The following is a 57,671-nucleotide window of genomic DNA, read 5'->3' as shown; positions in this document are numbered from 1 at the left end:
CGGCCGAGCGGGACCTGTTCCGCCTCAACCTGGAGCTCGGCAAGATCCAGCTCTCGAACGAGGCGGCCGTCGACATCCAGTTGCCCGACGGCAGCGGCGCGATGCAGATGAAGCGCGACTTCTTCGAGCACACGATCGCGCCGCTGCTCGACCGCGCCCGCGAACCGCTGGAGGTGTGCCTGCGGGAGAGCCCGGGCCGGATCGACCACCTGGTGATGGTGGGCGGCAGCTCGCGGATCCCGTCGGTGCAGCGGTTCGTCGCCGGGATCGTCGGCGCCGAGCCCAACACCGAGATCGACCCGATGACGGCGATCGCCGAGGGCGCGGCGATCGCCGCGGGCGTGCTGCAGGGGACGGTGAACGACGTCGACTTCCACGTCGGCGCCGAACACGCGTTGGGGACCGTGGCCCGCGACGACACCACCGGCGAGAGCCGGTTCTCGGTTCTGATCGGAAGAAATACGAAATATCCGGCGAGGACCACGCAGGTGTACACACCCGTACACGACTTCCAGGAGGAGATCGCGGTCCTGGTGGTGGAGGGCAACCCCGACAAGCCGCTGGAGCACGAGGACAACGTGCTGCTCGCCGACTGGCTGATCCCGCTGCCGGAGAAGCGGCCCCTGGCCGACGCGGCGGTGGAGATCACCTACGAGTACGACGTCGACGGGATCCTGCACGTCGTGGTCCGCGACATCGCGACGGCGCGGGTGTTCGTCGACGAGCAGTTGGCACCGGGCGCGGGCCGCGACCCGTCGGAACTGGCCGCCCTCCGCGAGCATCTGGCGGTATGGGCGGCCTGACGCCGGGCCGCCCCGGCGGCCCGACGTTGCGGTTTCAGCGGGGGCGGGGCGGGTAGCCGACCGGCATGGTGGTTGACCAGATCGAACGGACCGAGCGGCTCGACGCCGTCAGCGACCGGCTGCAGAAGGCCGTCGGCGGGGTGTTCCGGCCGCAGCGGCTGCGGGACTTCCTGCACGGGGTGTGGCTCGGCCATCCGCTGCACCCGGCGATGGTGCACGCGCCGGTCGGGTCGTGGATCTCGGCCGCGGTGCTCGACCTGGTGCCCGGCCAGGAGAAGGCCGCCACCACCCTGGTCGCGGCCGGTACGGTCAGCGCGGTGCCGGCGGCGGTCGTCGGCTGGAACGACTGGGCCGCCCTCGACGCGGAGCAGCGGCGCACCGGCCTGGTCCACGCGCTGTGCAACGCCTCGGCGGTGGCGCTGTACGCCGGTTCGCTGGTCTCCCGGCTGCGGGGTGACCACCGCCGGGGCCGCCTGCTCGGCTTCCTCGGGCTCGGGATGGCGGGCGCCGGTGCGTACCTCGGCGGCCACCTCACCTACCGGCAGGGCGCCGGCGCGAACCAGGCCGTGGCCGACCGGATGCGGATCCCGGCCGGATGGCACGACCTCGGCCCGCTGGTCGACGTCCCGGACGGCACGCCGGTGATCCGGCGGATCGGTGACGTGCCGGTGCTGGTCCATCGCGCCGGCCACGAACTCACGGTGCTGCTGGAACGCTGCGGTCACCAGACCGGCCCGCTGGGCGCCGGCGACACGGTCGTGGTGGACGGTGACCCGTGCGTCGTCTGCCCGTGGCACGGCAGCACGTTCCGCCTCACCGACGGCTCCGTGGTGCACGGGCCGGCGACGTCGAGCCAGCCCACGCTGGAGGTCCGCGTGGTGGGCGACCGGGTGGAGGCACGCCGTCCCTGACCTGACCTACCCCGAGGTCGGCGCGACCCGCGACCCGTCGCTGCCGCCGGGCTACCACCATGTGGACCGCGACGAGCACCTCGGCACCGGAGCGGCGACGTTCGAGCGGGCGGCCGCCGCGCTGTCCGGCTGGCGCATGCACGAGGCGACGGGCCTCACCGTCGTCGAGTCCGGTGGGAGCGACGTGATCCTCCGGTGGCGGCTCCTGCGGCTGACGATTCCGTGCCGGGTGGTCTACACCGTCGAGGAGCCGGGGCGGCGCGGCTTCGCCTACGGGACCCTGCCCGGTCATCCGGAGCGGGGCGAGGAGGCGTTCGTGGTCACCGTGACGGACGCGGGCGAGGTGCGCTTCCGCGTCCGGGCGTTCAGCCGACCGGCGTCGCCGCTCGCCCGGGCCGGTGGGCCGGTGGGGCGCCGCGTCCAGCGGTACATGACCGACCGCTACGTCACCGCGCTCCGGCGGCTGGCCCAGCCATGAAGATCGCTGAGTTCGCCGCCCAGGTGCTGGCGCACGTCGGTGTGCCGGACGGGCGACCGGCGGTGCTCGCCGTCGACGGGCGGAGCGCCAGCGGGAAGTCGACGCTCGCCGGGCGGTTGGCGGCCGAGATACCGGGCGCCGTCGTGGTGCACACCGACGACATCGCCTGGTGGCACGCGGTGCTCGACTGGGTCGACCTGCTCGTCGACGGGGTGCTGGCGCCGGTCCACCGGGGGGAGGCGGTGTCGTACCGGCCGCCGAAGTGGGACGAGCGGGGACGTCCGGGCGCGGTCGAGGTGCCGGCCGGCAGCCGGCTGGTGATCGTCGAGGGGGTCGGTGCCGGGCGGCGGGAGGTGGCCGGCTGGCTCGACGGCATCGTGTGGGTCGGCACCGATCCGGCGCTGAGCGCCCGCCGGGACGCGGCGCGGATCGCCGCCGGGGAGACCGATACGGCCACGTTCGACGCGTGGATGGCCGAGGAGATCCCGTTCGTCGCCGACCAGCGGACGTGGGAACGGGCGTTCGCCGTCGTCGACGGCGGGGCGCCGAACGAGGAGATCGTGCTGCGGTGACCCGCAATGCTCAGGTTTGTGCCGGTCAGACCGATTAGGTCGGCAGAGACTGCGAGCGGGGGTGGGCGGTGGCGTTACGGCTGGCGATCGGCTTCGGGCTCGTCGCGGTCGTGCTCGTCGGCCTGGCCGTGACCCGGATGTGGCGCGTCGCGGCGGCGGGGCTGCGGCGGAGCCTGGCGCGCGAGCGCGAGCTGCGCCGGGGCTGCGAGGCGCTGCTGTCGGCGACCGATGTCGAGGCCGTGCGCGTCGTCGTGGGCGGGGCGGTCGCCGGGCTGCTGCCGCCCGGTACCGCCCACGAGGTGACGCTCGTGCTGGGCGACGGTGCGCTGCCCGCGTCCGATTCAGCGGCCACGATGATCGTGGCCGAGACCCGGCACCTGCCGGCGGACATCTCCGCGCGACTGCCCGGGCACGACCTGGCCCTGCACTGCCGGCTGTCGGTCGGCGAGCGGCAGCTCGGCCGGCTCTACGTCGCCGCCGACGGAACGGCGCTGGTGGAACTGCAGCAGGCGATGCCGGTGCTGGCCGGCCAGGCCGCCGGCGCGATCGACCGCCTCCGGCTCACCGGCGAGCTCGGCGAACTCGGCCACGAGCTCGGGCGCGAGCTCGCCCGCCGGGACGCCGAGGCGCACTTCCGGACGCTCGTGGTCAACGCCGCGGACGCCATCCTGATCGTGGACGACGACGGGCGCGTCCGGTACGGCAGCCCGTCGGCCACCGACCTGCTCGGGCCGGACGACCCGACCGGCCGCCCGGTGCAGGACCTGTTCGAGCACGGTGACGCGGTGCTGGCGGCGGTCCGGGCGCGGGTCGGCACCGTGGCCGGCTGGACCCGGCTGCGGCCCACCGGCGAGCGGATCGAGGTGGAGGCGGCGATCCGCGACCTGCGGCACGAGCCGACCGTGGACGGGATCGTGCTGACCCTGCGCGACATCACCGAGCGGCGCCGCCGGCAGCGCGAACTGGAGGAGCGGGCCTACCTCGACCCGCTCACCGGGCTCGGCAGCCGGCTGCTGTTCGAGGACGAACTGGAGCGCGCCGCCGCCGCGCCGACGGTCACCGGCGTGCTGCTCGTCGGCGTCGACGCCACCCCGACGGACGAGTTGCTAAGGGCGGTCGGCGAGCGGCTGCGCGCCTGCCTCGACGGCCGGACCGTCGCGCGGCTCGGCGCCGACGAGTTCGGCGTCGTCGTCGAGAACGCCGGCGACGAGATCGACGGCCTGGCCGACAGCATCCTGGGCCGGGTGCCCGGGCGGGTGAGCATCGGCGCGGCCACCACCGCCACCACGGACGCCGACGCCGACGGCCCCGGGCAGTTGCTCGACCGGGCCGGCGTGGCGCTGCGCACCGCCCGGTCGCAGGGCGGGGGACGCCGGCGCCGGTACGACGCGGCCCTGCACCGCGAGATCGCCGAGCGGACGCGGCTGCGCGACGACCTGCGGCAGGCGCTCGCCGACGGTCACCTCGCGCTGCGCTACCAGCCGATCGTCGACCTCGGCTCCGGCCGGGCCGTCGGGCTCGGGAGCCGGGTGTGCTGGACGCACCCGGAGCGCGGGCCGGTGCCGCCGGACGTGGTCACCGAGCTCGCGGAGGAGTCGGGACTGACCGCCGCGCTCGGGTCGTGGGTGCTCGACCGGTCGATCCGGGACGCGGTGGGCTGGCAGTGCCGGTTCCCGTCCGACCCGCCGCGCGTCAGCGTGACCGTTCCGGCCGGCCAGTTCCGCACGCCCGGCTTCGTCGAGCACGTGCTGACGCTGATCAACCGGCACGGGCTGGAGCCGTACCTGCTGACCCTGGAGATCACCGAGAGCCTGCTGCTGGCCGGGCCGGCGGAGGTCCGGGGGGACCTGTCGATCCTCCGCAACGCCGGCCTCCGGATCGCGGTCGGCGACTTCGGCACGCTGTCGTGCCTGTACGACGTCGACGTCCTGACGCTGTCCACCGCCGACCCGGGCCTGGTCGCGGGCGTGGTGCGGTTGGCGCGGACGCTGCGGCTCGACGTCGTGGCCGACGGGACCGAGCCGCCGATGCCGTCGGACGAGGTGCTGCCCTGGCTGACGGCCGACGTCGGCACGGCCGAGCTCAGCGGGGCCCGGAGCTGACCCGCACGCCGCCCTGGTAGACCTGGCGGATCCGGGCGGCCAGGTCGGACAGGACCTCGGCTCGGCACGGGTCGCCGTCGACCACGACCAGGTCGGCCAGCTTGCCGGGCTCGACCGTGCCCAGCTTCTCCTCGACGCCGAGCAGCCGGGCGGCCTCCTGCGTCGCCGAGCGGAGGGCCTGTGCCGGGGTGAGGCCGCAGTCGGTCAGCAGGGTCAGTTCCTCCAGGTTGCGGCCGTGCTTGGTGACGCCGGTGTCGGTGCCGAACGCGATCTTCACCCCCGCCTCCAGGGCGCGGGTCACCGAGGCCTGGTGGGACGCGACCACCAGGCGAGCCTTCTCGACCACATACGGGTCGAGAGCGGCCGCCGCCTCCAGCACGCCGCGCGGGGCGAGCAGGGTCGGCACCAGCCACGCGCCGCGGTTGAGCATCAGGTCGACCGCCTCGTCGTCGAGGAAGATGCCGTGCTCGATCGACCGCACGCCCGCGCGCACCGCGGTCTTGATGCCGTCGGCGCCGATCGCGTGGGACATGACGAACGCGCCGGCCGCCGCCGCCTCCCGCACGGCCACCTCGACCTCGTCGCCGCGGAAGTGGCCGTGGCGGGGATCGTCGCGGGGCGACACGACGCCGCCGCTGGTGGCGATCTTGATGACGTCGGCACCGGCGCGCAGCAGTTCGCGGACCTTGCGCCGCACCTCGTCCGGTCCGTCGGCGAGGCCGGTCGGCCGCCCGGGGTGCGGTTGGAAGATCGGGGTGACGCAGCCGGAGGCCTGCCACGGGTCGCCGTGGCCGCCGGTCTGGCTCAGCAGGCTGATCGAGATCTGCGTGCGCGGGCCGGGCACCACGCCGCGCCGCTGCGCCTCGCGCACGCCGAGGTCGGCGCCGCCGGCGTCGCGCACCGAGGTGATGCCGATGTCGAGCGTGGCCCGCATCGTCCGCACGGCTGTGTAGAACTGCAGCGAGAACGGGTCGGTCAGCCAGGACCGCGGGTTCAGGCCGTCGATCATCAGGTGGACGTGGCTGTCGATCAGCCCGGGCAGGATCGTGCGGCCGGTGCAGTCGACGCCGTCGTCGCCGTCGAGTCCCGTACCGACGTCGACGATCCGGTCGCCCTCGATCACCACGTCGGCCGGGCGGGGCTCGGCGCCGGTCCCGTCGAAGACGGCCCCACCGTGCAGCAGCAGTCGACTCATGCGAAAAGGAGATCACAACGGGACCCGCCGCCGGCGGGCGGGCGTGAACATGAATGAATAATGCTCGGGGCCACCGCTTTATGGATATCTTTCACGCTAATGAAAGATAGATGAGGATAACTGAATGTCTAGCTTCGGATGATCACGGATGCGATCATCGAACGGTGTCTGAAATGCACAATCCGACAGCCCACAAGGCCGTGTCGGTACCCGTTCACAAGGCCCTTCCCGCCCTGATCCGCGATCCACTAGGTGCCCTCGTCGCATTCGGCAACCAGGCCGACGGCGCCGTGGTACGGCTCAATCTCGGCTCGTTCCGCCCGTTTCTGGTGACGAACCCGGCGCACGTCCAGCGGATTCTGCGGGACAACGCCCCGAACTACGTCCGCGACGGCAAGGGCATGCTGTGGGGGTCGATAAAACGGCTCTTCGGCGAGGGCATCATGTCCGAGGGCCAGGTGTGGCAGGCCAGCCGGAAGACGTTGCAGCCGATGTTCACGGCCCGCCGCGTCGACGCGCTCGTCGACGCGATGGCCGCCGAGGTCGCGGCGGGGGTCGACGACGTCCCGGCGGAGACGGTCGTCGACATCGGCGCCGAACTGTCGCGCATCGTGTGCCGGACGATCATGCGCACCCTGTTCGCCGACAAGGTGTCGGTGCCCGACGCGCTGCGGATCGTCGCCGCACAGAACACGATCGCCACGGCGATCCTGGTGCGGCTGCTCGTGCCGTTCGTCCCGAACGCCGTTCCGATGCCGGGCGACCGCGCGTTCCGCGACGCCGTGCGCCAGATCGACGACGTGCTGCTGCCCGTGGTGCGGCGGGCCCGCACCGCGCCGGACGGCGGCGACGACATCATCTCGACGCTCGGCCGGGCCACGGCGGCCGACGGCGGCGACCTCGACGACCGCCAGGTGCGCAACGACACCGTCGCCATGTTCGCGACCACCACCGAGACGACGTTCGGCGTCCTCACCTTCCTGTGGCCGATCCTCGACGCCCACCCCGACGTGGCCGAGCGGCTGTACACGGAGGTCGACGACGTCGTGGGCGCCGGCCCGGTGCGCCGCGAGCACCTGGCCCGGCTGACCTACACCCGGATGGTGCTCGACGAACTGCTGCGCCTGTACCCGGTCGGCTGGCTGATCCCGCGGGTCGCGGCCGGCGAGGACGTCGTCGACGGCGTCCGGATCCCGACGGGCGCCGACATCCTCATCAGCCCGTACATCACCCAACGCATGGACGCGTTCTGGGAGCGGCCGGCGGAGTTCGACCCGGACCGGTTCGCGCCGGACCGCGCCGAGCGCCGCCACCGGTACGCGCACTACCCGTTCGGCGGCGGGCCGCACCAGTGCCTCGGCCAGTACCTGTTCTACGTGGAGGCGCAGCTGATCGTCGCCGCCGTCCTCGGCCGGTTCCGGTTCCGGCTGCGGTCGAAGGGGCTGCCGGCAACGCAGGTCGCGGCGTCCCTGCGTCCGAAGGACAAGGTCGAACTGACGCTGACCCCGCGCGATCACGCGGCCGCGCGTTGATGCTCGCGGAAGCGCTCTCGGCGGCGGCCGAGAGCGGACGGATCAGCGCGCTGGCCGCCGGTGGCCAGCGCGATCTCGCCGGACGCGCCGCCGCGTATCCCGCCATTTTTCCACCGGAACCCTTCGACGGGACGCTGTTCAGCTCGGTCGCGCTGGCCACGGCGTACGGCGCGCCGTGGTGCTCGCGCGACCAGTTGACGGCCGCGAACCGGGCGGCGTTGTGGGTCTTCGCCGCCGACTGGCGGATCGACTACCTCAGCCGGTCGGCCGGCGAGGCGGACGCCGTCGTGGCGCGCTGCCTGGCCGTGGCCGACGGGCACGACCCCGGCGACGACGACCCGCTCGGCCGGTTCCTGGCCGAGATCAGGGACCTCCTCGGCGTCGGACCCGGCGGGCACCGCGCCTGGCGGGCCGAGCTGCGGCGGATGCTGACCGCGATGGCGCGCGAGCGGCGATGGACGCTCGACCACGCCGCCGGCGGCCCGCTGCCGTCGATCGAGCGGTACCTCGACAACGCCGACAACTTCGGTTCGTCGTTCGTCAACGTCTCGCACTGGATCGCCATGGGCGAGCCGGACAGCCTGGCGCACCTGCCCGACCTCACCGCGGCGGGCCGGCTCGTGCAACGGGTGCTGCGGCTGGTCAACGACCTGGCCACGTACGACCGCGACGTGGGCTGGGGCGACCTGAACGCGCTGATGCTCGGCGTCGACCGGGCGGAGGTGACCGCGCGGATCGCCGCCCTCGTCGAGGACTGTCTGGGCCGGCTGGAACCGCTCACCGACCGCTGCCCGCGGGAGGCGGTGTACCTGGCCCGGCAGATCGGATTCAGCTCCGGCTTCTACCGGGTCGGTGATTTCTGGGGACGTCTGTGAGCCTGCCGGCCACCGGCCGGGACCGGGTCGAGCAGGACCGGGTCGTGCGGGACCTGCTCGACGGCATGGCCCGCGAACCGTGGGGCCAGACGTCGCCGTCGGTGTACGAGACCGGCCGACTGGTGACGCTGGCCCCGTGGCTGACCGGGCACGCCGACCGGGTGCGGTGGCTCCTGGCGAACCAGCGGCCGGACGGCTCGTGGGGCGCGCCCGACGGGTACGCGATCGTCCCCACGTTGAGCGCGGTCGAGGCGCTGCTGGCGACGCTCGACCGGGCCGACACCGACGGCGAACGCCGGATCGCCGCGGCGGCCGACCGCGGACTGCGCGCGCTCCTCGACCTGCTGACCCGCGCCGACGCCGCGACGCTGCCCGACACCCCGGCAGCCGACCTGCTGATCCCCGTGCTCGTCGGCCAGGTGAACGGCCGCACCGGCGGGCGCCCACCGCTACCGCTGCCGGCCGGCATGGACGCGGGCCGGCTCATCGCGGTGCGCCGCTCGCTGGAGTCGGGCGCACCGGTTCCGTACAAGCTCCTGCACGCCGCCGAGACCGTGGCCGACCTCGTGCGCGACGCGCCCGACGCGCGTCCCGCCGGGCCGGGCGGCGTCGGTGCCTCACCCGCCGCGACGGCGGCCTGGCTCGGAAGCGGGCCGGTCGCGTCGGCACCGAGCATCGGCGGCGTCGACGCGGCGCGCAGCTACCTGGACACCGTGGCACGGCGGCACGGCGGGCCGGTGCCGTGCGCGGTGCCCACCACCGTGTTCGAGCGGTCGTGGGTGCTCAGCACGCTGGCCCGCGCGGGCGTCCCAATGCCGGCCGGGCCGGAACCGGTGGGCGGGATGGTGCGTGAGCTGGCCGCGGCGCTCGGCCCCGACGGCACCGCGGCCGGCCCGGGCCTGCCGGCGGACGCCGACACGACCTCGGTGACGCTGTACGCCCTCGCGCTGCTCGGCCAGCCGGTGGATCCCGGCTGCCTGTGGGCGTACCGGGTCGGCCCGCAGTTCTGCACCTGGCCCGGCGAGAACGGTGTATCAGTCACCACGAATGCGCATGTTCTCGATGCGTTCGGGATCCACCACGGCGAATCAGGCCACAACCATGCGATTGCGGTGGAACAGCTGGCGATCTGGCTTTGCGAACAACAAAATGCCGACGGTTCGTGGATCGACCGATGGCATGCGTCTTTGTACTATGCGACATCGTGCTGCGTGCTCGCGCTCGATCGTTTCGGCCGGATCGGTACGGCGTCCCGGGCCGTCGCGACCGCTATCGACCGGGCGGCGGCATGGGTTCTCGCCACCCAACGGCCCGACGGTTCGTGGGGGAGATGGGCCGGCACCACGGAGGAGACCGCGTACGCGATGCACGTGCTGCTGGGAGTCCGGTCGGCGCCCGATCCGCGGATCGGGGAGGCGGCCGCCCGTGGTCGTGCGTATCTACAGGCGACGATCGATCGGCCGGGACCCGCGCTGTGGCACGACAAGGATCTCTACCGGCCGGCCGCGATCGTCCGGGCCGCGACGATCGCCGCCCTGCACCTGGGCCGCGACGTGGGCCGCGACATGGGCCGTGGTCCATCGACGTAGATCGTCGGTGCGCATCTGGAAGATCACGCTTCGCAAATGTTTATGTTGGAATGCGAAGGATGTACTGATAGCGTGCCCCGGTGATGCGCTCCCGCGGTTCGCGCCTGCGTACCAAGATCGTCGCTCTCCTGCTCTCCCTGACCGCGTTGTGGGCGTTCGCGGCGTGGGTGACCCTGCGCGACGGCCTCAACCTGCTGTGGGTGCAGACCTACAACACCGGGATCTACGAGCCAAGCGAACCACTCCTGCTCGACCTGCAGATGGAACGGCGGCTGTCGGTGGGCTACCTCGGGTCCGTCACCGGGCCGAAGTCGGCCGAGCTCGACGCCGTGCGCGTGCGGGCCGACGACGAGATGGCGACGTTCCGCGAGTCCGTCCGGGGCAACCTCGTCGGCATGGCCGCCGACGACGAACTGGAGAAGCGGGTCGACGCGCTGGTCGCGCTCCTCGACGAGCTGCCCCAGCTGCGCTCGGACATCGACAACCGGGGCGTCGACCGGGTCGCCGCCGCCGACGCGTATACGGCGGTCGTCACCTCGATCTTCGAGGTCTACGACGCGCTCGGCCAGCTCGATGACGTGGAGATCGCCGACGACATCAAGGCGCTCACCGAGCTCTACAAGGCCCGGGAGCTGATGTCGCAGGAGGACGCGCTGGTCACCGGCGCGCTCGCCGCGGGCAACCTGACCGACCTCGAGTACGTCCGGTTCACCCAGTTCGTCGGCAACCACCGGCTGATCGCCGCGCGGGCGGCCGCCAACCTCTCCGACAGCGACCGCGGGCGCTACGACGCGCTGCTCGCCAGCACACCCTTCACCCAGCTCACGGGGTTGGAGGACAAGCTCATCGCCGAGACGCGGCCGGCGCTGCGGCTCCCGCTGGTCTCCGGCGCGTGGCGGGCCTCCGCCGACGCCGCCCTGCAGGCGCTCAACGACGTCGTCACCACCGGCGGCGACCAGATGGTGGAGCGGGCCACGCCGGTCGCGATCTGGGTCGTGCTGCGGGTGCTGCTCGCCGCCGGGCTCGGGCTGCTCACGGTCATCGCGTCGATCATCGTGGCGATCACGACGGCGCGGGCGCTGCTCAAGCAGTTGGAGCGGCTGCGCGAGGCGGCCCGGCACCTCGCCAACGAGCGCCTGCCCGGCGTCGTCGACCGGCTCAGCCGGGGCGAGACCGTCGACGTCGCGACCGAGGCGCCGCCGCTGGCGTTCGGTACCGACGAGATCGGCCAGGTCGGCCAGACGTTCAACGTCGTGCAGGAGACGGCCGTGCGGGTCGCCGTCGAGCAGGCCGAGCTGCGGCGCGGCGTGCGCGACGTCTTCCTCAACCTGGCCCGGCGCACGCAGGCCCTCGTGCACCGGCAGCTCACCCTGCTCGACGAGATGGAACGCCGGCACGACAACGCGAACCAGCTCGACGACCTGTTCCGCCTCGACCATCTCGCGACCCGGATGCGGCGCAACGCCGAGAACCTCATCGTGCTGTCCGGCGCCACACCGGGCCGGGCCTGGCGGCGCAGCGTCCCGATGGTGGACGTGATCCGCGGCGCGGTCGCCGAGGTCGAGGACTATACCCGGGTGACGGTGCTGCCGGCCGGCGACTACGGGCTGGCCGGTCGCGCCGTCAGCGACGTCATCCACCTGCTGGCCGAGCTGATCGAGAACGCGTTGTCGTTCTCGCCGCCGCACACCGAGGTCCAGATCCGCAGCCAGCTGGTGGCCAACGGCTACGTGGTGGAGATCGAGGACCGCGGTCTCGGCATGACGTCGGCGGAGCTCGCCGCGGCGAACGTGCGGATCGCCAACCCGCCCGAGTTCAACCTCAGCGCGGTGCGGCTCGGGCTGTTCGTGGTGAGCCGGCTGGCCGAGCGGCACGGGATGCGGATCCAGCTCCGCGAGTCGCCGTACGGGGGGACGACGGCGATCGTCCTGATCCCGCGCGACCTCATCGACGAGGTGACCCCCGAACCGGTGGCCGTGCCCGCGGCGGTCGGCGCCCGGGCGGCGGAGGAGGCCCACCGCGCCGAGCCGCCGCGGAACGACGGGGACGTATCTCCGTCACCCCGCATTGACACCACGCCGGGCCCGGCGCCGGCGGAAGGGCCGGCACCGACGACCACGCCGCCGGTGCAGCGCCACACCCCGACCGGGCTGCCGGTGCGCAACCGGCAGGCCGCGCTCGCCGAGCCGTTACGGACCTCCGCCCCGGGCCCGGACGAGGCCGTCGCCGCTTCCGCCGCGGACGCCGCTTCGTCCGTGCGGCCGCCGGAGAAGGTCCGCAGCATGATCGCGTCGTACCAGGCCGGCACCCGCCGGGCCCGGGCCGAGGCACCCCGCCCGCATGACGACAGCAGTGATGACGAGGCACAACGAGAGGGCGCAGATGGCGACTCCTAACGTCGACCTGACCTGGTTGCTCGACGACCTCGTCGGTCGGGTGAAGCAAGCCGAGCACGCCGTCGTGCTCTCCGTCGACGGGCTGCTCAAGGCGTCGTCGCAGGGGATGAACAAGGACGACGCCGAGCACCTGGCCGCGATCGCCTCCGGGATACAGAGCCTGTCGCGTGGCGCCGGCAAGCGGTTCCGCGGCGGGCCGGTGCAGCAGGTGATCGTCGAGATGGAATCGTCGTTCCTGCTGATCACGGCCGCCGGGCACGGCGCCTGCCTCGCGGTGCTGGCGGCCGAGGACGCCGACCTGGGGCTGATCGCCTACGAGATGAACATGCTCGTGACCCGCGCCGACCGGTTCCTCACCTCGCCGGAGCGCACGCCCGATGAGTGACTCGCCTTCGTCTCCGCCCGAGGAACTGTGGGTCGACGACCACGCCGGCCCGGTGGTGCGGCCCTACGCGATGACCCGCGGCCGCACCCGGCACGCGCGCGGCGAGTTCGACATCATCTCGCTGGTGACGACCGTCCGCACGCCGACGTCGATGGACGCCGGGCTCGGGCCGGAGCACACGGCGATCCTCAAGCTCGCCGACCGTCCGCTCTCGGTCGCCGAACTGGCCGCCTATCTGAAGCTGCCGCTCGGCACCATCCGGGTCATGCTCGGCGACCTGCTGGAGCGGGAACTGGTCCACGTCCAGGAACCCGCGGCACCGGACGGGTTCACCGACACGAGCATCATCGAGGCGGCGATCAATGGACTCCGTGCGCTCTGAGGCCGCTCCGGCTGCCGTGTTGCCGACCACGATCAAGATAGTGATCGCCGGTGGGTTCGGCGCGGGCAAGACCACGATGGTCGGCGCGGTGACCGAGACGGGTCCGCTGCGCACCGAGGAGGTGCTCACCGAGGAGGGCGTCGGCATCGACGACCTGGCCGGCGTCGAGGGAAAGTCGACGACGACGGTCGCGATGGACTTCGGCCGGATCACGTTGTCGCCGTCGCTGGTGCTCTACCTTTTCGGGACGCCGGGGCAGGACCGGTTCTGGTTCGTGTGGGACGAGCTGGCCATCGGCGCGCTGGGCGCGGTGGTGCTGGCCGACACCCGGCGGCTGGCCGACTGCTTCCCGTCGGTCGACTACTTCGAGCGGCGCGGGACGCCGTTCGTGGTGGCGGTGAACTGTTTCGAGGGCGCGAAGCAGTATGACCTGGAGGACGTCCAGCTGGCCCTGAACCTCGACGACGGTGTGCCGGTGCTGCTGTGCGACGCGCGTCAGCGGGAGTCGAGCAAGCATGTGCTGATCACGCTGCTGGAGCACGTGAGCGAGCTGAGCCGCCGCAAGAACGCGTAGCGCTCGCATCGGGATTGGCCCAGCGGGAAGTGGCGGAATTGGCCCTTCTCCGGGCCAATCGCGCGGCGGAGGCTGGACGCATGATCGTCGCCGACATGTGGTTCGACCCGAAGTGCCCCTGGGCGTGGAACGCGTCCCGATGGTTGCTGGAGGTGGAGCGCGTCCGCGACGTCGAGGTGCGCTTCCACGTGATGAGCCTGTGGCTGCTCAACGACGGGCGCACCGGTCTCGAACCCTGGTACGCGGAGTGGCTGAAGGACACGCTCGGCCCGGTGCGGGTGGCCGTCGCCGCCGAGGGGAAGCACGGCACGCCGGCGCTGCGCGACCTCTACACGGCGCTCGGCAACCGCATCCACCACGACAAGCAGCCCATCGGCGCCGACCTGTACCGGGCGGCGCTCGCCGAGGCCGGCCTCGATCCCGACCTCGCCGCCGCCGCCGACCGCGCCGACCACGACGACGCCCTGCGGCTGAGCCACCACGCCGGGCTCGACCCGGTGGGGAGGACCTCGGCACGCCGGCGATCCACGTCGAGGGGACGGCGTTCTTCGGGCCGGTGGTCAGCCCGGTGCCCCGCGGCGAGGCGGCCGGCCGGCTGTGGGACGGCGTCCTGCTGGCCGCCACCACGCCGGGCTTCTTCGAGCTCAAGCGCGGCCGGACGGAGTCACCGCGGGTCTGAGCCGACGGCGAGCAGGGCGAGCCGGATCCGGTTCGGCGCGCCGGTCTTGGCCAGCAGGCTGGTCACGTGGGTCTTCACCGTGGTGACGCCCATGTGCAGGCGGTCGCCGATCTCCCGGTTCGACAGGCCGGCGCCGACCAGGGCGAGCACCTCGCGCTCCCGGGCCGTCAACGACGCCGGCAGCGGTGCCGGCCCTTTCTGGGTGGACAGCACCGCCCGGTCGACCAGGCGGCGCAGCACCACCGGGCTGAACGGGGTCTCGCCGGCGACGGCGGTGCGGATCGCGGCGAGCAGTTCCTCCGGCGCCGCGTCCTTGACCAGGAAGCCGCACGCGCCGGCGGCCAGCGCCGGGAACAGGTGGTCGTCGTCGTCGAACGTGGTCAGGACGACCACGCGCACGGCGGGGCGGGCGGCGCGGATGCGGGCGGTGGCCGTGGTGCCGTCGACGAGCGGCATGCGCAGGTCCATCAGGATCACGTCGGGCGCCACCTGCTCGGCCAGCCGGATCGCCTGCTGGCCGTTCTCGGCCTCGCCGACCACCTCCATGTCGGCCGCCGACTCGCACAGCATCCGCAGGCCGGCCCGCACCAGACGCTGGTCGTCGACCAGCAGGACGCGGATCACCGGTCCTCCGCGGCGGGCAGCACGGTGGCGAGGCGCCAGCCGGTGCCGGTGGCGCCGGCGGTCAACGAGCCGCCCAGGACCTCGACCCGTTCGCGCATGCCGACGAGGCCGTGGCCGTCGTTCGTCGAGGCCAGGGCGGTCGGAACCGCGGCCCCGCCGCCGTCGTCCATCAACTCCCAGTGGACGGCGCCGGCGTTGACGCGCACCGTGAGCGTCGCGCGGGCGGACGGACCCGCGTGCTTGGCGACGTTCGTGAGGCCCTCCTGGGTGAGGCGGAGCACGGCCAGCCCGCGCACCGCGTCGAGCGAGGTGACGGCCGGGTCGATCGTGGCGTCGACGGTGAGCCCGGCCCGCCTGGCCCGGTCGACCGTGGTGGCCAGCGCGTCGGGCAGCGCGTCCGGTTCGATCGGCACGTACGCCGAGCCGTCGGCCGCGGGGTCGCGCAGCACCGCCACCAGCCGGCGCAGGTCGGCCAGCGCGGTGGTGCCGCCGGCGTGCAGGTCGTCGAAGACCTCGGTGACCCGCGGGTCGGTGGCGGGCAGGACGTGCCGGGCCACCCCGACCCGCAGCACCATCGACGCGACGTGGTGGGCGACCATGTCGTGCAGTTCGCGCGCGATCGCGGCCCGCTCGTCGGACCGGGCGGCCTGTGCCTCGGCGGTCGCCCGGTGCTCGGCGTGCCGGGCGAGCCGGCGGCTGGCCCGGATGTTCGAGCCGACCAGCAGCGGCAGCCCGGCCGAGATGAGCAGGTCGAACACCAGGTTCGGGAACTTGCCGGGCAGGTGCGGCCAGATGTCGACGACGTGCGTGACCACCACGGCCGCCGTCCCGATGACGACGTGCCTTTGCGTCGCCCGCAGCGCCAGTTCGAGCAGCATCCAGGTGGAGCCGACCTCCGGGACCACCGGGTCGCCCTGCCCGAAGCATGCCCCCACCAGGTACGCCAGCGACGACCCGAGCGAGCCGGCCAGCGGCCACCGCACGGCGACCGGGCACAGGGCCAGCGCCCCGACGGCGGCGACCCAGTCGACGGCGCCGTACGTCTCCTCCGGGTGCGGCCGCAGCACCAGGTAGCCGACGCCGCTGAGGCCGAGCAGGGTCAGCCGCAGCCAGGCGAAACGGTCGTCGGTGAACCGGGTCAGCATTCCCAGCCGGGGCACGGGTGACAGCCTAGGCGCGCGCACGGCGTCCCATGGCTGCCGCACCACCGACGGCCGCGACCGCCGCGATCAGCCCGGCCGCGACGAGCGTCGCGGCATCCGGATGCACCAGCGGCTGTCCGCGCAGGGCCTGCCAGGTGACGAGCACCAGCACGGCCGCGTACGTCGCGGCCGCGACCACCATCAGCCGCAGGCGGACGGCTTCGTCGCGGACGACCCGGGTGAGCGCGAACAGCAGCAGCGGCAGGATCTGCAGGGCGTGCATGCCGACGAAGTGCGGGATGCGCAGGTCGCCGCCGGTCGTGCTCCATCCGGTGACCGGCATGCCCGGCCCGCCGTCCTCGACCCCGACGCTGTGCGCGCCCACGATCTGCTCGCCCGCCGCGATCTGCGCGTCGGAGGGGAGCACCATCAGGAAGCCGAGCCCCATGCCGACCATCGCGATGAGCAGGCCGAGGCGCAGCGTCCAGGTGAGCGCGCGGTCGCCCACCCGCTGGATCAGCAGGAGGACCGCGGTCGCGAGCACCCCCAGGTAGAAGATCCCGATCGTGACGCCCATGGCCGTGAAGATCTGCCCGTCGAGGGCCGTCTGCTGGTTGAAGTGGCTCATCCGGCCGCGGGCGGCCTGGAACGCGATGAGCCCGACCTCCAGCAGGCCGAACACCGCCATCACGGTGCCGGCCCACCAGGCGACCTTCTGTGCTTTCGTCAGGTGCGGGATCAGCCACGCCATCGTGACGGCGTAGACGCCGAACGAGAGCCCGAACTTCAGCGGCTTGAGCCACACCGGCACGCCGAGCACGGTGCGGTCGTCGACGACGAGGCCGACGAGGGAGAACGCGGCGAGGCCGCACATCACGGCGGCGAGGACCTTCAATGGCTTGTGCATGCCACCACGGTCGCGACCGGGAGGATCGTAGGGACCCGCCCGCGGTCCCGACCGCCTCCTCCCGTGGGAGGAGGCGATACTGGGCCGGTGCGAACCCATGATCGGCTGTGGCCGCCGGTGCTCGCGGTCGCGGCGGGCGGGGTGGTGGGCGCGCTGTGCCGGTACGGCCTGCATTTTGCCTTCCCGTCGATCTGGACGACGTGGGCGATCAACGTCACCGGCTGCCTGCTGATCGGGGCGCTGATGCCGCTGGTTCTTGACCGCCCGTTGCTTCAGCCGTTCCTCGGCCCGGGCGTGCTGGGCGGGTACACGACGTTCTCCGCGTACGCCGTCGACGTCCGGCGCCTCCTGGTCGACGACCGGTTTCTTGTCGCGGCGCTCTACCTTCTCGGGACCCTGCTCGCCGCGCTCCTCGCCGTGTGGGCCGGCACTCTCGCGACCGAACGCCTGCTCCGTCGCCTCACTCGGCGACAAACCGGCTGCTTCCGGTGACGCTGCTGCTGGTCGCGCTCGGCGCCGCGGTCGGCGCGCCGACCCGGTACCTGGCCGACCGTTTCGTGCGGTCGCGGCTGGGGCCGGGCTTCCCGTGGGGGACCCTGCTGGTGAACGTGGTCGGCTCGGCCCTGCTCGGTTTCCTGACCGCCCTGCCGGTTTCGTCGGGCCTCGGCGCCCTGCTCGGCACGGGCTTCTGCGGCGCGCTGACGACGTACTCGACGTTCGGCTACGAGACGCTGCGGCTGGCCCGCACCGGCGCCCGCGGTCGCGCCCTGATGTACGTGGCGGCGAGCGCCCTGCTCGGCGTGTCCGCCGCCGTGGCCGCCGCGGGCCTGGCCTAGAGGCGGATCTCCGTGCCTTTGCGGGCGGACTCGTACAGTGCGCTGATGATCTTCGAGCGGACCAGGCCGGCGTGGCCGCGGTGCTGGGCCCAGTCGCCGCTGCGGACGGCCCGGACGAAGTCGCGGACGACGGTGGCGTGGCCGGTGCCCTTGCCGGGGGCGACGACCACCTCGGCGGGGCGGCCGGCGACGTCGTGGTAGACCCTGACCGGGCCGGTGACGTAGTCCTGGACGCGCACGCTCGCACCGCCGCGCGTCCCGTGCAGGTGGATGCTCATGTCGTCGTCGGCGTAGGGGCCGTGGACGGCCCAGCTCGCCTCGAGGAGGAGCGTGGCGCCGCCGGCCGTGTGGAGCATCCCGGTGGCCAGGTCCTCGACCTGCCAGGTGGCCGGGTCACGGCCCTGCGCCTGCAGCCACTGCGGCGCGAGCGCGGCGTAGGTCGACCCGGTGACGCGGGTGACCTCGGGCTCGCCGAGCAGGGTCAGCAGCATGTCGAGCATGTGCACGCCGAGGTCGATCAGCGGACCGCCACCGGCGGCGTCGCGGTTGGCGAACCAGCCGCGCACCTCGTAGTTGCGGCGTCGCATCCACGCCGCCTTGGCGTAGTAGATGTCGCCGAGTCCACCCTCGCCGACGATCTGCCGCAGCAGGGCCATGTCGCCGCGGTTGCGGTGGTTGAAGACCGTCTCCAGCACCCGGTCGGTGTCCTCGGCGCAGGCGACCATCGCCGCCGCCTGCTCGGCGTCGGACGCGAGCGGCTTCTCGCACAGCACGTGCAGGCCGGCCTTCATCGCGGCCACCGCGATCGGCATGTGCAGCGAGTTCGGCGTGGCGATGCTCACGACGTCGAGGCCGCCGGCGTCGAGCATGTCGGTCCAGTCCGGGTAGGTGGCCGGGATGCCGAGGTCGCGCGCCACCGCGGCGGCGAGGTCGGCCTCCTTGCCGGCGATCGCGACCACCTCGGCGTCGGGCAGCGCCTGGAAGCTCTCGGCGTGCGTGCGGCCGGCCCACCCGAGCCCGACCACGCCCACCCGCAACGGCGCGGTCACTCGAACCACCCCGTCGGCGCGTGGTCGGCCGAGTAGGCGGATCCGCGCACAGACGACGGCGCGACCCACGAGGCGGCGTTGGCCAGCACCCGCTGCACGTCGGGGTGGTGGTACACCGGGTACTCCTGGTCGCCGGGGCTGAAGTAGAAGACCCGGCCGAAGCCGCGCTTCCACCCGCAGCCGCCGCGGAACACCTCGCCGCCGGAGAAACTGCTGATGAAGACGAGGTCGTCGGGCGGGGGCACGTCGAAGAACTCGCCGTACATCTCCTGCTCGGGGATGACGATCGGCGAGGGGACGCCGTGCGCGACCGGGTGGGTGGGATCGACCGTCCACACCAGTTCACGATCGTGGGCGCTGCGCCAGCGCAACGAGCAGGTGGTGCCCATCAGCAGCCGGAACACCTTCGAGTAGTGCGCGGAGTGCAGCGCCACCAGGCCCATCCCGCGGCGCACCCGGTCGGCCACGGCCGCGGCCACCGCGTCGGCGACCTCGCCGTGCGCGATGTGCCCCCACCAGAACAGGACGTCGGTCGACTCCAGTACGTCGGCCGGCAGCCCGTGGTCGGGCTGCTCCAGCCAGGCGGAGCGGACGCTCACCGCGTCGCCGAGGTGGGTGTGCAGGGCCTGTTCCCACACCGTGTGCATGCCATCGGGATAGATGGCCCGGACACTGTCGTCCTTGCGCTCGTGGATGAACTCGTTCCACAGCGTCACCCGGAGGGGTTCCGGCACGATCTCGCCTCCCACAATGTCGCCCAACGGATCTTCGTTACCAGAATCGTCCATGCATCGTCCACCCGCACCCGCTGGAGAATCGACGTGCGCTACCGTCCAGAGCGTGCTCGGCGGGGGCAACGACGATCTCGGGTCGCTGTTGCGCGGGTACCGGACGCGTAGCGGGCTCACCCAGGCCGGGTTGGCGGGCCGGGCCGGCCTGAGCGAACGCGGGCTGCGCGACCTCGAACGCGGGCGAAGCCGCCGGCCGCACCTGACGTCGATCGACCGCCTGGCCGAGGCGATGGACCTGACCCCGGCCGAGCGCGAACTCCTGCTGCGGCGCAACGGCGGCCCGGTCACCCCAGCGGCCGCACCGCCGGCAGCCGCGCCGGCTCCGGGCGGGCCGGCTCCGGGCGGGCCGGCGGGTGTCGGCATCCTCGGCCCGCTGGCGACGACGGTGGACGGGCACCCGGTGCACGCCGGCGCACCGATGCTGCGCACCCTGCTGGGCCTGCTGGCGTTGCACGCGCCCGACACGGTTCCGGTCGACGAGATCATGGCCGAACTGTGGGGCGACCGGCCGCCGCGTACGGCGCGCGCACAGGTGCACGTCCGCGTCGGGCAGTTGCGCCGGCTGCTCGGCACGGACGGGTGCGTCGAGTCGGTCGGCGGCGGTTACCGGCTGCGGACCGCGCTCGACGCGTCCACGTTCACCGAACTGGTGACCGCGGCCGAGCGCGCCCGGATCGACAGCGACCACGACGGGTGCCGCGACCGCTACGCGCGGGCACTGCGCCTGTGGCGCGGCCCGGTGCTCGCCGACGTGCCCGGCCTGCGGTACCACCCGGTGGTCGCCGGCCTCACCGCCCGCCGGATCACGGCGACCATCGCGTACGCCGACCTCGCCCACCCCGCCGACCTGCCGGAGGCACTGGGCTGGCTGCGGGCCCTGGCCGACGACGAGCCGCTGCACGAGGGGCTGGCCGCGAGCCTGATGCTCGGCCTGGCGGCCGCCGGCGACCGAGCGGCGGCGCTCGCCGTGCACGCGGCGACCCGCGAACGGCTCCGCGCGGAACTCGGCATCGAGCCCGGCCCGGAGCTGCGCGCCGCGCACCTGCGGGTCCTGGAGCGGGAGACGGCGTCGGCGGAACCACCGTCGCACCACGCGGTGCCGCCGGCGGCGGCCGGCCGGGGCTGGGGCTCCGGCCCGCTCGGCGACAGCCGGGAAGCGCTCGCGCGCACCGAACACGCGCTCGCGATCTTCGAGAAGCAGGGGGACCGGCTCGGCATCGTCCACGCGCTGGCCGGCGTCGGCCGGCACCTGATCGACTTCGGCGACGCCGACCGGGCGCTGGCGACCCTGACCCGTGCGTGGGCCATGCACCAGGACCTGGACGACCCGGCCGGCCGCGCCGACACGCTCGACCGGTTGGGCGGCGTCTACCTGCTCAAGGGCCGGCCCGAGACCGCCTCCGGCCACTTCCGGCGGGCCGCCGCCCTGCACCGGGAGGTCGGCGACCGGTACGCGGAGGCCGACTCGTGGCACTGGCTCGGCGACGCGCACGACGCGATGGGCGACATCGTCGGGGCCCGGTCGGCGTGGTCGTCGGCGCTGCGCATCCTCGACGACATCGGGCACGACGACGCGGCCGCGCTCCGCGACAAGCTCACGCGGAGCCGTGTGACGCCGGCTCGGCCACGGGACCGGCGACGGACGGCCGGGTGGCCGTGGCCCGGTGGACCTGACGGTCGTACGCCCAGCCGTTGAGCCGCCAGCGCGGGATCAGCACCGCCCGCCCGGCGGCGTACGCGCCGACCGCGAGCAGCACCACCGCGACCACCCCCAACGAGGTGGCGCCCGACCACGCGAACCCGGCCGCCGCGACCGCTCCCGCGCCGAGACCGCCGAGCGCGCCGTACGGCCACGGGTTGCCCGGATGGCGCAGCCAGCCGGCGGTGAACTCGAGTCGCCGGCACCGCCGCACGTACCGTCGGATGCCCGCGATCCGCTCGACCACGGCGGGATCGGCGGCCACCGCGGCGGCCCGGGCCAGCAGCGGCCGCATCTGCTGGAGCTCCGACCGGCGGGTGATGTAGTAGACGTCGTCCTCCCGGACCACGGGCACCTGCTCGGCCACCGCCGCGAGCGCGCCGGCCCAGTGGTCGCCGACCGGTTCGGCGCCGCCGGTGGTGCGGTACAGCGTCTCGAGGATCTCCAGGGCGGCGGCGGACGCGCCGAGCCGCAGGTGCACGGCGGCCGCGCCGAGTTGCGGCACCGACCAGCCCGGGTCGAGCCGGCGCGCGGTGCGGTACCAGCGCAGCGCCTCCCGCCAGTTGCCCAGCTCCTCGAACGCGTCGGCCAGCCGCACGTGGTCCGCGGCCTGGTCCGGGGCGAGCAGGACGGCCCGGCGGGCCGCCGCCACCCGGTCACCGTCGACGCCGGCGGGAGCGAGGCGCGGCGGTCGGGCGGCCCGCCGGTGACCGAGCGGCGCCGTCCGGTCGACGAGCGGATCGCCGCGACGGGTCAACCGTCGGAACCGGCGGGGGCGGGGGCGAGCGCGGCGATGATGTGCCGGCTGACGGTCCGCGGGTGCCGCGCCAGTTCGGTACGCATCGTGATAGGTAGCTCGCGTGCGAGGGTCCATGCCACTTCCTTCGTGGGAACGGGAAGGACGAACGCGCCGTCGGCGATGGGGAGGACCGCCACCAGCGCCCGCACCCGGTGGGTGCGCGGAAGACGGGCCCGCAGCGCGGCCACCCCGGCCGCGAGCGGGCCGGCGGACTGGCCGATGAACCGGCAGTCGCACCGGACCTGCCCGGTCGCGTCGATGAGGTAGTGGCCCGGCGGCCACGCGACCGGTTCGACGATCAGCACCAACCTGCCCGCGGTGACGGCGAACGCGGCGACGGTGCGGTCGGGACCGCCGAGGTGCACGCCGCGGAAGATCCGCACGCTCGGGATGTCGGTGAGCGGGCTGATCAGCTCCTCGGTGCGGCGCACGGCGTCGGCCCGGGCCATGCCGATCGGGCGCAGCGCGCGGTACTCGTCGGCGCTGACCGTGGTGAGGTCGCCGTGCCACCGCTGGCGCAGCACGCGGTGCGGCACCTCGCCGCGGACCTTGCGGGCCGCCTTCAGCCGGGCCCGGGCGTGCCGGGCGGTCTGCGCGCTGCCGCCCATGAGGGCCACGGCGAGCAGGGTGCCCGGATCGAAGTCGCGGACGCTCAGCACGGCGACGCCGAACGCCACCGCCGCGACCAGCCACGCCGTGACAACCGTGGTCGCCGCCAGACCCACCGTCGGCCGACCCGGGACGTACCGGACCGGGGGGTTTCTCATGACCGTATTGAGGCAGGTTGAGCTTCCGCGGACCTTCCGCATCGGTGATAGGACCCGAACATTGGGTAGCGGACCGGCCATACGCGCACGTACCGTCCGTCAGGGCGAGTGAACAGGCACCGGCACGGGGGGATGGGATGGAGACGTGCCGATGATCTTTCGCATCCTCGGGCAGCTCGCTGTCGGCGACGGGCGGACGCCGTTGCCGACGGGGCATCAGTTGACCGTGCTCGCGGTCCTGCTGATCAACCCCAATCGGCGGGTGTCGCGCGCGGAGCTGATGCGGTGGGCCTGGGGCGCGGTCGAGGTGCGCTCGACCCAGTTGGACAAGCAGGCGTCCTACGTCCGCACGTTCCTCGGCAGTCTCCCGGGCGGCCATCACCTGGTCACGTACAAGGGTTTCGGGTACGAGCTGCGGGTCGCCGAGGCCGATCACGACATGCTCACCTTTGAAAGACTTATCCGGGACGCGGAGCAGGTGGCCGGGCAGCCCGATGTCGAGATCTCGTTGTTGCGGCAGGCGTTGCGGTTGTGGCGGGGCCGGCATCCGTTGGAGGGGGTGCCGGGCGACCTCGGTGTCACGTTGGGCGCGGAGCTGACGTCGCGCCGCAAGCGGGCCCTGGTGCGGCTGTGCGACCTGGAGTTCGCCCGTGGCGGGCACGCGGAGGTGCTCGACGACCTGCGGCACATGGTCGGCTACCACCCGACCGACAAGCGGTTGACCGAGCAGTTGATGCTGGCGCTGTACCACAACGGGCACGCGATGGAGGCGCTCGACGTCTACGACGCGTACGCGGGGGCATTGGAGGTGGCGGCCGGTGCCACCCCGGATCCGGGGCTGCGGGAGCTGAACTACGCCATCGCCCGGGGCGATGACGAGGCGGTCGCGGTGCGTGGGGGAGTCGCGCCGCGGCGGCCTCCGCGTGCGGTCGATCCGATGGTGACGCCGAGGCAGTTGCCGCCCGCGCCGGCCAACTTCGTGGGACGCGGTGAGGTGGTCCAGGAGGTCCAGTGGCTGTTGAGTCGCACCGGCTCGGGGCCGCGGGTGGTGGTGCTCACCGGACCGGGCGGGATCGGCAAGACCGCGTTGGCGGTGCACGTGGCGCGCCGGGCCGCCGACAGCTACCCCGACGGGCAGCTGTTCGTGGAGCTGGGCGGCACCCGGCCGGAGCCGGCGCCGACGGGTGAGGTGCTGGCCCAGGTGCTGCGCGCGTTCGGGCTGTCCCGGATCCCCGATCTGCGGGAGGAGCGGGCGGCGCTGCTGCGCAGTGTGCTGTCGGACAAGCGGGTGCTGCTGATCCTCGACGACGCGCACGACGAGGCACAGGTGGAGGCGCTGATCCCGGGCAATCCGGGGTGCGCGGTGCTGGTGACGGCGCGGCAGCGGTTGCCGTTGCTCGGCGGCGCCCACCACGTCCCCGCGCTTCTGCCCTTGGATCGGGACGAGGCCCTCGATCTGTACCAGCGTGTGGTCCGCGACGCCGGGGTGCGCACCACGGCGGCGCGTGGCGGCATCGAGCGGTTGGCCGCGGCGCGCATCGTCGACCTGTGTGCGGGGCTGCCGCTGGCGGTGTGGGTGGCCGGCGCGCTGCGGGGTGAGGACGGCGGGCCGTCGGCGCCGGAGTTGGCGACGCGGCTGGCGGATCAGCCGTTGACGTCGCTGGTGTTCCGCGACCGCAGCGTAGCCCGCACGATCGGCGCGGGCATCGACCGGCTCGACGGCGGCGCCCGGACGCTGTTCCTCGGCCTGGGCCTGCTGCCGATGCCCGACATCGCCCCGTGGATGGCGGCGGCGGTGCTCGATGCCGGCTCCGGTGCCGACCCGTACGAGCCGCTGCGCCGCCTGGCCGGCCGGTACCTGATCCGCCCGGCGGGCGAGGGCCGGTACCGGTTCCACGAGCTCACCCACGAGCTGGCCGGCCTGTACGCCCGCGACGACCCGGCCGGCCCGTCGTGGCGCAACGCCGTGGTCGAACGCGTCTACCGCACGCTGTTGTCGCTGGTGCGGCTCGCCCACCGGTCCATCTACGGCGGCGACTACGAGGTGGTCCACGGCACCTCGGCGCTCGTCGACCTGCCGGGGGTCGACCTCGCACCCCTCAGCCGGTCGCCGATGACGTGGTTCGAGACCGAGCGGCTGAACATCCGCGCGGCCGTCCGGCACTGCTGCGAACTGGGGCTGACGGAGATCGCGTGGGACCTGGCCGTGTCCAGCCACGAGTTCTACAACCGCCGCAACTACCTCGACGACTGGGCCGCCACCCACCAGGTCGCGCTGGCCGCCTGCCGGAAGGCCGGCAACGTGCGCGGCGAGGCGGCCCTGCTCGCGATCCTCGGCCAGCCCGCCCTGGTGACCGGCCGGCGCCCCGGCGTGTCGGGCATCGACGACCTGCAACGGTCGGCCCACCTGTTCCGCCAGGCCGACGACGTGCACGGCGAGGCGATCGCGCTACGGACACTCGGCAACGCGCTGCGCCACGCCGGCCGGTTCGACGAGGCGCTGGAGGCGTTCCAGAGCGCGGTCAAGGGCTACACCGCCGCCGGTGACCTGCTGGGCCGGTGGCAGGCGCTGCGCTACGTCGGCCAGTTGCACCTCGACCTCGGCCACCCCGAGCGCGCCGTGCGCCTGCTCGACGAGGCCGGCGCCGTCGCGCGCGAGTTCACCCAGCCGCTGCTGCAGGTCCAGACGACCTACTGGCTCGGCCGCGCACACCTGGAGACCGGCGACGCGGCGTCGGCCAAGGAGCACTTCCTCTCCGTGCTGCACCTCGTCGACGACGCCGACGAGGTGGGCGTCGCGTGGGCGCACTTCGGCCTCGGCGACGTCGCCGCCGCGAGCGGGGAGGTCGCGGTGGCCGACCGCCACCTGGGCGTCGCCGTCCAGATGGCGGGCCACGCCGGCGACGCCGTGCTGGAGGGCCGCATCGCCCTGTCCCAGGCCGACCTGTACCGGGCGACCGACCGCCCGGCGGAGGCCCGCCAACGCGTGGACCGCGCGGTCACCTGCTTCACCGCGGCGAACGCCGACCACCTCCGCACCCAGGCCGAAGCCGTCCGCGCACAGCTGACTAGCTGAGGTCGCGGCCGCGGAGCATCGGGGGGTGCAGACCGTCGGCGGGGCCGCGGCGGTACAGGGTCGCCGGGCGGCCCGTCTCCGGGGTGCGTTTGGCGTCGGTCGGCAGGAGGAAGCCGTCGGTCCTGGTGACCTTGCGGTTGAAGTTCCGCGGGTCCAGGCGCATGCCCCACACGAGGTCGTAGACGTCGCGCAGTTCGCCGATCGTGAACGTCTCGCCGCAGAACCGGGTGGCCAGCGTCGTGTACTCGAGCTGGCGGCGGGCCTGCTCCACCGCGTCCCGGAGAATGTCGTCGTGGTCGAAGGCCAGCTTTCCGGGTGAAGCCAGCACCGGTTCGACCGGTCGCCACTGCGCCTCGATGGCGTCGGAACCGGCGACCGGCGTCGGCAGGTTGGGCGCGATCGCCAGGTACGGCACCGACACCACGCGGCCGCGGGGGTCGCGGTCGGGGTGGCCGTAGGCGCCGACCTGCTCCAGGTGGAGGGAGCCGGCGTCGAGGGCGGTCTCCTCGAGCAGCTCGCGGGCTGCCGCCTCTTCGAGGCTCTCGCCCGGCCGCAGGAAGCCGCCGGGCAGGGCGAGCTGTCCGGCGAACGGCGGGTTGCCGCGCTCGATCAGCAGCACCTGGAAGCTGCGGTCGCGCACGGTGAGGATCACCAGGTCGACGGCCAGGCGCAGCACCTCGTGGTGACGTCGGGACATGGCACACTCCTCTGCTTCCTGTCATCTTGACATAAACCTCCGTCACCACTTAATGTCTTAATGACATTAAGTGGATTCCACCACCCAGACGGGATCTGCGATGTCGACGGCGGACGCGAGGACGCACTCGCGAGCGGACGTCACGGGGACCGGCCATCCCCACCGTGGCGCACCGGTCCCGCGCCGCCGGGGCCCTTTCCGGATGCCTCTTCGAGAGGAGGTGAACCATGCGCGCATTCTTCCGCAGCCTGGTGCTGAGCGTTCTGATCACCGGCGCGTTCCCGATTCTGGACGGAACCGCCGCCAGCACGGGCGAAGCCGCCAGGTCCGGGGTGCTAGCCGCCCCCGACTGCCCCGCCGGCACCAACTGGGACGCCGTGCTGAAGCGGTGCCGGTAGGCAGGCGGCATGATCCCGGAAGCCGAGATCGTTTGACTTGAGTTCTGGGGCTCCGGGGGGAGGTTGCGGGTCGTGCGGTCAACCAGTGGGCCGCGCGACCCGCAACGCCGTGCGCTCAGCACTTCGTAGGCAGCCTCCTCCCGGGGCTCCGCGTTCTGCGCGCACATGATCAGGCCTGGTACCGTCGTCGATGCGTCGAGAACGGGCGGGTGGATGAGCGGATACTCCCAGCAGTTCCAGATCGTGCTGAACATCGAGCAGCAGTACTCGATCTGGCCGGTCGACCAGCCACTTCCCGACGGATGGCAGCCCACCGGGCGGGTGGGAACCAAGGCGCAGTGCCTGGCGTTCATCGATGCCGCGTGGAACGACATGAACCCGCTGAGTCAGCGTCACGCCGGCGGCGCGAGCTAGTACTGGTACTTTGGGCCGATCAACCGGGGTCGGATCGCTCGTACCATCGGTGGCGTGACCCAGTTACTGCGCGCCGTGTGGTTCGAGCCGCGGCCGGCCGGCGCGCCGGTCCGGGTCTGGCGAGACTGGGCGCTCGTCGCCGTCCTCGTCGTCGCCGCGGTGCTCGAAGGGGTCCTGCGGCCCGACCTTCCGTGGCGGGTGGTGTCGGTCGCGATCGCGGTCGCGCTGGTGCCGACGGTGCTGTGGCGGCGCACCCGTCCGCTGCTGATGGTGGCGATCGCGTTCGGCGGCTGCGCGCTGAGCCCGCTGCTCACCGGCGGCGAGCTGGCCGAACTGCAGACGATGGGCTTCCTGACGCTGCTGCCGTACGCGCTGTTCCGGTGGGGGTCCGGCCGCGAGATGGTGCTCGGCTCGGCGATCATGCTGGGCCGGCTGGCCGTTCTGGTGCCGCTGAGCCAGACCGGGCTCGGCATGGCGGCCGTCGGGGTGCTGGTCCTCTCGGTGGCGGCCGCGTGCGGGACGGCGATGCGCTACCGCGCCCGGGCCCGGCAGCGCGACCTGGAGAAGGTCAAGCTCCTCGAACGCGAACGGCTGGCCCGTGACCTGCACGACACGGTGGCGCACCACGTCTCGGCGATCGCGATCCGGGCACAGGCCGGGCTGGCCACGATGTCGGTGCACCCGGAGGCGGCGGCCGACGCGCTGCGCGTCATCGAGGCCGAGGCGACCCGCACGCTCACCGAGATGCGCACGATGGTGCGGGCGCTGCGCCGGTCCGAGGAAGCCGACCTTGCGCCGAGCCCGCGCATCGCCGACCTGGCCCGGCTCGGCTCCGGCGCGGGGCCGGTGGTGGACGTCGAGATCGACGGCGACACCGACGACCTTTCCCCGTCCGTCGGCAGTGCGATCTACCGGCTGGCGCAGGAGTCGGTCACCAACGCGCGCCGGCACGCCCGGCACGCGACCAGGATCCTCGTGCGGGTCGCCGCCGACGACACGTCGGTGCGGTTGCGCGTCACCGATGACGGCGAAACCGGGCACGGCGGCGCGACGCCCGGTTACGGGCTGATCGGCATGACCGAGCGCGCCGACCTCCTCGGCGGCACGTGCGAGGCCGGCCCGAACCCGGGCCGCGGCTGGACGGTCAGCGCCGTGCTGCCCCGCGGCGGTGCCGCCGCGTGACCGTGCGCGTGATCGTGGCGGACGACCAGGAAATCGTCCGCACCGGCCTGACGATGATCCTGAACGCCCAGCCGGACATCGAGGTCGTCGGCGAGGCGGCCGACGGGCGGCGGGCCGTCGACCTCGCCCGGCGCCTGCGCCCCGACGTGTGCCTGTTCGATATCCGCATGCCCGTCCTCGACGGCATCGGTGCCACCCGGGCCGTGGCGGGTCCGGACGTGCCCGACCCGCTGGCCGTCGTCGTCATCACCACGTTCGACCTCGACGAGTACGTCTACGCGGCGCTGCGCGCCGGCGCCCGCGGCTTCCTGCTCAAGGACGCCGGCCCCGCGCTCCTGGCCCAGGCCGTGCACGCGGCCGCGAACGGCGACGCGCTGATCGCGCCCAGCGTCACCACCCGCCTGCTCACCGCGTTCGCGAACGCGGGGCCGGTCGGGCCTGTGCGCCAGCCGGTCGATCCGCTGACGGACCGCGAGGAGCAGGTGCTCGCGGCGGTCGCCCGCGGCCGCACCAACAACGAGATCGCCGCCGAGCTGTACATCACGCTGAGCACGGTGAAGACGCACATCGCGAGCCTGATGGCGAAGCTGGCGGCGCGGAACCGCGTCGAGGTCGCGATGTGGGCGTACGAGACGAATCGCGTCCGCCCTTCTCTCTAGGTTTTAGACTCCGCCGAAAGTACGGGAGCCCGGCCGGTCTTTGGACGGGGACGCGGCCGGCCTCCGCTCCGATGTCCGGCGGGCCTCGCGCCGGAACCATCGACGGCATGACATCTCGACGCTGGCTCGCCCCGACCGGGCTGCTCCTGCTGAGCGCCATACCGGTGGTCGCCGGCGCGTTCCGGGTCTCGCAACTGTCCGTCGGTGCGGCGGTCACCCCGGACAACGCCCGATTCTTCGCCGATCCGGTGCCCGTGGTGGTGCACATCGTCACGGTCACCGTGTTCTGCGTGGCCGGCGCGTTCCAGTTTCTGGGTCGGGGCCTTCGGCGCCCGCGGTGGCACCGGGTCAACGGCCGGGTGCTGGTGCCGGCCGGGCTGGGCGCCGCGCTCTCCGGGCTCTGGCTCACGGTCTTCTACCCGCGGCCCGCCGACGTCGGCGACCTGGTGACCGCGTTCCGGCTCGTCTTCGGGACGGCGATGGCCGCGGCCATCGTCATCGGGCTGATCGCGGTGCGGCGGCGCGACTTCACGGGGCACCGGGCGTGGATGATCCGCGGCTACGCGATCGGCCTCGGCGCCGGCACGCAGGCGTTCACCCATGGCGTCTGGATCGCCGCCCTCGGCCCGGTCGACCGGACGGGCAAGGCGGTCGCGATGCTCGCCGGCTGGCTGATCAACCTGGCGGTGGCCGAGTACGTCATCCGCCGTCCCACGTTCGTCTATCGGAAGGTGGCAGTGCGATGAAGGCGATTCTCCAGAACGGTTACGGCGCACCGGCGACGGCGCTCCGGTACGGCGAGACGGCGACGCCGACCCCGGGGCCGGACGACGTCCTCGTCGAGACGCGGGCCGCGTCCGTGAACGCCCGCGACTGGCACATCATGCGCGGCGACCCGTACATCGCCCGCCTCACGACGTCCGACATGCCGCTGCGCGGGCCGCGGAACCGCGTCCTCGGCACCGACTTCGCCGGCCGGGTGGTCGCGGTCGGTGCGGACGTCACCGGTATCGCGGTGGGCGACGACGTCTACGGCGAGGTCAACGGCGCGTTCGCCGAGTACGTGTGCGCACCGCAGGACGTCGTCGGGCTGATGCCGTCGAATGTGAATTACGAGCAGGCCGCCGCGGTGCCACTGGCGGGCAACACGGCGTTGGTGTGCCTGCTCGACGAGGCGCGGATCCAACCCGGCCAACGGTTGCTGGTCAACGGTGCGTCCGGCGGCGTCGGCACGTTCGCGGTGCAGGTCGGGAAAGCGCTTGCCGCCGAGGTGACCGCGGTGTGCAGCCCCCGCAACGTCGACCTCGTCACGAGCCTCGGCGCCGACCACGTCGTCGACTACACGAAGCGCGACTTCACCGAACGGCGCTACGACGTCGTCTTCGACCTGGTCGGCAACCGCTCGCTCAAGGAATTGCGCCGGTGCCTCGCCGACGACGGGACGATCATCCTGTCCGGCGGCGGCGTCTCCACCGGCGGCAGCCTCGTCGGCCCGATGGCCCTGTTCGTGCGGGGAGCGCTTGCCGCGAAGTTCGGCCGCACCCGCATCATCGCCCCGCAGCCGAAGCCCACCCGCGACCGGTTCGACGCGCTCACCAAGCTCATCGAGGCGGGCACGGTCGCCCCCGTGATCGACCGGTCCTATCCGCTGGACGAGGCGCCGGCGGCGATCCGCTACCTGGAGGAGGAGCACGCCCGGGCGAAGGTCGTGCTTCTCGCTTCCCGCTAGCAAGGCGTCGTTGGCAGCAAGCGCGACGGCCGTGCGGCCCGGCGTCGGCCCGGCGGCCGGTGGCGTCGTTGGCCGGTGGCCGTTGGCGTCGTTGGCCGGTGGCCGTTGGCGTCGGTTGGCCGGTGGCCGGTGGCGTCGGTTGGCCGGTGGCCCGGCGGCCGGTGGCCCGGCGGTCGCTGGCTCAGCTGCCGTTGGCGAGCAGCGCGACGGCCCGGCGGCGCGCGACGGCACGGGCCGCCGGCGTGCGCGCCTTGAGCAGCGGCAGGAAAACGGCGTACCGCTCGCTCCGGCCGAGGCCGTCGAACGCGGCCCTGGCCCGCCGGTCGTGCTCCAGTTCGGCGAGAAGATCGTCGGGGACGGGCGCGGAGCGCTGCGGTGCGTATGCCGCGGCCCAGCGGCCGTCGGCCTGGGCGGCCGCCACCTCGGCGTGCCCGCCCGGGCGCATCCGGCCGGCGGCATCGAGCACACCGACCCGCTCGACGTTCACCTGCGACCACGGGCTGCGCGGCCGGCGCGGCGAATACCGTTGAAGAAAGCGCTTTCCGTCGAGGCGGCGGCGGTGGCTGTCGATCCAACCGTGGCAGATCGCGACGTCGCCGGCCTCGGTGGCGGTCAGCCCCGGGGTGCCCTTGCGGGCGACCACGACCCAGACCTCCTTCTGCTGCCCCGCGTTCTCGCCCAGCCAGGTGTCGAACTCGTCGGTGTCGGCGAACGTCATCATTTTCCCTGCACCTCCACGTAGTGCGGGTTGTACATGACGCCGAGCAGGTTCCCGAACGGGTCGACGACGGTCGCGGTCACGAATCCCTGGCCGCGGTCCTGCGGGCGCTCGTGCTCGGTGGCACCCATCGTCAGGAGCCGCTCGAACATGCCGTGGACGTCGTCCACGTGCCAGTACGCGATCACACCGCCCGGTCCCTTGTTCGTACCGGCCGGGCGGTAGCGGTTGTCCACAAGCCCGAGTTCGTCGAGGTCGTCGCCCAACCGCCATTCGGCGTAGCCGTCGCGCAGGAAGTACGGCTCGGCGCCGATCAGTTCGCTGTACCAGGCCCGGGCGGCGGCCCAGTCGTCGGCCCAGTAGGAGATGTTCGCCAAACCCCTCAGTTCGCTCATGTGGACAACGGTAGGAGGGGTTGCGGAAGATTAGGTTCCTCAACATCTGATTGAATCAACAGAATGTTGGAGACCTCGGTTCGCCTGCTCCGGCTCCTGTCCCTGCTGCAGCAGCGGCGGGAGTGGTCGGGCGCCGACCTCGCGTCCCGCCTCGAGGTGACCACCCGAACCGTGCGTAACGACGTCGACAAGCTGCGCCAACTGGGCTACCAGGTCGACTCGACCACCGGTCCGGCCGGTGGTTACCGGCTCGGATCCGGCAACGCGATGCCGCCGCTGCTGCTCGACGACGACGAGGCGGTCGCGGTCGTGGTCGGCCTGCGCGCGGCGGCGGCCGGCACCGTCACCGGCATCGAAGACGTCTCGTTGCGCGCGCTCACCAAGCTCGAACGCACGCTTCCGTCCCGGTTGCGGCCCCGGGTGGACGCGCTGCGCACGGCCACGGTCTCGGCAGCCGGCGGCGGGCCGCGGGTGGATATGGAAACACTGTCCACGGTTGCGGCCGCTGCTCACAACAGCGAGCGGCTGCGCTTCGGGTACGCGAGCCACGACGGCACGGTCAGCGAGCGCGACGTCGAGCCACACACGCTCGTCTACACCGGTCGCCGTTGGTACCTCCTCGCCTGGGACACCGACCGGCGCGACTGGCGCACGTTCCGCGCCGACCGGATCACGCTGCCGCCCACCCCGGCCGGTCCCCGTGCGCGGTTCGTCCCGCGCGAGCCACCCGGCGGCGACGCGGCCGCCCACGTGCTGCGCGGCACGGTGTCCGCGCCGTGGCCGTACAAGGTGCGCGTCATCCTGCGGGCGCCGGCGTCCGTCGTGGCCGAGCGCACCACGCCGACCTCGGGCCGGGTCACGGATCTGGGTGACGGGACGTGCGAACTGGTGACCGGCTACGACTCGCTGCCCGACCTGGCCACGTACCTGAGCGGGTTCGAGGTGCCGTTCACCGTGCTCGAACCGCCCGAGTTGCGCGCGTTCCTGCGCGAGCGCGCGCAGCGCTACCTCGACGCGTCCTCCTGACTGCTGGCCTCCGTGAGGATCGCCTCGACGGCCGGCAGGTGGTCGAGGTGGTCCGCGTCCACCTCGATGACCGGGGTGTCGACGCCGATCCGGTACACGGCCAGGCCGTCCTCGACCTCGATCCGGTCGACCTCGCTCCACGGCACGGTCCCGGTCGGGCCGGTGCCGATCCCGGTCGGTCCGATCCGGAGGTCGCCGAACTCGAGTTCCTCGCCGGCCTCGAACCGGTCCCGGTAGCTCCGGATGATCCCGGGCAGCACGGCCGCCTCGATCGCCTCGGCGAGCGGGCCGGTGTCGTGGAACTCGCTGTGGATCTCCACCGGCACCCGGGCCGTGGTCAGGATGTAATGCGAGTGGTAGGTCCGCTCGGCGGGCGTGCCGAGCAGCCGGGCCTCGTGCCCGTCGATGTGGTCGACGGTGTGGTCGTAGTCGTCGACCTCGTCCCAGGCGACCACCTCGGGGTGCAGGTCACCCATGACGATCACCAGCCCGCCGCTGTACTGGTAGAGCCGCCGCAACCGGAGCCGCCGCCGGTGCTCCCAGACCTGCCGGGCGAAGATGATGCTGAGCGGCAACCCGAGCGCCAGCCCGGCCCAGGAGACCCACCCGTGCGTCAGGGCGGCGAGCACGAGCACCACCGGCCCGAGCGCGGCGACCCACGGGTTGATCGCGGTGTTGACGTCCCGCGCCGACATCCGCAGGTTCCCGGAGTACCGGTACTCCCGGATCGGCGTGCCGAGCCCGTGCTCGAACGCCAGATCCGCGACGTCTTCCGGCACTTCGACATGCCCGTCGTCATCCACCCCTGAATAACAGCACCTCCGGCGCCGCCGGGTGCCCACTTCCCCCGTGTGGTCGTGGTTCCGCCGCACGTTTCCGGATCTTGGACTGCACGAGGTGCCATAACCCCTCCGGGAGTCCAAGATCCGCAAACCAAGGCCTCACGCGGGCTGGATAAAGCCCGCAAGTCACCCGACCGCCGGGTCACGGTGTACAGGAGCCCAAGATCGCCGCACCGCTGGTGCCCGGACTTGCTATCGGAGTCGATCTTGCAGTTGTGGTGCCTGCGAAAACGGGATGAACAACCCCCAATCAGGCACCACAACTGCAAGAGCGACTGGGAGATGGGGGCGTAACTCGGGAGGGGGGTAGACATGGGGAATGGTGCAAAACGGACAAAAGGCGCTAGCGTGGATATGGCGGCGGCGCGGGGCATGCCGCCTTGAGGGAGGTCACCAACAGTGGCGGTGGGAACGATTGTTGGCGTGACTCCGTTCGGTCTGCCGGACGCGCGCCTGGTGGCGGCCATGCGCGCGGCCGGTGTCACCGGAGTGCTCGACCTGAGCCGGCATGATCGCCGCGCCGAGGAGGAACTGGCCCGGGCCGTCCGGTGGGTGCCGGGGACGTTCGGCGTGCGGCTGGGCGTCGACGTGCCGGCCGCGCTGATCGGGGACCTGCCGGAGTCGGTGGACCTGCTCGTCGTCCCGCACGGGCTGGCCGACCGGATCTCCGCGTTCGGTCAGGGCCGCACCGTGCTCGTCGAGGTGACCGACGTCGACCAGGCCGTCGCCGCGGTCGCGGCCGGCGCGGACGGGCTGCTCGCCCGGGGGAGCGAGGCCGGTGGACGCGTCGGCGGGCTGACCACGTTCGTGCTGCTGCAGCAGGTGCTCGGCGCCGTGCCGGTCCCCGTCTGGGCGTGGGGCGGGATCGGCCCGCACACGGCGGCGGCAGCGGTCGCCGGTGGCGCGGCCGGCGTGGTGCTGGACTCCGCGCTCGCGCTGCTCGACGAGGCGACCCCGCCGCCGGACCTCGCCGCCGCGCTGGCGACGGCCGACGGAACCGAGAGCACTGTTCACAATGGAGAGCGGGTGTGGCGTCCGCGTGGCGCCGTCCGCGAACTGCCGGCGGGGCAGGACGTCTTTCTCGCGGCCGCGTTCGCCCGTGACCACGGCACCGTGGCGTCGGCGGTGCGGGCGGTCGAGACGGCGATCGCCGCGGCCACCGGCCCGCACGCGAACGCCGCGCTGGAACCCGCCGCGCCGTTCGCGCGCCGGCTGGGCCTGCGGCTGCCGGTGATCCAGGGCGCGATGACGCGCGTCAGCGACCGGCCGGCGCTGGCCGCGGCCGTCGCCGCCGCCGGTGGGCTGCCGTGCGTCGCGCTGTCGCTGGCCGACGGCGAGTCCAGCCGCACGCTGCTCGGCGACACCGCCCGCAAGGTCAACGGGAAGCCCTGGGCGGCCGGCATCCTCGGGTTCGCGCCGGAGGACGTGCGCACCGCGCAACTCGACGCGATCCGCGCCACCCGGCCGACCGCCGTGATCATCGCCGGTGGCCGGCCGTCGCAGGCCGCAGCGCTGGAGGACGTCGGGATCGCGGTGTTCCTGCACGTGCCGTCGCCGGGTCTGCTCCGGCAGTTCCTCGACGCGGGCGCCCGCCGCTTCGTGTTCGAGGGCGCCGAGTGCGGCGGGCACATCGGTCCCCGATCGAGCTTCTGCCTGTGGCAGGCGCAGATCGCGATCCTGGTCGACTGGCTCGACGCCAACCCGGGAACCGAGGTGGAGGCGATCTTCGCCGGCGGCATCCACGACGCCCGGTCGGCCGCGATGGTGGCGGCCGCGACCGCGCCGCTCACCGCGCGGGGCGCCGGCGTCGGCCTGTTGATGGGGACCGCCTACCTGTTCACCGAGGAGGCCGTCGACACCGGCGCGATCGGGGCGACGTTCCAGCGCGAGTTGCGCGGGGCCCGGTCCACCGCCGTGCTGGAGACCGCGCCCGGGCACCTCACGCGGTGCGTGGAAACGCCGTACGCGGACGAGTTTTCCGAGACGCGCGAGCGCCTGCGCGCCGCCGGGACGCCCGACCGCGAAGTGTGGGAGGAGCTCGAACGGCTGAACCTCGGGCGGCTCCGCATCGCCAGCAAGGGCATCCGCCGGGACGGCACGCGCCTGGTCCGCGTCGACGAGACCGTGCAGCGGGACGAGGGCCTGTTCATGGCCGGCCAGGTGGCGGTGCTCCGCGACAAGGTGACCACGGTGGAGGACCTGCACGCGCAGGTGACCTCGGGTGCGAAGGCGTGGCTCGCGTCGCGGGCGGCCGCGCTTCCCGTCGCGGCGCCACCGTCCACTGTGGACGCCGCCGCGCCGCAGCCCCTGGACGTCGCGATCGTCGGGCTCGCCGGGATCTTCCCGGGTGCCCCGGACACCGCGAGCTACTGGGCCAACGTGCTGGCCGGCGTCGACGCTGTGACCGAGGTGCCCGCCGAGCGCTGGGATCCGGTGCGGCACTACGGCGAAGGAGGCGATCGGGTGCCGTCGCGGTGGGGCGGGTTCCTGCCGCGCGTCCCCTTCGATCCGTTCGCGTACGGGATCCCGCCGGCGTCGTTGGCGTCGATCGAGCCGGTGCAACTGCTGGCGCTGGAGGTGGCCGCGCGGGCGCTGGCCGACGCCGGGTACGCGGCGCCGCCCGGCGGCGACGGGCGACCGTTCGACCGGTCGCGGACCTCGGTGATCTTCGGCGCCGAGTCGGGCGGCGAACTGTCGAACGCCGCGATGATGCGGGCCGCGCTGCCCGGGTACCTCGCCGAGGTCCCGGCCGCGCTGACCGCGCAGTTGCCGACGTTCACCGAGGACACGTTCCCCGGCGTGCTGGCCAACGTCATCGCCGGGCGGATCGCGAACCGGCTCGACCTCGGCGGGTCCAACTACACGGTGGACGCCGCCTGCGCCTCGTCGCTCGCCGCGCTCGACGCGGCCTGCCGCGAACTGGTGGCCGGCACCGCCGACATGGTGCTGTGCGGCGGCGCCGACACGCACAACGGCGTCTACGACTTCCGGCTGTTCGGCTCGGTCGGCGCGCTGTCGCCGACCGGTCGCTCGCGGCCCTTCGACCACGCGGCCGACGGCATCGCGCTCGGCGAGGGCGTCGGGTGCCTGGTGCTCAAACGTCTCGCCGACGCCCGGCGCGACGGCGACCGCGTGTACGCGGTGATCCGCGGCATCGGCAGCGCCAGCGACGGCCGTGCCCGCGGGCTGACCGCGCCCCGGCCGGAGGGGCAGCGGCTCGCGCTGATGCGGGCGTACGCGCAGGCGCGGATCTCGCCGGCCGACGTCGGCCTGGTCGAGGCGCACGGCACGGGAACGGCCGTCGGCGACCGGACGGAACTCGCGACGCTCACGACGGTGTTCGCCGGCGCGGCACCGGGTTCGGTGGCGCTCGGCTCGGTGAAGTCGCAGATCGGGCACACCAAGTGCGCGGCCGGCGTGGCCGGCGTCATCAAGGCGGCACTGGCGGTGCACGTGGGTGTGCGGCCGCCGACCGCGCACCTGTCGCGGCCGAACGAGGAGTGGACGCCGGGCGAGAGCCCGTTCGCGTTCGACCACACCGCCCGGCCCTGGCCCGCGCCGGCCGGTGGACGCGCGGCGGCGGTGAGCGGCTTCGGGTTCGGCGGCACGAACTTCCACGCAGTGCTCACGGACGCCGGCGAGGCGCCGCCGCGCCACGGGCACGACGCCTGGCCGGCGGAGCTGTTCCTGTTCGCCGCCGCGGCCGACGTCGCGTGGCTGCGCGGCCTGGCCGGGGCGCGTCCGGCGGCCCGGCTGCGCGACCTCGCCCGGTCGGCCGCGGTGCGGTTCGACCGGGCGGCCGGCCCGGCGGTGGCCGCGGTGGTGGCGTCCACAGTGGACGAACTCGTCGCCGAACTGGACGGGATCGCCGTCGCCGCACCGGTTTCCGAGCGGCCGCCGGTGGCGCTGCTGTTCCCCGGCCAGGGCAGCCAGCGGGTCGGCATGCTGGCGCCGCTGCTGGTCGCGTTCCCCGAGCTGCAGGATCTGGTGGACGCGGGCAGCGGATGGGGCGCCGCGCTGTATCCCGGCGCCGCGTTCGACCCGGACGCCGAACGGCGCCAGCGCGACCTGCTCCGCGACACCCGGCACGCGCAGCCCGCGCTCGGCGCGGCGGGCCTGGCCGCCCAGCGGTTCCTCGCGATGGCCGGCGTGGCACCGGACATGCTCGCCGGGCACAGCTACGGCGAACTGGCCGCCCTCGCCGCGGCCGGCGCGGTGCCGGTGGCCGACCTCGCCGCGCTCAGCGCGGAACGCGCGGCGGCGATCCTCGCCGCGACGGGCGCGGATCCCGGCACGATGGCCGCCGTCGCCGCCGACGCGGAGACGGTGTTCGAGGCGCTGACGGGGGTACCCGGCGTCGTGGTCGCGAACCTCAACTCGCCCCGGCAGGTGGTGGTGTCCGGTCCCACCGGCGCGGTGGCGTCGGCCGTGGAACGGTTGCGGGACAAGGGTCTGAGCGTCACGCCGCTCGACGTGGCGTGCGCGTTCCACAGCCCGCTCGTCGCCGGTGCCGGTCGGGCGTTCGGCGCGGCGGTGGCCCGGGTGGCGCTGCGCGCGCCGGCGGTGCCGGTGTGGTCGAACCGCACGGCGCGGCCGTACCCCGGCAATCCGGCGCACATCGCGGTGGAACTGGCCGAGCAGATCGGCGCGCCGGTGCGGTTCGGCGAGCAGGTCGAGGCGATGTACGCGGCCGGCGCGCGGGTGTTCGTCGAGTGCGGGCCGGGCACCGTCCTCAGTGGACTGGTGGGCGCCACGCTGGAGGGCCGGCCGCACACCGTCGTGACGTTCGAGCGGGCCGGTGGCGGGCTGCCCGGCGCGCTGCACGCGCTCGGGGACCTCGCGACGGCCGGCGTTCCGGTGCGGCTCGACCGGCTGTTCCGCGGCCGCGACGCGGTCGACCTCGCGGTCGAAATCGCGGTCGACACTGCGGCCGACCTCGCGGTGGCCGGCGCGTCGTCCGGCCGCGCGATGGCCGGCGCGCAGCCGCGCTGGACGGTGGACGGGCACGCCGTGCGCACGGCCGACGGCGCATTCCTGCCCGGCGGCGTGTCGACCCCGACGCCCGTCCACACCGTCGGCACCCAACCGGTTCCGCCGTCGTCGGACGACCTGATCGGCGACTACCTGCGTACCACGCGCGAGTTCATCGCCGCGCAGCGCGAGGTGATGCTGGCGTACCTCGGCACCGCGCTGGACACCGTGCCGGAGATGGGGCCGGCGCCGGCGCCGGTATCGCTTCCGGAGCCGGCGGTGGCGATCCCGCACCAGGCCGGCCCGGTCCTCGACCTGTCCACTGTGGACCTGGTGCGCCGGATCATCAGCGACCGCACGGGTTACCCGGTCGACATGATCGAGCCGGACCTCGACCTGGAGGCCGACCTGTCGGTGGACTCGATCAAGCGCACCGAGATCGTCGGCGAGCTGGCGGCCGGGTTGGCGGGCCGGCTCTCCGACACGGCACTGGACGACCTCGGCCGGATGCGCACCGCCGGCGCGATCGCCGAATGGCTCGACGCGAGCGCACAAGAAACCACCAGCGCCGGCGAGAGCGAGACCGCAAGCCCGGAGCCCGCCGACGTGGCGGCGGCGCCCGAGCGGCTGACCGTGACCTGGGCGCCGTCGCCGGTCGCGGGCCGGTTGGCGGACCTCGCCGGCCGGCGGATCGCGGTGAGCGACGCCGGCACCGAGGTCGGTGCGGAACTGGCCCGGCTGCTCGTCGAGCGGTGCGCGGCCACCGTCGTCGGACCCGACGAGCCGGCCGACGACCTCGTGCTGCTCGACGCGCTGGGCGACACCATGGGCGAAACAGCGGAGGACCCGACGGGCGAGCCCGCCCTGCTCCCGGAGTGGTTCCCGGCGCTGCGCCAGGCGGCGCTGACGGGCGCCGGGCTGTTCGTGGTCGTCAACGACCGGGACCCGCGCGCCGACGGGCTGGCCGGGTTCTTCCGGTCGCTGCGGCGCGAGCGCCCGGAGGCGATCGCGCGCCTGGTCGCGGTCGAGGCGGGACGGTCGGCGGCGACGACGGCGGGCGCGGTGCTCGCCGAGCTCGCCGTACGGGACTCGGAACCGGTGGCACGGTTGGGATCCGAGCGCCTCATCTGCGTCACCACACCGGAGCCCCTGCCGGAGGGAACCGACGCCGCCGCGGCGATCGGGCTGACGCCGCAGTCGGTGCTGCTCGTGGTCGGCGGCGCGCGGGGGATCACGTCGGTGGTCGCCCGGCAGTTCGCCGCCGCGAGCGGGTGCCGGGTCGCGATCGCCGGGCGGACGGTGCCGGCGCCCGAACCCGAGGACCCGGAGCTCGCCGCGGCCGCCGATCTCACCGCGCTCCGGGCGGTGCTGGCCGGTCGCGATCCCTCCGATGTGGACGCCCGTGCGCGGGCCGTCCTCGCCCGTCGCGAGGTCGCCCGCACGCTCGACGAACTGCACCGGTGCACCCGCGACGCCTGGTACACGCCGGTCGACGTCACCGACGCGGAGGCCGTGCACAGCCTCGTGAAGCACGTGTACGCGCGGCACGGCCGGCTCGACGGTGTCGTGTTCGCCGCCGGCGTGATCGAGGACCGGTTGCTGGCCGACAAGTCGGCCGAGTCGTTCCGCCGCGTGTTCGCCACGAAGGTCGACGGCGCGCGGAACCTGCTCGGCGCGCTGCGCGACCTGCGCGAGGGTCCACGGTTCGTGACGCTGTTCGGCAGCATCGCGTCGGTTCGCGGCAGCCGCGGCCAGTGCGACTACGCCGCCGCCAACGACGCGATGGCCGAACTCGGCCGGCGGTGGGCGCGCGACACCGGGCGCCGCTGCCTGACCGTCCACTGGGGACCGTGGGCGCCGTCCGGCGGCGGCATGGTGACGCCGGAGCTCGCGGCCCGGTACGCGCGGCACGGCGTGCGGCTGATCGACCCCGTGCGCGGCGCGACCGGCCTGCTGGACGAGCTGGCGTGGGGCGACCCGTCGTTGACGTCGGTCGTGCACACGGCGCCGGGCTGGTGACGACGATGGAACCGGTCGCCGTCGTCGGGATGTCGGTGCTGCTGCCCGGCGCGCCCGACCTCGACACCTACTGGCGCAACCTGGTCGACGCCGTCGACTGCGTCACGCCGATCCCGGCGTCGTACGGCCTGCCGGCCGAGCTGTTCCCGCACACGCGGGGCGGCTTCGTCGGCGACCTCGCGGCCGTGGACCCGAACGCGCTCGGCGTGATGCCGGCGGCGCTCCCGCACACCGAACCCGACCAGCTGATCGCGTTGCACGTCGCCAACGCGGCGCTCGCCGACGTCACCGGCACCGGAATCGGCGACCCGCGCCGCGTGGGCGTCATCCTCGGCCGCGGCGGCTACCTGACCGCCGGGGTGGCCCGGCTGGACCAGCGGGTGCGCGCCGTGCACCAGGTCGCGCACGTCCTGTCGGAACTGGTGCCCGACCTCGACGACGCCGCGCTGAACCGGGTCCGTGAGGCGTTCCTCGCCCGCCTGGACCCGCCGTCGCGGGGTGCCGAGATCGGGCTGGTGCCGAACCTCGCGGCGTCGCGGATCGCGAACCGGTTGGGGTTCGGGGGACCGGCGTACACGGTCGACGCCGCGTGCGCGTCGTCGCTCGTCGCGATCGACCACGCGGTGGCGGAACTGGCGCGCGGACGGTGCGACGCGGTGCTCGTCGGCGGCGTGCACCACGCGCACGACCCGACGCTGTGGAGCGTGTTCGACCGGCTCGGCGCGATGAGCGGGTCGGGGCGGATCCGACCGTTCGACCGCTCGGCCGACGGGCTGCTGATCGGCGAGGGCACCGGCATCGTCGTCCTGAAACGGCTCGCCGACGCGCGGCGGGCCGACGACCGGATCTACGCCGTGGTCCGCGGCACCGGCGTCGCCAGCGACGGAGCCGGCGCGAGCCTCATGAACCCGGCGAGCGGCGGCCAGGTCGAGGCGTTGCGGCTGGCGTGGGCGGCGGCCGGGCTCGACCCGACGGCGGCCGACTCGATCGGTCTGCTGGAGGCGCACGGCACCGGCACGCCGGTCGGCGACGCGACCGAGGTGGCCACGCTGAGAGAGGTGTTCGGTGCCGGCCGACCGGCGGTGCTCGGCTCGGTGAAGTCGATGATCGGGCACGCGATGCCGGCCGCCGGGATCGCCGGGTTCGTGAAGGCCGCGCTGGCCGTCCACAATGGACTGTTGCTGCCGACGCTGCACTGCGCCGACCCGCACCCCGATCTCGCGGCGACCCGGTTCCGGCCGATCGACACGGCGGAGCCGTGGCCGGTGGAGCCGGACGGCGTGCGCCGGGCCGCGGTCGACGCGTTCGGTTTCGGCGGCATCAACGCGCACGTGGTGCTGGAGGGCGTGGAACGGGCGGCGCGGCCGGTGCGGGTGGTGCGGGAACCGGTGCCGGTGCTGCGGCTGGCCGCCGACACGGTCGCGGAACTCGCCGAGCGCCTCGACGCGGGCGCGAGGGGCGGCACGGGCTCCTGCCGGCTGGCCGTCGTGTCGCCGACGGAGCGGACGCTCGCCACCGCCCGCCGGGTCGTCGCCGCCGGGCAGCCGTGGCGGGGACGGCAGGACATCTGGTTCAGCCCGCGTCCGCTGCTGGCGGGCGACGGCGCCGGCACCGACCCCGGCCGGATCGCGTTCGTCTACCCCGGCCTGGAGGCGGACTTCGCGCCGCGCGTCGGCGACGTCGCCGCGCACCTCGGCGTGCCGATGCCGGATCTCGGCACCGACGGCCTGTTCCGGCACGGCGCCGCCGTGCTGGCGGTGGGCCGGCTCCTCGACGCGGCGCTGCGCGCGCACGGCGTACGGCCCGACGTGCTGGCCGGCCACTCGATCGGCGAGTGGAACGCGATCGCCGTGGCCGCCGGCTACACCGAAGCGGACATCGAACCGGTGCTGACCGCGTTCGCCGACGCCGTCCGCGAGGTACCGGACGTCGTGTTCGCCACGCTCGGCGAACCCGCGGAGGCGGCGGCCCGCCGGCTCGCCGGCACGACGGTGACCGTCTCGCACGACAACTCGGCGTACCAGAGCGTGATCTGCGGCTCGGTCGCCGAGGTGGAGCGGGTGCTCGCGGCGGCGCGGGCGGCCGGCGTCCTCGGCACGGTCCTGCCGTTCCGGTCCGGCTTCCACACGCCGCGGTTGCGGCCGTACCTCGACCGGTTCGAGGCGGCCGCCGAGCGCCTCGAACCGCGCCCGTGGCAGGCGCCGGTCTGGTCGGCCACCACCGTCGCGCCGTATCCCGCCGACGCCGCGGGCATCCGCGAGCTGTACATGCGTCACCTGGTGGAGCCGGTGCGGTTCCGGCCGCTCGTCGAGCGGTTGTACGAGACTGGGGTGCGTGCGTTCATCCAGGTGGGCGCGGGCCAGCTCGGCTCGCTGGTGCACGACGTCCTGCGCGGGCGCGACCACCTCGCGATCGCCGCGAACGCGCCGCGCCAGACCGGCCTCGGCCAGCTCGTGCGCGTGCTCGCCGCGCTGTGGATCGAGGGCGCGGCGGTCAATGAGGACCTGCTGACGGCGCCGGCGTCCGCCACCGTGCGGCTGTCGTTGGGCAGCCCGCTGGTCTCGCTGGGCCCGACGGCGGCCGGTCTGGTCGGCCGCGCGGCCGTTCCGGCGGCGCGCACCGGTGGGGAGGACGCGGGCCGGATCGCCGCCGTGGTCGCGGACGTCGAGGAGGCCGCGCTCGCGGTGGTGGCAGCCGCCCGTACCCGCGGGGTCACCGGTGCGCCGCCGGTTCCGGGAAACAACGGTCGGTCTCCGCAGAACCTTCTCTCCCAGGATCGGCGCCGCGGCGGCTCGCCGCGCACGGTCACCCGGGAGATGTCGTTGCGCACGATGCCGTACCTGCGCGACCACACGTTCTTCGAGGTCCCGTCCGGATGGCCCGATCCGTACGACGGCTTCCCCGTGGTGCCGGCCACCGAACTCGTCCGGCAGATGGCCGACTTCGCGGAAAAGGGCGCGCCCGGCACGGTCGCGGTCGCCGTCCGGGAGGCCAGGTTCGAGCGCTGGCTCGCGGTGGAACCGCCGGTTCCGGTCACGTTCGAGGGGACGCACGTGAGCGCGCGTTCCGTAGCCGTCACCGTTCGGGGGTACGCCCGGAGCGTCGTCGACGTCGCCCAAGCGCACCCGGCACCACCGGCACCGTGGTCCGCGCCGCCCACGAGCGGAGCACGAACGCCGCTGCTCACCGCGGGCCAGATGTACGGGCGGCGGTGGATGTTCCACGGCCCGGCCTACCGCGGCGTAACCAGTATCGACACCATCGGCGCCGACCACGTCATCGGCGTGCTCACCGCGCCGGACACGCCCGGCGGCCTGCTCGACGCGGCCGGCCATCTGGTCGGGTACTGGGTGCTGGAGGAGTGCGACGTCAACAGCCGCACCTTCCCGGTGCGCCTCGACGCCCTGCGCCTGTACTCGCCGGCACCGCCGCCGGGGGAGCGGATCGCCTGCCACGTGCGCATCGCGCGGGTGACGGACACGGCCGTGATCGCGGCCCTGCAACTGGTCCGCGCCGACGGCACGGTCTGGGCGGAGGCCGACGGCTGGCAGTTGCGCCGGTTCGCCAGCGACGCGGCGATCCAGGCGGTCGACCGGAACGCGGGCCGGGCACTGCTGGCCCGCCGGCACGACGCGGGATGGTGCTGCGTCGGCGAGGCGTGGCCCGATCTCGCCAGCCGCGAGCTCATCGCGCGCACGTACCTGACCCGCGACGAGTGGGAGATCTACGAACGGCAGCCGCCGCAACGGCGCCGGCAGTGGCTGCTCGGCCGCATCGCGGTCAAGGACGCGGTGCGCGCGCACGTCGTTCCGGATCACGACCTGTTCGCCGTCGAACTGACCACCGGCAACGACGACGTCGGCCGCCCGTGGATCCGGGGCCGGTTCGACCGGCGGCTGCCGGACCTGTCGGTGTCGCTGGCGCACTGCGGCGAGGTCGGCGTGGCGATCGCGCGTCCCGGCGGCCCGGTCGGCATCGACGTACTGGAGATCGTGGACCGCGACGAGCCGACCGTGACCGCGGCACTCGGCGTGGAGGAACGCGCGCTCATGGCGTCCACTGTGGACTTTTCCCGGTTCTTCGCGGCCAAGGAAGCGGCGGGCAAAGCGCTCGGCACCGGGCTGGGCGGGTCGCCGCGCTCCCTCGCGGTGACGGCCGTGCGGGCCGACGAACTCACCGTGCGGGCCGCCGGCCGCGACCTGACCGTGTGCCTGACCGACCTGACCCACGGCGGCCGGCGGTACGTCGTCGCCTGGACCCAACTGCCAATCGAGAGGTGACCCAGTGCAGACCCAGACCGACGTGCTCGCCGAGATCGGTGAGCTGATCCGGGAGGTGCTCGACGGCTACGACCCGGACGCCGTGCCGATCACGCGGGAGACGTCGTTCCAACAGGATCTGGCGTTCGAGAGCATCGACATCGTGGTGCTGGGCACCCGCCTCACCGAGCGGTACGGGCCGGTCGTCAACTTCCCGGCGTTCCTGTCGACGCTGACGATCCAGGAGATCATCGCGCTGCGCGTCGGCGACCTGGTGGACTACGTGTCGGCGGCGCTGTGCCGTTCGTGACGGCGAACGGCGTGCGGCTGCACGTCCAGCGTTTCCCCGGCAGCGGCCCGCCGCTGGTCTTCGTGCACGGCCTCATCGACACGCTGGCGTGCTACTACTTCACGCTCGCCGGACCCGTGAACGAACTCGGCTTCGACGTGGTCACCTACGATCTGCGCGGGCACGGCCGCAGCGAGCGGCCACCCACCGGGTACACGCTCGACGACGCCGTCGACGACCTGCACGCGATGGTCGCCGAACTCGGCATCGCGGATCCGGTGCACCTGGTCGGGTACTCGTTCGGCGGCACGGTGCTGTTCCGGTACGCGCACCGCCATCCGGAGCGCGTCGCCTCGATGGTGGTGATCGAGTCGGAGCCGCCGACCGCGGCGTGGGCGGCCCGCACGGTCGACGGGCTGCGCGAGGTCGCGGCGCACGTCGGTGATCCGGAGAAGATGGCCGGGCAGCCGGAGCTGTTCCAGAAGATGTCGGCGTCCGCGCGGGCCCTCGCCGAAACGACGACGGTGACCACCGACATCGTCCATCCGGCCGGACTGATGACCGCCGCCGACGTGTCCACAGTGGACGTTCCGGTGCTGCTCGTCGTCGGCGGCGCGTCGGAACTGCACGGGCACCTGCCGTCGGTGCTGTCCATGCTGCCGGGCGCCACCGTGGAGGTGATTCCGGACAACGACCACCTGCTGCTGATCAGCGCACCCGAGAAGGTGTGCGCCGCGATGCTGCCATGGCTCGAAAAACAGCTGGAAAAACGGTGAGGTTCCTCTTCGTCGTGGCGCCGCTCGTCGGGCACGTCGCGCCGATGCGCGCGGTCGCCGAGCGACTCACAGCCCGCGGTCACGAGGTCGTGTGGGCCGGCGCCGGCGACTGGCTCCGCGCGCTCCTCGGCCCCGCCGCGACGATCGTCGACTGCGCGCCGGCCCGGTACGGCGAGGCCGCGATCCGCCCGCCGGACATCCACGGCCCGGAGGCGTTGCAGTTCCTGCTCGACGGCTACCTGATCCCGCTGGCGACCGAGATGCTGCCGCCGACGGTGGCCGCGATCGAGCGGTTCCGGCCCGACCTGGTGCTCGCCGACCAGCAGACGTACGCCGGCGCGTGCGCCGCCCACCGGGCCGGCGTGCCGTGGGTGACGTCGGCGTCGACGTCGGCGGAACTGGTGGAGCCGTTCACGCCGGCGATCGCCGGCTGGATCGCGGAGCGGTTGGCCACCCTCGGCGGGCCGGACCCGCGCTGGTCGCCGCGCCTGGTGCTGGCGTTCTCGACGCCCGAACTGGCCGGCCCGGTCGCGCAGCGGCACCCGGTGCGCTGGGTCGGTCCGGCGCTGCCGGCCTCCCGGAGCGAGGAATGGACGCCACCGCCGCCGCGTCCGCTCGTCCTCGTGACGCTCGGAACCACGAACGGACCGGCCAGCGAACGGTTCCTCCGCGCGTGCGCCGACGCCCTGTCGGCCCGCACCGACCTCGACACGCTGATCGTCGACCGCGACGGGGTGCTCGGCTCGGTTCCCGGCGTGACGACCGCGCCGTGGATCCCGCAACTCGCTGTGCTGCGCCGGACCGGCCTGGTGATCTGCCACGGCGGTCACAACACGGTGTGCGAGTCGCTGTGGCACGGGGTCCCGCTGATCGTGGCGCCGATCCGCGACGACCAACCGGTGATCGCCGGCCAGGTGGTGAACGCCGGTGCCGGCGTGCGGCTGCGGTTCGCCCGGGCCGGCGCCGGACACGTGGCGGCCGCGGTCGACACGGTGCTCGGCGACCCCGGGTACGCGGCCGCCGCGGCCCGGATCGGCGACTCGTTCCGCGCCGCGGGCGGTGCCGAGGCCGCCGCCGACGCCCTGATCGTCGAGGCGCGGTCCCCGGCCACTGTGCCGGCCACTGTGGCCCGTCCGTGACCGGTCTGCCGGTTTTGCCTCCGCCGCCATCGGGTAGCCCACTCGGAGCAGTCGAAACAAGGGCCGTCAATACAAGCGGAGGACGGATTTCATGCGACCTCAACGTCGTCGCACCATAATCGCGCTCAGCGCCGGGCTCGGCCTCGCCCTCGGGAGCACCGCCGGCTGCGCCGAAGGCACCGACACCCCGGGCGCGAGCGCCAGCGGTTCCCCCACGGCATCGAAGGCGACCGGTGGCCCGGTCGCGTCGTGCGTCGTCGGCGACTGGCGCTCGGTCGCGCTCACCGCCGACGCCGCGTCGAAGCGGAACAACGTCAGCGCCAACCTCACCGGCGGCGCCGGCATCAAGGTGAAGGTCGGCCCGAACGGCGCGACCACCATCGACTTCACCGGCATGGACCCGGTGAACTTCAGCGCGAAGGTCGCCAACGCCGACGTGCGCGGCAAGTTCACCTACGCCGGCACAGCGTCCGGCACGGTCAGCACCGGCCCGGCCCCGGCGAACGCCGGTACCCCCGCGCCGAGCGGATCGTGGGAACCGGTGGGCGACCTGAACTGGGAAGCCACCACGCTGACCCTCGACCTCACCGAGCCGGTACAGGCCCGGCCGTTCGACAACACCCCGATCGGCAAGTACGTCGGTACGCAGACCGGCAACGCGGTCGACATCGACCCGATCTTCGACCGGGGCACCTACACCTGCGGCGGCGACACCCTGACCATCACCCCGGACAAGGACGCCGACACCCCCTGGGTGCTGAAGAAGGTCTAGACCCGAACGCGGGCGCCGTCCACTGTGGACGGCGCCCGCGTTTTTCAGGGTGCGAGATCGCGCCTGCGGAAAAGAACCATCCCGGACGCCGTGAGCACGGCCGCCACGGCCACCAGCGACACCATCGGCAGGGCGGTGACGTCGGCCGCGGGTACGGCGGGCACGTGGCTGAACGGCGACACGTCGCGCACCGCCTGCGGCAGGCCGAACAGGTCACCGAACAGCCCGCACCCGAGGCTCACCGCGAAGCCCGCCCAGGCCACCGCGACCACCAGCCGCGGCAGCCCGCCGAAGACGAGCACCACGAAACCGGCCAGCACCAACGCGCCCGGCAACTGCGCCAGCCCGGCGACGACGAGCGTGCCCACGCCCGTCTCCCCGCCGGACGCCGCGTCGGCGACGCCCGCGCCGAGGCCGGCCACCAGCAGCACGACGGCGGCCCCGCCGGCCGCGCAGGCGAGGTACGTCGCGACCCAGCGCGTGCGGGCGACGGCCGCCGACAGCACCGCCTCGGCCGCGCCGCCGGTCTCCTCGGCCCGCAGCCGCAGCAGCGTCTGCACGGCGAACGCGGCCGCCAGCACCCCGAAGACGTTCATCATCGCGCCGTAGTAGATGTCGACGAGATCGCCGGCGCCCCCGCCCGCGAGCTGGCCCATCATGTCCGTCACGCCGGAGTTGTCGCCCAGGGCGTCCCGCACGGTGTTGCCCAGCGACCCGATCGCGACGCCGGACACCGCCGCCCCCAGCACCCAGCCGATCGTCGAGGCGCGGGTGAGCCGCCAGGCGAGCCCGGCCGGACCGTGCAGCATCCGCGCCGCCGTGGTCGGCCCCGGGCGGTCGGGCACCAGGCCCGCGCCGAGGTCGCGCCGTCCGGCCAGGGCAAAAGCCACGGTGACGGACGCAGCGGCGCCGAGCACCGGCAGCGCGAGCACCCACCAGCGCTCGTCGCCGAACGGGCGCACCAGCATGCCCCAGCCCAGCGGCGACAGCCAGGAGGGCCAGCCGCTGGTGACGACGACGCCGGTGGCCCGCTCGCCCAGCGCGTCACCGATGCCCCTGATCAGGTACGCGACCCCGACGGCCGTCGCGGCCGTCGCGTTCGCCGAGCGCGCGGAGCGGAACAGCTGGGCGGCGATCGCCGCGATGCCGGCGAACACCCAGCCGGTGACCGCGCAGGCCGCCCCGAACGCGATCGCGCCCGCCGCCGGCAGCCCGACGGCCAGCAGCATCGCGGTCATCACCGCGCCGTACGCGACGTCGGCGACGCCGACCAGCAGCAGGGCGGCGGTGAGCGGGGCGTGCCGGCCGACGGCGCCGGCGCCGATCAGCTCCGCGCGGCCGGTCTCCTCGTTCTGCCGGGTGTGCCTGATGATCGCGAACGTGCTCATCAGCGCGACGAGCACCAGCATGAACGCGAAGTTGCGGAAGTTCACCAGCGCGCCGAGGCTGTCGCCGACCGGCACGCCGCGCATCAGCAGCACGGCCGGGCTGCCGCCGGCGCCGGTGAGCGCGGTGACGCGGCTCTGCTGGTCGGGAAACTCGTCGGCGACGGCGGCGGCGCCGGCGATCACCAGGAGCGCGGAGGCCACGATCCAGACGGGAAGCTGGATCCGGTCGCGGCGGGCGGCGAGGCGGACCAGCCGGCCGGTGCCGGCGGTCATCGGTCCGCTCCTTGCTGCTGCGGCCCGTAGTGCCGCATGAACAGTTCCTCGAGCGTCGGCGGCCGGCTGGTCAGCGAGCGCACGCTGGCGGTGGCGAGGTGACCCAGCACGTCGGGCAGCGCGTCGGGCTCGATGTCGAGCGTCGTGCGGGTGCCGTCGGTCGCCAGGTCGTGGACGCCCTTGAGGGTGTCGAGGCCGTCGATCGTTCCGGCCGCCTCGACGGTGATCGACGTGCGGGCCAGGTGGCGCAGGCCGTCGAGCGTGCCGGTCTCCACCGTCACGCCGTCGCGGATGATGCTGACACGCGAACACAGCGCCTCGACCTCGGCGAAGATGTGGCTCGACAGCAGCACGGTGGCGCCGCGCCCGTTCACCTCGCGGACGAGGTCCTGGAACACCGCCTCCATCAACGGGTCCAGGCCGGAGGTCGGCTCGTCGAGGATGAAAAGGTCGGTCTTCCGCGACGCGAACGCGGCGATCAGCGCGACCTTCTGCCGGTTGCCCTTGGAATAGGCGCGGCAGCGCTTCGCCGGGTCGAGCTGGAAAAGCTCGGTCAGGCGTGCCTTCTGGTCGGGCTCGATGCCACCGCGCAGCGACCCGAGCAGGTCGATCGCCTCGCCGCCGGTGAGGTTGGGCCACAGGCTGACGTCGCCGGGCACGTACGCGATCCGGTGGTGCAGGTCGACCGCGTCGGCCCACGGGTCGTGCCCGAGCACCTCCACCTGTCCGCTGGTGGCGCGCAGCAGCCCGAGCAGGATCCGGATGGTGGTGGTCTTCCCCGCGCCGTTCGGGCCGAGGAAGCCGTGCACCTCCCCGCTGTTGACGGTGAGGTCGAGCCCGGCCAGGGCGTGGGCGGGCCCGAACGTCTTGACCAGGCCCTCGGTACGGATTGCCGCGGTCATGTTCCTTCTCCTTCCGGCGTGGTGCCGGCTTCCGGCGTCGTGCCGGTGGTCGACTCCGCGATGCGGTCGATCGCGGTGTGGATCTCGTCCCGTTGAGCGGGGGTGAGCAGCGCGTTGGCGAGGATGTCGACGAGTCCGCGGTTGAGCCGGACCGTCCCGGCGTCGCTCTGCACGTCGGCGCCGAGCGCCCGGGATACCTCGGTCGGCATGAGGTAGCCGGCGACCTGCATGACGCACAGCACCACCGCGGCCGCCCGCAGGTCACGCGTCTCGGCCCCGGCGGCCCGCAGCCAGTCCTCCGCCTGCGTGACGACCTCGTCGAACATCGCGGCGGCCGGGGCCGACCCGTCGAGCATCGACCGCAGCAGGTACCGCTGCAGCACCCGGGCCACCCGGTGCATCGAGGACATGAAAGCGTCGTCGGCGAACCCGCCCTCGGCGACCGCCTGTGCGCGCAGGCGCACCATCTGGTCCATGGCGTAGGCGTCGCAGGCGTTGCGCAGCTCCTCCTTCGACCCGAAGTGGTGCCTGACCAGCCCCGACGACACTCCGGCCGCGGCCGCGATGTCCCGGATCGACGCCCCGTTCACCCCGTGCTCGGCGAACAGCAGGAGCGCCGCGTCCCGGATCCGGGCCCGGGCGGTCAGATCCTCCGGTGCGGGTTCCCCCACACGCACGAACGGCTTACTACTCACCCGTCCAAGCTACTACACACCCGTGTAGCCCGTCAAGCGGGGGCGGCGGCGAGCGGGGAAGCGGCTACGGGAGGAGGTGGAGGTCGGCACCTGGGGAGAGGCGGTAGCCGACGCCGCGGACGGTTTCCAGCAGCGGCATCGCCAGTTTGCGGCGGAGGCGGGCGACGTGGACGTCGACCGTGCGGTCGCCGGAGAGGGCGTCGCCCCAGATGGCGCGGAGCAGCTGGGCCCGCGTGAAGACCTGCCGGGGGTGCTTGGCCAGGTGGAGGAGCAGGTCGAACTCGCGGCGGGTCAGGTCGACGCGGTGGTCGCCACTCAGGACCGTGCGCTCCCTGGCGCGGATCCGTACCCCGGGGCCTTCCGGGAGAGGGTGGTGCGTCGGGCCGGGGCTGACCCGCTCCACGAACTCCCGCAGCGCCTCGACGAACGCCGCCGGGTCGCCGGTGATCACCAGGCGCACGGTCAGGTCCACGGTTCGCGACCCGTTGGTCGGCACGGGGTGCGTGAAGTGGGGGAACACTGCCGGGGCTTCGAGGACCACTCCTATATCCTATCGGTAATATAGGGTATTGGGCGAGTGCCTCCGAGGGGTGACGGACATGACAACGACCTTCCACTGGTTCCTGCCCACGTCCGGTGACGGGCACGGGGTCGGCGCCGCCACCGTGCGGGCCGGCGCGGCGGCGCACGAGCGGGCGGCCACGGTGGGCTACCTGGCCCGGGTGGCGATGACCGCGGAGAGGGCCGGGTTCACCGGCGCGCTCACGCCGGTGGGCGCGGGCTGTCCGGACCCGTGGCTGCTGTGCGCCGCCGTCGCCCAGTACGCCCGGAAAATAAACTTCCTGGTGGCGGTGCGGGCCGGCTTCACGCTGCCCACCCTGGTGGCCCAGCAGGCGCAGACGTTCCAGGCGATCGCCGGCAACCGGCTCGCGCTCAACGTCGTCACCGGGGGAGACCCGGCCGAGCAGCGCGCCTACGGCGACTTCCTCGACCACGACGAGCGCTACGCCCGCACGGCGGAGTACCTCGACGTGCTCCGCAGCGCCATGCAGGGCCCCTTCGACTTCGCCGGCGACCACTACCGGGTCGCGGCCGGCGGCCTGCACGATCCGCTCGACCCGGCGCCGCCCGTCTACTTCGGTGGCGCGTCGCCGGCGGCCGAGGCGGTCGCGGCGCGGACGGCCGACGTCTACCTGATGTGGGGCGAGCCGGTGGCCGCGATCGCCGAGCGGGTCGACCGGATGCGCGCCCGCGCCGCCGGGCACGGCCGCACGCTGCGGTTCGGGCTGCGGGTGCACGTGATCGTCCGCGCGGACGCCGACGCGGCGTGGGAGCACGCGGCCCGCCTGCTCGCGGGCATGGAACCGGCCCGGATCGCGGCCGCGCAGGAGCGCTTCGCGCGGATGGACTCCGTCGGCCAGGCGCGCATGACCGCCCTGCACGACAAGACAGACGGGCTGGAGATCGCGCCGAACCTGTGGGCGGGGATCGGCCTGGTGCGCGAGGGCGCGGGAACGGCCCTGGTCGGCGGGCCCGACGAGGTCGCCGAGCGGATCGGGGAGTACGCCGCGGCGGGCGTCGACGAGTTCATCCTGTCGGGCTGGCCGCACGTGGAGGAGGCGGAGCGGGTGGGAAGGCTGGTCCTACCGAGAGTCCGGACACCTCAGCCGATCGGTTCCGTTTAGCCCGTTTAACAGCAAAAAAGACGCAAATCATTCATGATCTGGGCGTGAAGGTGCGCCCCGATCGGCTGTGGCGCAGCCGTCCCGGCCTGATCACGGCACTCGTCGCCGTGATCGGTGTGCTGCTCTCCGTCACCGCTTGGGTTGTTCTGGAAGCGGCCCGCAACCGCTCCGCGGCGGCCGCGATGGATCGGCGCACGGCCCTGGTGGTCGAGGCGGTGACCGCCGCGACCGGCCGGTACCTCGACGCCGTGAGCACCCTGGCCGCGGCCGTCGGCGCGACCGACACCCTCACCACGACCCGGTTCGCGCAGATGACGGCGCCGTTGCACAAGCGACGCCTGCCCGGCGCCACCTCGGTCGGGCTGCTGGTGCCGGCGACCGACGAGGAGATCCCGACGGTCGAACGGCTGTGGCGGTCGCGTGGGTCGGGCGATCTCCGGCTGCAGCCCGCGGGAGTCGGCCACGAGCACGCGTTCGTGGTGCTCAGCGTGCCGCTCGACGGGTCGACGATGGTCGGCCTCGGCCTCGACGGCACCCGGTCACCGGCCGCGGCCGCCGCCCTCAACGAGGCCCGCCGCGCCGACACCGCGGCCGTCTCCGACGCCTACCACCTGATCCGCGACCTGGGCCTCCCGCCCGACCAGCGGCAACTGTCGTTCGTGCTCACCGCGCCGGTGCAGGGCCCGCCCGACGCGGAGGGCCGACGACCGTTCCTCGGCTGGGTGCTGATGGGCCTGCGCGGGCAGGACTTCGTCACCGCGGCGCTGGCACAGGCCGGGCAGGGACTGGTGAACGTGACGCTGTCCGCGCCGGCCGCCGACGGCTCCCGCCCGACCGTGGCGGCCCTGCGCGCGGCCGGCCGGCCCGACCTGAAGCGGACGGCCGACGTGCGGGTCGGCAACCGGGTGTGGCACCTCGAGGTGAGCGCCGACTCCGACCTGCTGCCGGGCGCCGGGTCCGCGCTGCCGCCCGCCCTGGGTGGCGGCGGGCTGGTGCTGACCGGACTGCTGGCGTTCCTGGTGTGGGTGCTCGCCACCCGCGGCGCCCGGGCGCGGGCGGTGATCGAGAAGGGAACCGAGGACCTGCGCCGCACGGAAGGGCTGGCCCGGGAGCAGGCCGGCCTCCTGAACGCGGTGCTGAACAGCCTCGGTGAGGGCGTCGGGGTGGTCGACGCCGAGGGACGGTTCCTGCTGCACAACCCGGCCGCCCGGGAGATGCTCGGCGTCCCCGACGTCGACGGCACGGAGAACTGGCAGCAGGCGTACGGCCTCTTCCGCGAGGACGGGTCGGAGCCGTTCCCGACCGAGGAACTGCCGCTCATCCGGGCGCTGCACGGCGAGGCGGTCGACCAGGTGCGCCTGCTCGTCCGCAACCCGGCCCGGCCGGCCGGAACGGTGTTGTCGGTGTCCGCCCGCCCCCTCGACCTGCGGCAGGGCGCGGTGGCCGTCTTCCGTGACATCACCGACCGGGCCCGCGCCGGCGCCGAGTTGAAGGCCGCCGCCGAGAAGCTGAGCCACGAACTGAAGCAGCGGCAGGCGGTCGAGGCCGACCTCGAGGCGCAGAAGGACTACCTGACGCAGATCCTGGACACGCTCGGCACCACCGTGGTCACCTGCGACGCGGACGGCGTGATCGTGCACGCCAACCGCAGCGCCCGCGCCGCGATCAGCGGCGACGCGAAGACCATCGCCGACGTCCTGCCCTCGCTGCACATGAGCCACCCCGACGGCCGCCCGATGGCCTACGACGACACCCCGCTGGTGCGGGCCACCCGCGGCGAGGTGGTCGACGGCGCCGAGGCGGTGCTCACGCTGCGGAACGGCGAGCGGAAGCGCATCGTCATGCACGCCCGTCCGCTGCGCGACGGGTCGGGCCGGGTCCTCGGCGCGGTCGGCTCCTCGTTCGACATCACCGAACTCCGCGAGCGGGAGGCCGAACTCGCGACGTTCGCCGGCGTGGTCGCCCACGACCTGCGCTCGCCGCTGACCACCGTGCGCGGCTTCACCGAACTGGTCCGCAACGCCCTGGCCGCGAACCTCGCCACCGACCCGGACGCCGCCGACCACATCGCCGACCTCGACCGCGTGCTCGAATCGACCGGGCGGATGGCCGAGCTGATCAGCGACCTGCTGGACTACACGGCGGCCGGCGACCGGCCGCTCACCGTCGAGCCGGTGGACCTGAACGGCCTGGTCGGCGACGTGGTCACCGCCCGCACCACGGCCGCGTCGGTGGATCCGGACCTGCTGGTGCCGCAGATCTACGTGGCGCCGCTGCCGCCGGTGCGGGCCGACCAGGCCCTGCTGCGCCAGGTGCTGGACAACCTCGTCGGCAACGCGGTCAAGTACACGCCGCCGGGCCGGCCGGCCCGCATCGACGTCACCGCGCACGAGTCCTCGGGCGTGGTCACCGTGGAGGTGGCCGACCGCGGGATCGGGATCCCGGCGGGTCAGCACCACGCGATCTTCGGCAGCTTCCACCGGGCCCACGCCGACGGGTACGCGGGGACGGGGCTGGGGCTGGCGATCTGCGCCCGCATCGTCGAGCGGCACGGGGGCACGATCTCCGCGCACGACAACCCGGGCGGCGGCACGGTGGTCCGGCTGACCTTGCGGGCCGCGGCGCCCGAACCGGTCGATGCGGTCGCGGCCCGCCAGGCCGCGCGTTTTTGAGATGACGGGCGCAGCGCGGCCCTGATCACTCCGCCTCGGCCTTCTCGGCGGGCAGGGATCCCTTCGGGTTGCGGCCGGCCGACTTCAGGGCCTGCCGCAGCGCGAACTCGATCTGGGCGTTCACGCTGCGGAGGTCGTCGGCGGCCCACCGGGCGACCGCGTCGTAGACCGCCGGGTCGAGCCGGAGCAGGAGCTTCTTCCGCTCGGTCATGGCCTAGCCGTAGAGGGTTCCCGTGTTGACGACCGGCTGGGCCGCCCGGTCTCCGCACAGCACCACCAGGAGGTTCGACACCATTTGCGCCTTGCGCTCCTCGTCGAGCTCGACGACGCTCTCCTCGCGCAAGCGGTCGAGCGCGTTCGACACCATGCCGACCGCACCTTCCACGATCTTGAACCGGGCGGCGACCACGGCGCTGGCCTGCTGGCGGGCCAGCATCGCGTGGGCGATCTCGGGAGCGTACGCGAGGTGCGTGATCCGGGACTCGAGCACCTCGACGCCGGCCAGTTCGTAGCGCTCGCGCAGTTCGGTGGTGAGTTCCTCGCTGACCACCGTGCCCTCGCGGAGGCTGGCGCGCCCGCTGTCGTGCGCCTCGTACGGGTAGCTGGTGGCGAGGTGCCGCACCGCCGCCTCGGACTGCACCGCGACGTACTGCGGGAACTCGTCGACGGCGAACGCCGCCTTGAACGTGTCGGCGACCCGCCACACCACGACCGCCGCGATCTCGACCGGGTTGCCGTCGGCGTCGGCGACCTTCAGCCGGGCCGTCTCGAAGTTGCTGACCCGCTGCGACACCCGCCGCTTGGTGGTGAGCGGGACGGTCCAGTGGAAGCCGGCGCTGAAGACCGTGCCGACGTACCGGCCGAAGAACTGGACCACGCGGGTCTCGTTCGGCCCGATGACGGCGAACCCGCTGACGGCGACCGCGAACAGGAGCGACCACACGATGACCGCGGTGGCGGCGACGGCCTCGCCGCCCGCGATGGCGAGCGGAACCACGGCCACGGCGAGGACCAGCAGCACCAGCACGACGGTGAACCCGGAGACCCGGAAGGCTCTACGTTCCATGACCTGCCCCCTACGCATAGCACCTCGGTATCAAGGTGATATCACCACGATAGCGCGAGCCGTCAAGCGTCGTAGTTCGGGAGGTCGATGGCGTTCGCGGCCTTGTGGAGCGGCGCCATCACCGCCGACAGCATCCGGTCGCGGCCGGGCAGCTTCCCCATGATCGAGAGCATCCGCATCGACATGCGGACCTGCCGCTCCGTGCGCATCACCATCCGCTTGACGTTGGCCGGGCCGAGGGCCTGGTTGCGCCGCACGAACTCGCGCATCTTCTGCTCGTAGGCGGCGAAGCCTTGTGTGGGATCGCTTTTCAGCTCTCCGGCCAGCACGTACGCCCCGACGAGGGCGAGGCTCGTGCCCTGCCCGGACGCGGGTGACGCCCCGTAGGCGGCGTCGCCGACCAGGCCCACCCGCCCGCGCGACCATCCGTCGAGGTGCACCTGCGCGAGCGCGTCGAAGTAGAAGTCCTTCGCCTGGTCCAGGTGCTTGAGCAGGGTCGGCACCTCCCAGCCCTCGCCGGCGTACGCGTCGGCGAGCAGGCG

The 57,671-nt window shown here is 73.6% G+C and carries 50 protein-coding genes and 1 pseudogene (2 of these 51 cut by a window edge); 32 read left to right on the top strand and 19 right to left on the bottom strand.

All coding sequences use genetic code 11. From position 1 onward, the window contains the following. From Vau01_RS12820 to Vau01_RS12800, 5 genes are all read left to right on the top strand, one after another. Window positions 1–803 carry the 3' portion of an Hsp70 family protein gene (locus tag Vau01_RS12820; RefSeq protein WP_203991326.1) on the top strand. It extends 679 nt beyond the left edge of the window, so only the last 803 of its 1,482 coding nucleotides appear in the window; the start codon falls outside the window, past its left edge; it ends in the stop codon at window positions 801–803. Between the two features lie 65 nt (window positions 804–868). After that, entirely contained in the window at window positions 869–1,714 is an 846-nt protein-coding gene (locus Vau01_RS12815; protein ID WP_203991323.1) for a Rieske (2Fe-2S) protein, read from the top strand. 1 nt (window position 1,715) lies between these two features. Then, window positions 1,716–2,192, top strand: coding sequence for a DUF1990 domain-containing protein (locus tag Vau01_RS12810; RefSeq protein WP_203991439.1), 477 nt, complete (start codon window positions 1,716–1,718; stop codon window positions 2,190–2,192). After that, a complete protein-coding gene (locus Vau01_RS12805; protein ID WP_239151543.1) occupies window positions 2,189–2,764 on the top strand; it encodes a nucleoside/nucleotide kinase family protein in 576 nt (191 codons plus the stop codon). Before Vau01_RS12810 ends, Vau01_RS12805 begins: the two co-directional genes overlap by 4 nt. Before the next feature lie 68 nt (window positions 2,765–2,832). Continuing rightward, window positions 2,833–4,866: a GGDEF domain-containing phosphodiesterase gene (locus tag Vau01_RS12800; RefSeq protein WP_203991320.1), complete on the top strand. Its 2,034-nt coding sequence runs from the start codon at window positions 2,833–2,835 to the stop codon at window positions 4,864–4,866. On the opposite strand, the gene Vau01_RS12795 is transcribed toward Vau01_RS12800, so the two are convergent. Then, on the bottom strand, window positions 4,847–6,061 hold the full coding sequence (locus Vau01_RS12795; protein WP_203991317.1) for a metal-dependent hydrolase family protein: 1,215 nt from the start codon (window positions 6,059–6,061) through the stop codon (window positions 4,847–4,849). The genes Vau01_RS12800 and Vau01_RS12795 overlap by 20 nt on opposite strands. A gap of 173 nt (window positions 6,062–6,234) precedes the next feature. On the opposite strand from Vau01_RS12795, the gene Vau01_RS12790 reads away from it, so the two are divergent. The 8 genes and pseudogenes from Vau01_RS12790 to Vau01_RS12755 all read left to right on the top strand — a co-directional run bounded on the left by Vau01_RS12790 (window position 6,235) and on the right by Vau01_RS12755 (window position 14,473). Further along, window positions 6,235–7,593 carry a cytochrome P450 gene (locus Vau01_RS12790; protein WP_203991314.1) on the top strand — a complete coding sequence of 453 codons (1,359 nt, stop codon included), beginning with the start codon at window positions 6,235–6,237 and terminating at the stop codon, window positions 7,591–7,593. Continuing rightward, on the top strand, window positions 7,593–8,468 hold the full coding sequence (locus Vau01_RS12785; protein WP_203991304.1) for a terpene synthase family protein: 876 nt from the start codon (window positions 7,593–7,595) through the stop codon (window positions 8,466–8,468). Before Vau01_RS12790 ends, Vau01_RS12785 begins: the two co-directional genes overlap by 1 nt. Continuing rightward, the gene (locus Vau01_RS12780) at window positions 8,465–10,057 is read left to right on the top strand and encodes a prenyltransferase/squalene oxidase repeat-containing protein (protein ID WP_239151541.1); all 1,593 of its coding nucleotides are present in this window, start codon (window positions 8,465–8,467) and stop codon (window positions 10,055–10,057) included. The genes Vau01_RS12785 and Vau01_RS12780 overlap by 4 nt, the downstream gene beginning before the upstream one ends. 83 nt (window positions 10,058–10,140) lie before the next feature. Further along, window positions 10,141–12,453, top strand: coding sequence for a sensor histidine kinase (locus Vau01_RS12775; protein ID WP_203991431.1), 2,313 nt, complete (start codon window positions 10,141–10,143; stop codon window positions 12,451–12,453). Then, entirely contained in the window at window positions 12,440–12,838 is a 399-nt protein-coding gene (locus Vau01_RS12770; protein WP_203991302.1) for a roadblock/LC7 domain-containing protein, read from the top strand. Before Vau01_RS12775 ends, Vau01_RS12770 begins: the two co-directional genes overlap by 14 nt. Next, a complete protein-coding gene (locus tag Vau01_RS12765; RefSeq protein WP_203991300.1) occupies window positions 12,831–13,220 on the top strand; it encodes a DUF742 domain-containing protein in 390 nt (129 codons plus the stop codon). Before Vau01_RS12770 ends, Vau01_RS12765 begins: the two co-directional genes overlap by 8 nt. Beyond that, on the top strand, window positions 13,201–13,794 hold the full coding sequence (locus Vau01_RS12760; RefSeq protein WP_203991298.1) for a GTP-binding protein: 594 nt from the start codon (window positions 13,201–13,203) through the stop codon (window positions 13,792–13,794). The genes Vau01_RS12765 and Vau01_RS12760 overlap by 20 nt, the downstream gene beginning before the upstream one ends. A gap of 80 nt (window positions 13,795–13,874) precedes the next feature. Beyond that, window positions 13,875–14,473, top strand: a pseudogene (locus tag Vau01_RS12755) (mycothiol-dependent nitroreductase Rv2466c family protein). On the opposite strand, the gene Vau01_RS12750 reads toward Vau01_RS12755, so the two are convergent. The 3 genes from Vau01_RS12750 to Vau01_RS12740 are packed head-to-tail and all read right to left on the bottom strand — an operon-like array spanning window position 14,459 to window position 17,146. Next, window positions 14,459–15,097: a response regulator gene (locus Vau01_RS12750; RefSeq protein WP_203991295.1), complete on the bottom strand. Its 639-nt coding sequence runs from the start codon at window positions 15,095–15,097 to the stop codon at window positions 14,459–14,461. The pseudogene Vau01_RS12755 and the gene Vau01_RS12750 sit on opposite strands and share 15 nt — an antisense overlap. Continuing rightward, window positions 15,094–16,257, bottom strand: a complete 1,164-nt coding sequence (locus tag Vau01_RS12745; RefSeq protein WP_239151540.1) for a sensor histidine kinase — start codon at window positions 16,255–16,257, stop codon at window positions 15,094–15,096. Before Vau01_RS12745 ends, Vau01_RS12750 begins: the two co-directional genes overlap by 4 nt. A gap of 10 nt (window positions 16,258–16,267) precedes the next feature. Beyond that, window positions 16,268–17,146: a hypothetical protein gene (locus tag Vau01_RS12740; protein WP_203991292.1), complete on the bottom strand. Its 879-nt coding sequence runs from the start codon at window positions 17,144–17,146 to the stop codon at window positions 16,268–16,270. Between the two features lie 87 nt (window positions 17,147–17,233). Between Vau01_RS12740 and Vau01_RS12735 the strand changes: the two genes are divergently transcribed. Further along, the gene (locus tag Vau01_RS12735; protein WP_239151539.1) at window positions 17,234–17,638 is read left to right on the top strand and encodes a fluoride efflux transporter FluC; all 405 of its coding nucleotides are present in this window, start codon (window positions 17,234–17,236) and stop codon (window positions 17,636–17,638) included. Then, entirely contained in the window at window positions 17,635–17,982 is a 348-nt protein-coding gene (locus tag Vau01_RS12730; RefSeq protein WP_203991287.1) for a fluoride efflux transporter FluC, read from the top strand. Before Vau01_RS12735 ends, Vau01_RS12730 begins: the two co-directional genes overlap by 4 nt. Here Vau01_RS12730 and Vau01_RS12725 read toward each other — a convergent pair. Both Vau01_RS12725 and Vau01_RS12720 read right to left on the bottom strand, forming a co-directional pair. Further along, window positions 17,979–19,031: a Gfo/Idh/MocA family protein gene (locus Vau01_RS12725; RefSeq protein WP_203991284.1), complete on the bottom strand. Its 1,053-nt coding sequence runs from the start codon at window positions 19,029–19,031 to the stop codon at window positions 17,979–17,981. The two genes, Vau01_RS12730 and Vau01_RS12725, sit on opposite strands and share 4 nt — an antisense overlap. After that, window positions 19,028–19,819 (bottom strand): ThuA domain-containing protein, encoded by a 792-nt coding sequence (locus Vau01_RS12720; protein ID WP_203991281.1) that lies wholly within the window; start codon window positions 19,817–19,819, stop codon window positions 19,028–19,030. The genes Vau01_RS12725 and Vau01_RS12720 overlap by 4 nt, the downstream gene beginning before the upstream one ends. A 52-nt stretch (window positions 19,820–19,871) precedes the next feature. Here Vau01_RS12720 and Vau01_RS12715 point away from each other — a divergent pair, with 52 nt between their 5' ends. Next, a complete protein-coding gene (locus Vau01_RS12715; RefSeq protein ID WP_203991277.1) occupies window positions 19,872–21,518 on the top strand; it encodes a BTAD domain-containing putative transcriptional regulator in 1,647 nt (548 codons plus the stop codon). Here Vau01_RS12715 and Vau01_RS12710 read toward each other — a convergent pair. Then, a complete protein-coding gene (locus Vau01_RS12710; RefSeq protein WP_203991274.1) occupies window positions 21,418–22,278 on the bottom strand; it encodes a tetratricopeptide repeat protein in 861 nt (286 codons plus the stop codon). The genes Vau01_RS12715 and Vau01_RS12710 overlap by 101 nt on opposite strands. Further along, window positions 22,275–23,087, bottom strand: coding sequence for a hypothetical protein (locus Vau01_RS12705; protein WP_203991272.1), 813 nt, complete (start codon window positions 23,085–23,087; stop codon window positions 22,275–22,277). Before Vau01_RS12705 ends, Vau01_RS12710 begins: the two co-directional genes overlap by 4 nt. A gap of 151 nt (window positions 23,088–23,238) precedes the next feature. On the opposite strand from Vau01_RS12705, the gene Vau01_RS12700 reads away from it, so the two are divergent. Further along, window positions 23,239–26,163 carry an AfsR/SARP family transcriptional regulator gene (locus Vau01_RS12700; protein ID WP_203991269.1) on the top strand — a complete coding sequence of 975 codons (2,925 nt, stop codon included), beginning with the start codon at window positions 23,239–23,241 and terminating at the stop codon, window positions 26,161–26,163. Here the strand turns inward: Vau01_RS12700 and Vau01_RS12695 are convergent. Beyond that, a complete protein-coding gene (locus tag Vau01_RS12695; protein ID WP_203991266.1) occupies window positions 26,156–26,860 on the bottom strand; it encodes an NUDIX domain-containing protein in 705 nt (234 codons plus the stop codon). The two genes, Vau01_RS12700 and Vau01_RS12695, sit on opposite strands and share 8 nt — an antisense overlap. Window positions 26,861–27,087: 227 nt before the next feature. Here Vau01_RS12695 and Vau01_RS12690 point away from each other — a divergent pair, with 227 nt between their 5' ends. From Vau01_RS12690 to Vau01_RS12665, 6 genes are all read left to right on the top strand, one after another. Beyond that, window positions 27,088–27,258: a hypothetical protein gene (locus tag Vau01_RS12690; RefSeq protein ID WP_203991263.1), complete on the top strand. Its 171-nt coding sequence runs from the start codon at window positions 27,088–27,090 to the stop codon at window positions 27,256–27,258. Between the two features lie 213 nt (window positions 27,259–27,471). Further along, on the top strand, window positions 27,472–27,672 hold the full coding sequence (locus Vau01_RS12685) for an MbtH family protein (protein ID WP_203991260.1): 201 nt from the start codon (window positions 27,472–27,474) through the stop codon (window positions 27,670–27,672). Window positions 27,673–27,726: 54 nt separating this feature from the next. After that, on the top strand, window positions 27,727–28,854 hold the full coding sequence (locus tag Vau01_RS12680; protein WP_203991257.1) for a sensor histidine kinase: 1,128 nt from the start codon (window positions 27,727–27,729) through the stop codon (window positions 28,852–28,854). Continuing rightward, complete coding sequence (locus tag Vau01_RS12675; protein WP_203991254.1) at window positions 28,851–29,513, top strand: response regulator; 663 nt, start codon at window positions 28,851–28,853, stop codon at window positions 29,511–29,513. Before Vau01_RS12680 ends, Vau01_RS12675 begins: the two co-directional genes overlap by 4 nt. Before the next feature lie 107 nt (window positions 29,514–29,620). Continuing rightward, window positions 29,621–30,259, top strand: a complete 639-nt coding sequence (locus tag Vau01_RS12670; RefSeq protein ID WP_203991253.1) for a DUF2306 domain-containing protein — start codon at window positions 29,621–29,623, stop codon at window positions 30,257–30,259. After that, window positions 30,256–31,242, top strand: coding sequence for an NAD(P)-dependent alcohol dehydrogenase (locus Vau01_RS12665; RefSeq protein ID WP_203991250.1), 987 nt, complete (start codon window positions 30,256–30,258; stop codon window positions 31,240–31,242). Before Vau01_RS12670 ends, Vau01_RS12665 begins: the two co-directional genes overlap by 4 nt. A 181-nt stretch (window positions 31,243–31,423) precedes the next feature. On the opposite strand, the gene Vau01_RS12660 is transcribed toward Vau01_RS12665, so the two are convergent. Further along, window positions 31,424–31,963: a YdeI/OmpD-associated family protein gene (locus tag Vau01_RS12660; protein WP_203991248.1), complete on the bottom strand. Its 540-nt coding sequence runs from the start codon at window positions 31,961–31,963 to the stop codon at window positions 31,424–31,426. Further along, a complete protein-coding gene (locus tag Vau01_RS12655; protein ID WP_203991246.1) occupies window positions 31,960–32,355 on the bottom strand; it encodes a VOC family protein in 396 nt (131 codons plus the stop codon). Before Vau01_RS12655 ends, Vau01_RS12660 begins: the two co-directional genes overlap by 4 nt. A gap of 63 nt (window positions 32,356–32,418) precedes the next feature. Between Vau01_RS12655 and Vau01_RS12650 the strand changes: the two genes are divergently transcribed. Continuing rightward, complete coding sequence (locus tag Vau01_RS12650) at window positions 32,419–33,381, top strand: helix-turn-helix transcriptional regulator (RefSeq protein WP_203991244.1); 963 nt, start codon at window positions 32,419–32,421, stop codon at window positions 33,379–33,381. On the opposite strand, the gene Vau01_RS12645 is transcribed toward Vau01_RS12650, so the two are convergent. Continuing rightward, complete coding sequence (locus tag Vau01_RS12645) at window positions 33,360–34,184, bottom strand: DUF6585 family protein (RefSeq protein ID WP_203991242.1); 825 nt, start codon at window positions 34,182–34,184, stop codon at window positions 33,360–33,362. The genes Vau01_RS12650 and Vau01_RS12645 overlap by 22 nt on opposite strands. A gap of 462 nt (window positions 34,185–34,646) precedes the next feature. Here Vau01_RS12645 and Vau01_RS12640 point away from each other — a divergent pair, with 462 nt between their 5' ends. From Vau01_RS12640 to Vau01_RS12615, 6 genes are all read left to right on the top strand, one after another. Then, window positions 34,647–41,213 (top strand): type I polyketide synthase, encoded by a 6,567-nt coding sequence (locus tag Vau01_RS12640; protein WP_203991239.1) that lies wholly within the window; start codon window positions 34,647–34,649, stop codon window positions 41,211–41,213. Next, entirely contained in the window at window positions 41,162–45,493 is a 4,332-nt protein-coding gene (locus Vau01_RS12635) for a beta-ketoacyl synthase N-terminal-like domain-containing protein (protein ID WP_203991236.1), read from the top strand. Before Vau01_RS12640 ends, Vau01_RS12635 begins: the two co-directional genes overlap by 52 nt. A 4-nt stretch (window positions 45,494–45,497) precedes the next feature. Further along, window positions 45,498–45,782, top strand: coding sequence for an acyl carrier protein (locus Vau01_RS12630; RefSeq protein WP_203991233.1), 285 nt, complete (start codon window positions 45,498–45,500; stop codon window positions 45,780–45,782). After that, complete coding sequence (locus tag Vau01_RS12625; protein ID WP_203991230.1) at window positions 45,779–46,537, top strand: alpha/beta fold hydrolase; 759 nt, start codon at window positions 45,779–45,781, stop codon at window positions 46,535–46,537. The genes Vau01_RS12630 and Vau01_RS12625 overlap by 4 nt, the downstream gene beginning before the upstream one ends. Then, the gene (locus tag Vau01_RS12620) at window positions 46,534–47,676 is read left to right on the top strand and encodes a glycosyltransferase (protein WP_203991226.1); all 1,143 of its coding nucleotides are present in this window, start codon (window positions 46,534–46,536) and stop codon (window positions 47,674–47,676) included. The genes Vau01_RS12625 and Vau01_RS12620 overlap by 4 nt, the downstream gene beginning before the upstream one ends. Before the next feature lie 91 nt (window positions 47,677–47,767). Further along, entirely contained in the window at window positions 47,768–48,448 is a 681-nt protein-coding gene (locus tag Vau01_RS12615) for a hypothetical protein (protein ID WP_203991223.1), read from the top strand. Between the two features lie 44 nt (window positions 48,449–48,492). Here the strand turns inward: Vau01_RS12615 and Vau01_RS12610 are convergent, their stop codons facing one another. From Vau01_RS12610 to Vau01_RS12595, 4 genes are all read right to left on the bottom strand, one after another. After that, window positions 48,493–50,109 carry an ABC transporter permease gene (locus Vau01_RS12610; protein ID WP_203991220.1) on the bottom strand — a complete coding sequence of 539 codons (1,617 nt, stop codon included), beginning with the start codon at window positions 50,107–50,109 and terminating at the stop codon, window positions 48,493–48,495. Further along, window positions 50,106–51,011, bottom strand: a complete 906-nt coding sequence (locus tag Vau01_RS12605) for an ABC transporter ATP-binding protein (protein WP_203991218.1) — start codon at window positions 51,009–51,011, stop codon at window positions 50,106–50,108. Before Vau01_RS12605 ends, Vau01_RS12610 begins: the two co-directional genes overlap by 4 nt. Further along, entirely contained in the window at window positions 51,008–51,706 is a 699-nt protein-coding gene (locus tag Vau01_RS12600; RefSeq protein WP_203991215.1) for a TetR/AcrR family transcriptional regulator, read from the bottom strand. Before Vau01_RS12600 ends, Vau01_RS12605 begins: the two co-directional genes overlap by 4 nt. 64 nt (window positions 51,707–51,770) lie before the next feature. Further along, entirely contained in the window at window positions 51,771–52,247 is a 477-nt protein-coding gene (locus tag Vau01_RS12595) for a winged helix-turn-helix domain-containing protein (protein WP_239151538.1), read from the bottom strand. 58 nt (window positions 52,248–52,305) lie between these two features. Here Vau01_RS12595 and Vau01_RS12590 point away from each other — a divergent pair, with 58 nt between their 5' ends. Together Vau01_RS12590 and Vau01_RS12585 are read left to right on the top strand one after the other, a co-directional pair. Further along, complete coding sequence (locus Vau01_RS12590) at window positions 52,306–53,391, top strand: LLM class flavin-dependent oxidoreductase (protein ID WP_203991213.1); 1,086 nt, start codon at window positions 52,306–52,308, stop codon at window positions 53,389–53,391. 44 nt (window positions 53,392–53,435) lie between these two features. Next, complete coding sequence (locus tag Vau01_RS12585) at window positions 53,436–56,063, top strand: ATP-binding protein (RefSeq protein ID WP_203991211.1); 2,628 nt, start codon at window positions 53,436–53,438, stop codon at window positions 56,061–56,063. A 25-nt stretch (window positions 56,064–56,088) separates the two neighbouring features. Here Vau01_RS12585 and Vau01_RS12580 read toward each other — a convergent pair whose 3' ends face one another. From Vau01_RS12580 to Vau01_RS12570, 3 genes are all read right to left on the bottom strand, one after another. Further along, entirely contained in the window at window positions 56,089–56,274 is a 186-nt protein-coding gene (locus Vau01_RS12580; RefSeq protein ID WP_203991209.1) for a type II toxin-antitoxin system antitoxin, read from the bottom strand. A 3-nt stretch (window positions 56,275–56,277) separates the two neighbouring features. Beyond that, entirely contained in the window at window positions 56,278–57,129 is an 852-nt protein-coding gene (locus Vau01_RS12575) for an SPFH domain-containing protein (RefSeq protein WP_203991207.1), read from the bottom strand. A 62-nt stretch (window positions 57,130–57,191) separates the two neighbouring features. Beyond that, window positions 57,192–57,671, bottom strand: the final stretch of a protein-coding gene (locus Vau01_RS12570) for an FAD-dependent monooxygenase (protein WP_203991205.1). Its footprint extends 720 nt past the window's final position; only the last 480 of its 1,200 coding nucleotides appear in the window; its start codon lies off the right edge, out of view — the gene reads right to left on this strand; its stop codon occupies window positions 57,192–57,194.

Origin of the sequence: Virgisporangium aurantiacum (assembly GCF_016863635.1) — a bacterium.
Taxonomy (GTDB): Bacteria; Actinomycetota; Actinomycetes; order Mycobacteriales; family Micromonosporaceae; genus Virgisporangium; species Virgisporangium aurantiacum.
Note: the sequence above shows the minus strand (reverse complement) of the source record. Positions and strands in the feature narration are given on the sequence as shown.

What these genes read in the sequence shown, in the direction of transcription:
- Vau01_RS12705 (WP_203991272.1), bottom strand. Translation starts at nt 23,087, where the DNA reads ATGAGAAACCCCCCGGTCCGGTACGTCCCGGGTCGGCCGACGGTGGGT.
- Vau01_RS12805 (WP_239151543.1), top strand. Translation starts at nt 2,189, where the DNA reads ATGAAGATCGCTGAGTTCGCCGCCCAGGTGCTGGCGCACGTCGGTGTG.
- Vau01_RS12575 (WP_203991207.1), bottom strand. Translation starts at nt 57,129, where the DNA reads ATGGAACGTAGAGCCTTCCGGGTCTCCGGGTTCACCGTCGTGCTGGTG.
- Vau01_RS12795 (WP_203991317.1), bottom strand. Translation starts at nt 6,061, where the DNA reads ATGAGTCGACTGCTGCTGCACGGTGGGGCCGTCTTCGACGGGACCGGC.
- Vau01_RS12700 (WP_203991269.1), top strand. Translation starts at nt 23,239, where the DNA reads ATGATCTTTCGCATCCTCGGGCAGCTCGCTGTCGGCGACGGGCGGACG.
- Vau01_RS12770 (WP_203991302.1), top strand. Translation starts at nt 12,440, where the DNA reads ATGGCGACTCCTAACGTCGACCTGACCTGGTTGCTCGACGACCTCGTC.
- Vau01_RS12785 (WP_203991304.1), top strand. Translation starts at nt 7,593, where the DNA reads ATGCTCGCGGAAGCGCTCTCGGCGGCGGCCGAGAGCGGACGGATCAGC.
- Vau01_RS12660 (WP_203991248.1), bottom strand. Translation starts at nt 31,963, where the DNA reads ATGATGACGTTCGCCGACACCGACGAGTTCGACACCTGGCTGGGCGAG.
- Vau01_RS12655 (WP_203991246.1), bottom strand. Translation starts at nt 32,355, where the DNA reads ATGAGCGAACTGAGGGGTTTGGCGAACATCTCCTACTGGGCCGACGAC.
- Vau01_RS12670 (WP_203991253.1), top strand. Translation starts at nt 29,621, where the DNA reads ATGACATCTCGACGCTGGCTCGCCCCGACCGGGCTGCTCCTGCTGAGC.
- Vau01_RS12740 (WP_203991292.1), bottom strand. Translation starts at nt 17,146, where the DNA reads ATGCACAAGCCATTGAAGGTCCTCGCCGCCGTGATGTGCGGCCTCGCC.
- Vau01_RS12590 (WP_203991213.1), top strand. Translation starts at nt 52,306, where the DNA reads ATGACAACGACCTTCCACTGGTTCCTGCCCACGTCCGGTGACGGGCAC.
- Vau01_RS12605 (WP_203991218.1), bottom strand. Translation starts at nt 51,011, where the DNA reads ATGACCGCGGCAATCCGTACCGAGGGCCTGGTCAAGACGTTCGGGCCC.
- Vau01_RS12650 (WP_203991244.1), top strand. Translation starts at nt 32,419, where the DNA reads ATGTTGGAGACCTCGGTTCGCCTGCTCCGGCTCCTGTCCCTGCTGCAG.
- Vau01_RS12720 (WP_203991281.1), bottom strand. Translation starts at nt 19,819, where the DNA reads ATGGACGATTCTGGTAACGAAGATCCGTTGGGCGACATTGTGGGAGGC.
- Vau01_RS12580 (WP_203991209.1), bottom strand. Translation starts at nt 56,274, where the DNA reads ATGACCGAGCGGAAGAAGCTCCTGCTCCGGCTCGACCCGGCGGTCTAC.
- Vau01_RS12610 (WP_203991220.1), bottom strand. Translation starts at nt 50,109, where the DNA reads ATGACCGCCGGCACCGGCCGGCTGGTCCGCCTCGCCGCCCGCCGCGAC.
- Vau01_RS12695 (WP_203991266.1), bottom strand. Translation starts at nt 26,860, where the DNA reads ATGTCCCGACGTCACCACGAGGTGCTGCGCCTGGCCGTCGACCTGGTG.
- Vau01_RS12690 (WP_203991263.1), top strand. Translation starts at nt 27,088, where the DNA reads ATGCGCGCATTCTTCCGCAGCCTGGTGCTGAGCGTTCTGATCACCGGC.
- Vau01_RS12665 (WP_203991250.1), top strand. Translation starts at nt 30,256, where the DNA reads ATGAAGGCGATTCTCCAGAACGGTTACGGCGCACCGGCGACGGCGCTC.
- Vau01_RS12775 (WP_203991431.1), top strand. Translation starts at nt 10,141, where the DNA reads ATGCGCTCCCGCGGTTCGCGCCTGCGTACCAAGATCGTCGCTCTCCTG.
- Vau01_RS12685 (WP_203991260.1), top strand. Translation starts at nt 27,472, where the DNA reads ATGAGCGGATACTCCCAGCAGTTCCAGATCGTGCTGAACATCGAGCAG.
- Vau01_RS12790 (WP_203991314.1), top strand. Translation starts at nt 6,235, where the DNA reads ATGCACAATCCGACAGCCCACAAGGCCGTGTCGGTACCCGTTCACAAG.
- Vau01_RS12765 (WP_203991300.1), top strand. Translation starts at nt 12,831, where the DNA reads ATGAGTGACTCGCCTTCGTCTCCGCCCGAGGAACTGTGGGTCGACGAC.
- Vau01_RS12815 (WP_203991323.1), top strand. Translation starts at nt 869, where the DNA reads ATGGTGGTTGACCAGATCGAACGGACCGAGCGGCTCGACGCCGTCAGC.
- Vau01_RS12760 (WP_203991298.1), top strand. Translation starts at nt 13,201, where the DNA reads ATGGACTCCGTGCGCTCTGAGGCCGCTCCGGCTGCCGTGTTGCCGACC.
- Vau01_RS12615 (WP_203991223.1), top strand. Translation starts at nt 47,768, where the DNA reads ATGCGACCTCAACGTCGTCGCACCATAATCGCGCTCAGCGCCGGGCTC.